The sequence below is a fragment of the Acinetobacter sp. WCHAc060025 genome, assembly GCF_004209355.1.
GTDB lineage: Bacteria > Pseudomonadota > Gammaproteobacteria > Pseudomonadales > Moraxellaceae > Acinetobacter > Acinetobacter wuhouensis.
In genome coordinates this window covers 115343-173013 of record NZ_SGSX01000003.1, presented here as the reverse complement: position 1 = coordinate 173013, position 57671 = coordinate 115343, and the positions used below count along the sequence as shown (strand labels likewise).

The 57671-nt window shown below is 38.3% G+C and carries 55 protein-coding genes, 1 tRNA gene and 1 pseudogene (2 of these 57 running past the window's edge); 36 read left to right on the top strand and 21 right to left on the bottom strand.

Annotation, left to right across the window (positions count from 1 at the left end; translation table 11 throughout):
- From EXE09_RS03670 to EXE09_RS03615, 12 genes and pseudogenes are all read left to right on the top strand, one after another.
- A protein-coding gene (locus EXE09_RS03670) for a type I restriction-modification system subunit M (protein ID WP_130116378.1) crosses the window boundary here: on the top strand, positions 1 to 565 show its final stretch. The gene continues 1757 nt to the left of window position 1, outside the view; 565 of the gene's 2322 nt are visible here — the last part of the coding sequence; the start codon falls outside the window, past its left edge; it ends in the stop codon at positions 563 to 565.
- Positions 565 to 1950 (top strand): restriction endonuclease subunit S, encoded by a 1386-nt coding sequence (locus tag EXE09_RS03665; protein WP_130116377.1) that lies wholly within the window; start codon positions 565 to 567, stop codon positions 1948 to 1950. The genes EXE09_RS03670 and EXE09_RS03665 overlap by 1 nt, the downstream gene beginning before the upstream one ends.
- Positions 1947 to 5203: pseudogene (locus tag EXE09_RS03660) on the top strand (type I restriction endonuclease subunit R). The gene EXE09_RS03665 and the pseudogene EXE09_RS03660 overlap by 4 nt, the downstream one beginning before the upstream one ends.
- A 73-nt stretch (positions 5204 to 5276) precedes the next feature.
- On the top strand, positions 5277 to 6368 hold the full coding sequence (locus tag EXE09_RS18980; protein WP_228257156.1) for a hypothetical protein: 1092 nt from the start codon (positions 5277 to 5279) through the stop codon (positions 6366 to 6368).
- A complete protein-coding gene (locus EXE09_RS03650; protein ID WP_130116376.1) occupies positions 6361 to 6762 on the top strand; it encodes a surface-adhesin E family protein in 402 nt (133 codons plus the stop codon). Before EXE09_RS18980 ends, EXE09_RS03650 begins: the two co-directional genes overlap by 8 nt.
- A gap of 253 nt (positions 6763 to 7015) precedes the next feature.
- Positions 7016 to 8548 carry a toxin-antitoxin system YwqK family antitoxin gene (locus tag EXE09_RS03645; RefSeq protein ID WP_130116375.1) on the top strand — a complete coding sequence of 511 codons (1533 nt, stop codon included), beginning with the start codon at positions 7016 to 7018 and terminating at the stop codon, positions 8546 to 8548.
- Positions 8541 to 9236 carry a hypothetical protein gene (locus tag EXE09_RS18945; protein ID WP_213073879.1) on the top strand — a complete coding sequence of 232 codons (696 nt, stop codon included), beginning with the start codon at positions 8541 to 8543 and terminating at the stop codon, positions 9234 to 9236. The genes EXE09_RS03645 and EXE09_RS18945 overlap by 8 nt, the downstream gene beginning before the upstream one ends.
- 218 nt (positions 9237 to 9454) lie before the next feature.
- The gene (locus EXE09_RS03635; RefSeq protein ID WP_228257155.1) at positions 9455 to 11641 is read left to right on the top strand and encodes an McrB family protein; all 2187 of its coding nucleotides are present in this window, start codon (positions 9455 to 9457) and stop codon (positions 11639 to 11641) included.
- Between the two features lie 5 nt (positions 11642 to 11646).
- Entirely contained in the window at positions 11647 to 12927 is a 1281-nt protein-coding gene (locus EXE09_RS03630; RefSeq protein ID WP_130116374.1) for an McrC family protein, read from the top strand.
- Positions 12928 to 13561: 634 nt separating this feature from the next.
- A complete protein-coding gene (locus EXE09_RS03625; RefSeq protein WP_130116373.1) occupies positions 13562 to 14788 on the top strand; it encodes an efflux RND transporter periplasmic adaptor subunit in 1227 nt (408 codons plus the stop codon).
- Positions 14785 to 16008, top strand: a complete 1224-nt coding sequence (locus tag EXE09_RS03620) for an ABC transporter permease (RefSeq protein ID WP_130116372.1) — start codon at positions 14785 to 14787, stop codon at positions 16006 to 16008. Before EXE09_RS03625 ends, EXE09_RS03620 begins: the two co-directional genes overlap by 4 nt.
- On the top strand, positions 16001 to 16714 hold the full coding sequence (locus EXE09_RS03615) for an ABC transporter ATP-binding protein (protein ID WP_004984479.1): 714 nt from the start codon (positions 16001 to 16003) through the stop codon (positions 16712 to 16714). The genes EXE09_RS03620 and EXE09_RS03615 overlap by 8 nt, the downstream gene beginning before the upstream one ends.
- A 257-nt stretch (positions 16715 to 16971) precedes the next feature.
- Here the strand turns inward: EXE09_RS03615 and EXE09_RS03610 are convergent, their stop codons facing one another.
- On the bottom strand, positions 16972 to 17283 hold the full coding sequence (locus tag EXE09_RS03610) for an ArsR/SmtB family transcription factor (RefSeq protein WP_004984482.1): 312 nt from the start codon (positions 17281 to 17283) through the stop codon (positions 16972 to 16974).
- Between the two features lie 120 nt (positions 17284 to 17403).
- On the opposite strand from EXE09_RS03610, the gene EXE09_RS03605 reads away from it, so the two are divergent.
- The 16 genes from EXE09_RS03605 (at position 17404) to EXE09_RS18975 (ending at position 28308) form a co-directional block, all read left to right on the top strand.
- Positions 17404 to 17820 carry a YeeE/YedE family protein gene (locus EXE09_RS03605; protein ID WP_121594791.1) on the top strand — a complete coding sequence of 139 codons (417 nt, stop codon included), beginning with the start codon at positions 17404 to 17406 and terminating at the stop codon, positions 17818 to 17820.
- A 1-nt stretch (position 17821) separates the two neighbouring features.
- A complete protein-coding gene (locus tag EXE09_RS03600) occupies positions 17822 to 18238 on the top strand; it encodes a DUF6691 family protein (RefSeq protein ID WP_130116371.1) in 417 nt (138 codons plus the stop codon).
- A gap of 2 nt (positions 18239 to 18240) precedes the next feature.
- Positions 18241 to 19113: an MBL fold metallo-hydrolase gene (locus EXE09_RS03595; RefSeq protein ID WP_130116370.1), complete on the top strand. Its 873-nt coding sequence runs from the start codon at positions 18241 to 18243 to the stop codon at positions 19111 to 19113.
- A gap of 65 nt (positions 19114 to 19178) precedes the next feature.
- A complete protein-coding gene (locus EXE09_RS03590) occupies positions 19179 to 19961 on the top strand; it encodes a sulfite exporter TauE/SafE family protein (RefSeq protein ID WP_117008074.1) in 783 nt (260 codons plus the stop codon).
- A 100-nt stretch (positions 19962 to 20061) separates the two neighbouring features.
- A complete protein-coding gene (locus EXE09_RS03585; protein WP_004988491.1) occupies positions 20062 to 20457 on the top strand; it encodes a rhodanese-like domain-containing protein in 396 nt (131 codons plus the stop codon).
- A 55-nt stretch (positions 20458 to 20512) separates the two neighbouring features.
- Complete coding sequence (locus tag EXE09_RS03580) at positions 20513 to 20848, top strand: carboxymuconolactone decarboxylase family protein (protein WP_004988488.1); 336 nt, start codon at positions 20513 to 20515, stop codon at positions 20846 to 20848.
- Between the two features lie 409 nt (positions 20849 to 21257).
- Complete coding sequence (gene arsC / locus EXE09_RS03570) at positions 21258 to 21692, top strand: arsenate reductase (glutaredoxin) (RefSeq protein WP_130116369.1); 435 nt, start codon at positions 21258 to 21260, stop codon at positions 21690 to 21692.
- 56 nt (positions 21693 to 21748) lie between these two features.
- Positions 21749 to 22771, top strand: coding sequence for a permease (locus tag EXE09_RS03565; protein ID WP_106986396.1), 1023 nt, complete (start codon positions 21749 to 21751; stop codon positions 22769 to 22771).
- An 18-nt stretch (positions 22772 to 22789) separates the two neighbouring features.
- Positions 22790 to 23029, top strand: coding sequence for a thioredoxin family protein (locus EXE09_RS03560; RefSeq protein ID WP_004988479.1), 240 nt, complete (start codon positions 22790 to 22792; stop codon positions 23027 to 23029).
- A gap of 195 nt (positions 23030 to 23224) precedes the next feature.
- On the top strand, positions 23225 to 23545 hold the full coding sequence (locus tag EXE09_RS03555; protein WP_130116368.1) for a metalloregulator ArsR/SmtB family transcription factor: 321 nt from the start codon (positions 23225 to 23227) through the stop codon (positions 23543 to 23545).
- 6 nt (positions 23546 to 23551) lie between these two features.
- Positions 23552 to 24022 (top strand): arsenate reductase ArsC, encoded by a 471-nt coding sequence (locus EXE09_RS03550; protein WP_106986395.1) that lies wholly within the window; start codon positions 23552 to 23554, stop codon positions 24020 to 24022.
- 11 nt (positions 24023 to 24033) lie between these two features.
- Positions 24034 to 25074 carry an ACR3 family arsenite efflux transporter gene (gene arsB / locus EXE09_RS03545; protein WP_130116367.1) on the top strand — a complete coding sequence of 347 codons (1041 nt, stop codon included), beginning with the start codon at positions 24034 to 24036 and terminating at the stop codon, positions 25072 to 25074.
- A gap of 9 nt (positions 25075 to 25083) precedes the next feature.
- A complete protein-coding gene (arsH, locus tag EXE09_RS03540; protein WP_130116366.1) occupies positions 25084 to 25788 on the top strand; it encodes an arsenical resistance protein ArsH in 705 nt (234 codons plus the stop codon).
- 17 nt (positions 25789 to 25805) lie between these two features.
- Positions 25806 to 26759 carry a thioredoxin-disulfide reductase gene (gene trxB / locus EXE09_RS03535; protein WP_004681738.1) on the top strand — a complete coding sequence of 318 codons (954 nt, stop codon included), beginning with the start codon at positions 25806 to 25808 and terminating at the stop codon, positions 26757 to 26759.
- A gap of 101 nt (positions 26760 to 26860) precedes the next feature.
- Positions 26861 to 27934 (top strand): ArsO family NAD(P)H-dependent flavin-containing monooxygenase, encoded by a 1074-nt coding sequence (locus EXE09_RS03530; protein WP_004644575.1) that lies wholly within the window; start codon positions 26861 to 26863, stop codon positions 27932 to 27934.
- Between the two features lie 29 nt (positions 27935 to 27963).
- Positions 27964 to 28308: a hypothetical protein gene (locus tag EXE09_RS18975; RefSeq protein WP_004723194.1), complete on the top strand. Its 345-nt coding sequence runs from the start codon at positions 27964 to 27966 to the stop codon at positions 28306 to 28308.
- A 573-nt stretch (positions 28309 to 28881) separates the two neighbouring features.
- Here EXE09_RS18975 and EXE09_RS03520 read toward each other — a convergent pair.
- The 5 genes from EXE09_RS03520 to EXE09_RS03500 form a co-directional block, all read right to left on the bottom strand.
- On the bottom strand, positions 28882 to 29361 hold the full coding sequence (locus tag EXE09_RS03520) for a spore coat U domain-containing protein (protein WP_130116365.1): 480 nt from the start codon (positions 29359 to 29361) through the stop codon (positions 28882 to 28884).
- A 189-nt stretch (positions 29362 to 29550) separates the two neighbouring features.
- Positions 29551 to 30573 carry a spore coat U domain-containing protein gene (locus EXE09_RS03515; protein WP_130116364.1) on the bottom strand — a complete coding sequence of 341 codons (1023 nt, stop codon included), beginning with the start codon at positions 30571 to 30573 and terminating at the stop codon, positions 29551 to 29553.
- A complete protein-coding gene (locus EXE09_RS03510) occupies positions 30564 to 32960 on the bottom strand; it encodes a fimbria/pilus outer membrane usher protein (RefSeq protein ID WP_130116363.1) in 2397 nt (798 codons plus the stop codon). The genes EXE09_RS03515 and EXE09_RS03510 overlap by 10 nt, the downstream gene beginning before the upstream one ends.
- An 8-nt stretch (positions 32961 to 32968) precedes the next feature.
- Complete coding sequence (locus tag EXE09_RS03505; RefSeq protein WP_130116362.1) at positions 32969 to 33697, bottom strand: molecular chaperone; 729 nt, start codon at positions 33695 to 33697, stop codon at positions 32969 to 32971.
- A gap of 36 nt (positions 33698 to 33733) precedes the next feature.
- Complete coding sequence (locus tag EXE09_RS03500; RefSeq protein WP_130112905.1) at positions 33734 to 34201, bottom strand: spore coat U domain-containing protein; 468 nt, start codon at positions 34199 to 34201, stop codon at positions 33734 to 33736.
- Between the two features lie 857 nt (positions 34202 to 35058).
- Between EXE09_RS03500 and EXE09_RS03495 the strand changes: the two genes are divergently transcribed.
- Positions 35059 to 35703, top strand: coding sequence for a HEPN domain-containing protein (locus tag EXE09_RS03495; RefSeq protein WP_130116361.1), 645 nt, complete (start codon positions 35059 to 35061; stop codon positions 35701 to 35703).
- Positions 35704 to 35747: 44 nt separating this feature from the next.
- Here EXE09_RS03495 and EXE09_RS03490 read toward each other — a convergent pair whose 3' ends face one another.
- Both EXE09_RS03490 and EXE09_RS03485 read right to left on the bottom strand, forming a co-directional pair.
- Positions 35748 to 36947, bottom strand: a complete 1200-nt coding sequence (locus EXE09_RS03490) for an MFS transporter (RefSeq protein ID WP_130116360.1) — start codon at positions 36945 to 36947, stop codon at positions 35748 to 35750.
- A gap of 36 nt (positions 36948 to 36983) precedes the next feature.
- Positions 36984 to 37430: a RidA family protein gene (locus EXE09_RS03485; protein WP_130116359.1), complete on the bottom strand. Its 447-nt coding sequence runs from the start codon at positions 37428 to 37430 to the stop codon at positions 36984 to 36986.
- A 150-nt stretch (positions 37431 to 37580) separates the two neighbouring features.
- On the opposite strand from EXE09_RS03485, the gene soxR reads away from it, so the two are divergent.
- The gene (gene soxR, locus EXE09_RS03480) at positions 37581 to 38075 is read left to right on the top strand and encodes a redox-sensitive transcriptional activator SoxR (RefSeq protein ID WP_130116427.1); all 495 of its coding nucleotides are present in this window, start codon (positions 37581 to 37583) and stop codon (positions 38073 to 38075) included.
- A gap of 8 nt (positions 38076 to 38083) precedes the next feature.
- Here the strand turns inward: soxR and EXE09_RS03475 are convergent, their stop codons facing one another.
- Together EXE09_RS03475 and EXE09_RS03470 are read right to left on the bottom strand one after the other, a co-directional pair.
- The gene (locus tag EXE09_RS03475) at positions 38084 to 38959 is read right to left on the bottom strand and encodes an LD-carboxypeptidase (RefSeq protein WP_130112908.1); all 876 of its coding nucleotides are present in this window, start codon (positions 38957 to 38959) and stop codon (positions 38084 to 38086) included.
- A 76-nt stretch (positions 38960 to 39035) separates the two neighbouring features.
- On the bottom strand, positions 39036 to 39962 hold the full coding sequence (locus tag EXE09_RS03470) for a DMT family transporter (RefSeq protein WP_130116358.1): 927 nt from the start codon (positions 39960 to 39962) through the stop codon (positions 39036 to 39038).
- Positions 39963 to 40891: 929 nt separating this feature from the next.
- On the opposite strand from EXE09_RS03470, the gene EXE09_RS03465 reads away from it, so the two are divergent.
- The 4 genes from EXE09_RS03465 to EXE09_RS03450 all read left to right on the top strand — a co-directional run bounded on the left by EXE09_RS03465 (position 40892) and on the right by EXE09_RS03450 (position 44645).
- Positions 40892 to 42019: a Re/Si-specific NAD(P)(+) transhydrogenase subunit alpha gene (locus EXE09_RS03465; RefSeq protein ID WP_130116357.1), complete on the top strand. Its 1128-nt coding sequence runs from the start codon at positions 40892 to 40894 to the stop codon at positions 42017 to 42019.
- A gap of 11 nt (positions 42020 to 42030) precedes the next feature.
- A complete protein-coding gene (locus EXE09_RS03460) occupies positions 42031 to 42351 on the top strand; it encodes a proton-translocating transhydrogenase family protein (RefSeq protein WP_068973100.1) in 321 nt (106 codons plus the stop codon).
- 3 nt (positions 42352 to 42354) lie between these two features.
- Positions 42355 to 43809: an NAD(P)(+) transhydrogenase (Re/Si-specific) subunit beta gene (locus EXE09_RS03455; RefSeq protein ID WP_068973101.1), complete on the top strand. Its 1455-nt coding sequence runs from the start codon at positions 42355 to 42357 to the stop codon at positions 43807 to 43809.
- A 134-nt stretch (positions 43810 to 43943) separates the two neighbouring features.
- On the top strand, positions 43944 to 44645 hold the full coding sequence (locus tag EXE09_RS03450) for an FG-GAP repeat protein (protein ID WP_130116356.1): 702 nt from the start codon (positions 43944 to 43946) through the stop codon (positions 44643 to 44645).
- 99 nt (positions 44646 to 44744) lie between these two features.
- Here the strand turns inward: EXE09_RS03450 and secF are convergent, their stop codons facing one another.
- The 10 genes from secF to queA form a co-directional block, all read right to left on the bottom strand.
- On the bottom strand, positions 44745 to 45731 hold the full coding sequence (secF, locus tag EXE09_RS03445; RefSeq protein WP_087552419.1) for a protein translocase subunit SecF: 987 nt from the start codon (positions 45729 to 45731) through the stop codon (positions 44745 to 44747).
- An 8-nt stretch (positions 45732 to 45739) separates the two neighbouring features.
- Entirely contained in the window at positions 45740 to 47641 is a 1902-nt protein-coding gene (gene secD / locus EXE09_RS03440) for a protein translocase subunit SecD (RefSeq protein WP_068973104.1), read from the bottom strand.
- A 54-nt stretch (positions 47642 to 47695) separates the two neighbouring features.
- Positions 47696 to 48025, bottom strand: a complete 330-nt coding sequence (yajC, locus tag EXE09_RS03435; protein ID WP_068973105.1) for a preprotein translocase subunit YajC — start codon at positions 48023 to 48025, stop codon at positions 47696 to 47698.
- A 134-nt stretch (positions 48026 to 48159) separates the two neighbouring features.
- Positions 48160 to 49290, bottom strand: a complete 1131-nt coding sequence (tgt, locus tag EXE09_RS03430; RefSeq protein ID WP_087552420.1) for a tRNA guanosine(34) transglycosylase Tgt — start codon at positions 49288 to 49290, stop codon at positions 48160 to 48162.
- A 342-nt stretch (positions 49291 to 49632) separates the two neighbouring features.
- Positions 49633 to 50457 (bottom strand): hypothetical protein, encoded by an 825-nt coding sequence (locus tag EXE09_RS03425; RefSeq protein WP_130116355.1) that lies wholly within the window; start codon positions 50455 to 50457, stop codon positions 49633 to 49635.
- A 361-nt stretch (positions 50458 to 50818) separates the two neighbouring features.
- Positions 50819 to 51385, bottom strand: a complete 567-nt coding sequence (locus tag EXE09_RS03420; RefSeq protein WP_130116354.1) for a LemA family protein — start codon at positions 51383 to 51385, stop codon at positions 50819 to 50821.
- A gap of 50 nt (positions 51386 to 51435) precedes the next feature.
- Entirely contained in the window at positions 51436 to 52461 is a 1026-nt protein-coding gene (locus EXE09_RS03415) for a hypothetical protein (RefSeq protein WP_130116353.1), read from the bottom strand.
- Between the two features lie 130 nt (positions 52462 to 52591).
- Entirely contained in the window at positions 52592 to 53590 is a 999-nt protein-coding gene (locus EXE09_RS03410) for a hypothetical protein (protein WP_068973109.1), read from the bottom strand.
- Positions 53591 to 53680: 90 nt separating this feature from the next.
- Positions 53681 to 54676 (bottom strand): hypothetical protein, encoded by a 996-nt coding sequence (locus EXE09_RS03405; protein ID WP_068973110.1) that lies wholly within the window; start codon positions 54674 to 54676, stop codon positions 53681 to 53683.
- A 136-nt stretch (positions 54677 to 54812) separates the two neighbouring features.
- Positions 54813 to 55847 carry a tRNA preQ1(34) S-adenosylmethionine ribosyltransferase-isomerase QueA gene (gene queA / locus EXE09_RS03400; protein ID WP_130116426.1) on the bottom strand — a complete coding sequence of 345 codons (1035 nt, stop codon included), beginning with the start codon at positions 55845 to 55847 and terminating at the stop codon, positions 54813 to 54815.
- 184 nt (positions 55848 to 56031) lie between these two features.
- Here queA and EXE09_RS03395 point away from each other — a divergent pair.
- A tRNA-Leu gene (locus tag EXE09_RS03395) sits at positions 56032 to 56118 on the top strand.
- A 165-nt stretch (positions 56119 to 56283) separates the two neighbouring features.
- Entirely contained in the window at positions 56284 to 57591 is a 1308-nt protein-coding gene (locus EXE09_RS03390; protein WP_130116352.1) for a tyrosine-type recombinase/integrase, read from the top strand.
- A gap of 36 nt (positions 57592 to 57627) precedes the next feature.
- Here EXE09_RS03390 and EXE09_RS03385 read toward each other — a convergent pair whose 3' ends face one another.
- Positions 57628 to 57671, bottom strand: partial view of a DNA cytosine methyltransferase gene (locus EXE09_RS03385; protein ID WP_130116351.1) — the end only. It continues 934 nt past the right edge of the window; the window shows 44 of its 978 coding nt (coding positions 935-978); its start codon lies off the right edge, out of view; the stop codon is at positions 57628 to 57630.

Below are 57671 nucleotides of genomic sequence, written 5' to 3'. Positions count from 1 at the left end.
AGAGCAACGTAGTTTATTGACCAAAGCGCAAGCCTTACAAACCAAGATTGGTACGGCGCAGTTTGATGATTTTAATGCTTTTGATGATGTACTCAAGCAAGCCTTAAAAGATGCCAACATCAAGCTTGAAACCAAAGAGAAAAAGCAATTTATTGATGCCATCACTTGGAAAAATGCCGATGCAGAACCTGTGGTGAATAAGGTTGTAAAAGGCGCAGAAAATCCGCTGTATGGTCAGTTTAGTTATAAAGGCAAAGTGGTTGAGTTTGTGCAAGATGGTGATTTACGTGATGCAGAAAACATTGCTTTAAATCCAAATGTCAGCACTACCGATTTAATTGAGTCTTATTTTAAGCGTGAAGTGCAACCGCATGTGCCTGATGCGTGGATCAATGCGGATAAACGTGATGCGCAAGATAATGAAATTGGTATTGTGGGGTATGAGATTCCGTTTAACCGTCATTTTTATGTGTATGAACCGCCAAGAGATTTAAGCGAGATTGATGCGGATTTGGATGCGGTAAGCCGTGAAATTATGGCACTTTTACAAGAGGTGCATTCTTAATGGCAAAGTATGAGAAATATGCTGAGTATAAGGATTCAGGGGTTGAGTGGTTAGGTGAGATTCCTAGCCATTGGGAAATGTGGAAATTAAGTCACGCATATAACGAAATTGGATCAGGCACAACACCATCGACTTCAAATGAGGAAAATTTTGAAGGTGATATTCCTTGGGTTACAACAGGTGAGCTAAGAGAAAATGTAATTTTAGATACTAAAAAGAAGGTATCTCAAAGAACAATTGAATTGTTTCCAACTTTACGAAAATATCCAAGCGGTTCAATAGCCATAGCAATGTATGGTGCAACTATCGGTCGGTTAGGTATCTTCGGGGTAGAAGCAACTACTAACCAAGCTTGTTGTGTAATGACAAGTTCAAAGGTATTAAATAATAAGTACCTTTTTTATTGGTTACAGGCTTTTAAGAATGAAATCATTCAACTTTCATCAGGTGGTGGACAACCAAATATCAATCAGGAAAAAGTAGCATCTTTAAAAATTTCAGCTCCAATTATTAAAGATCAAATTAAAATCGCCAATTTCCTCGACCATGAAACCGCAAAAATTGACAGTCTGATTGCCAAACAAGAAAAGCTAATTGAACTGCTTAAAGAAAAGCGTCAAGCGGTGATTAGCCATGCTGTGACCAAAGGTTTAAATCCTGATGTAACTATGAAAGATTCAGGGGTGGAATGGCTAGGGCAAGTGCCTGAGCATTGGAAATGTATAAAGATAAAACATATCACCACGACTTTTGAACAAGGTTGGAGTCCTCAATGTGATTCTCGACCTGCTGAATCACATGAATATGGAGTTTTAAAAGTTGGGTGTGTTAATGGTGGCTCATTTAGAAGTTTCGAAAATAAAGCCTTGCCACCTGAGTTAGAGCCACGCTTGCAATATCTAATTCAAAAAGATGATTTATTAATTTCTCGTGCTAATACAAAAGAATTAGTAGGAAGTGCTTCTGTTGTTGATGGTGATTATCCAAATCTAATACTTTGCGATAAGTTGTATCGACTAAGGTTCTCCAAAAATGTATTGCCTGAAATGGTCTCTTTGTATTTATCTATTGGAACAATACGAGAGCAAATTGAGTTAGGTGCAACAGGTGCGAGCCACTCAATGCAAAACATTGGGCAAGATACAATCAAAGAGCTTTATTACTTACTACCGCCATATGATGAGGCTCTAAATATTTTAGAAAGCATCAAGCAATCTAATCAAAAAATTGATGAGCTAACGAGAAAAGCTGAATCCGCTATTCAACTGATGCAAGAACGCCGTACAGCCCTTATTTCCTCTGCGGTCACAGGCAAAATCAATGTAACAAATTGGCAAAACCCAAACTATAACAATAATGAGGCGAATACGGAGCTTGGCGCATGAGAAAGGATGCAACTTTAGAAACGGAATTCCAACAAGACATTATTGCCCAAATGCAGTCGCACGGTTGGCAACTTGGCTCAGGTACAGGCTACAACCGAGAAAAAGCCCTGTATACCCAAGACCTATTGGACTTTGTACAAAACACCCAAGACAAGGAATGGCAAAAGTTTAAAGGTATTTTCCCCAATGACACCGAACGCCACTTTTTAGACACCGTAGAAGCACAACTGAAAAAAGCCGACATTAACGCCACTGATGCCCAATCACGCAGTTATGGCACATTGGGCGTGTTGCGTCATGGCATTCGTACCCGTGGTTGTCGTTTTTCTTTTTGTCAGTTTAAACCCGAACATGGCTTAAACCCTGAACTGAACGAGCGCTATAAACAAAACATCTGCCGTATTGTGCCAGAACTCGTCTATAGTCCATACGCCAACAAAGCCGAACTTGAAGCCACAGGCAAACAAGCCAAAAAATGGCGCATTGACCTTGTGCTGTTTATTAATGGCTTTCCTGTGGCAACCATGGAGCTTAAGTCTGAGTTTAAACAAGCGGTGCAAAATGCGATGGCACAGTACCGTAAAACTCGTTTACCGAAAGATTCTGAAACCAATAAGCCTGAACCCTTGCTGATGTTTAAACGTGGTGCATTGGTGCATTTTGCCGTAAGTCAGTTTGACGTGTATATGACCACTCATTTACAAGGCGATAGCACCTATTTCTTACCGTTTAACAAAGGCACCAAAGACCAAGGCGCAGGTAATGACGTACCTGAAAATCCAAATGAATATGCCACAGGCTATTTATGGAATGAAGTCTTAACACCTGATCGTTTGCTCAATATCATCGGCAACTTTATTCATCTGCAAATCGAAGAAAAAGAAGATTGGGAAGGCAAAAAATACAAAAAAGAAAGCCTGATTTTCCCACGTTATCACCAATGGAAAGTTGTGACCCAATTGGTTGAGGATTCCTTAAAGGAAGGCACAGGACAAAATATCTGATTCAGCACAGTGCAGGTTCGGGTAAATCAAACTCCATTGCATGGACGGCGCATCAGCTTTCTAGCCTTTACGATGCCAACAATAAAAAACTGTTTGATTCGGTGATTGTGGTGACAGACCGCACCATCTTAGATGCACAGCTACAAGACACCATTTACCAGTTTGAACATGCCGATGGCGTGGTAGGTCGTATTAATAACAAAGAAGGCGATGGTTCAAAATCAGAAAAACTCGCCAAAGCCTTAGAAATGGCACAGCCGATTATTATTGTCACCATTCAAACGTTCCCATTCGTCCTACGTGCGATTGAAAACAGCACCAGCCTGAAAGAACGTAAATACGCCGTGATTGCCGATGAAGCCCATTCATCACAAAGCGGTTCCACGGCGCGTCAGCTTAAAGAAACCTTGATGGTGGAAGAACGTGGCGAAGATGACAGCCTATCTACTGAAGATATGCTCGATGCGGTGATGGCATCACGTAAGGGTAGCGATAATTTAAGTTTCTATGCCTTTACTGCAACGCCAAAAGATAAAACCTTACAGCTTTTTGGTCGTCTGCCTGATCCAACGATGCCACCATCAAAAACCAATTTACCTCAGGCGTATCATGTCTATTCCATGCGCCAAGCGATTGAAGAAGGCTTTATTTTGGATGTACTGAAAAACTACACCAACTATAAAGTCATCTATCAGCTTAAGCAGAAGATTGAAGAAAAAGACGATACGGTAGATGCCAAAAAAGCCAAGATTAAGCTCAATCAATGGGTACGTTTGCATGATTACAACATCTCGCAAAAAGTCGCAGTCATCATTGAACATTTTAAAAAGAATGTGATGGGCTTACTCAATAACCAAGCCAAAGCCATGGTGGTCACAAGCTCACGTAAAGAAGCCGTGCGCTATAAACAAGCCTTTGATAAATACATCACGGAACAGAAATACCCAAACATTCAAGCGATGGTAGCTTTTTCGGGTGAAGTGGAATTCAATGAGAATGATTCAGACAGTAGCCATCTATTGGGTCAGAAGTTTACTGAAAGTAATATGAACCCAAATTTGAAAGGTCGGGAGATGCGTAAAGCATTCGATAGCGATGACTTTCAGGTGATGATTGTGGCGAATAAGTTCCAAACAGGCTTTGACCAACCGAAACTCTGTGCCATGTACGTGGATAAGAAATTGGGTGGGGTGGAGTGCGTACAAACACTGTCTCGCTTAAACCGTACTTATCCAACCAAAGCGCAAACAGGCACATTTGTGTTGGACTTCTTTAATGAACCACAAGACATTTTAGATGCCTTCCAACCGTACTACCAAACCGCAGAATTGGCAGATGTATCTAATCCTGATCAAGTGTATGACTTGTTTGAAAAGCTTAAATCAGCAGGGATTTTCCTGTGGACCGAAGTAGAACAATTTGCCGATGCTTTCTATGCCAAAAACAAATCACCTGCCGCAGTGGCAAATATCTGTAAGCCTGCTTTACAACGCTGGGATCAAAGCTATAAACAAGCGGTGAATGATTATGATGTCACCAAGAACCGCTTAGAGATCACCAAGCGCACCAATGAACCTGTACTCATTGCCAATGCAGAAAATGAATTTGCGGATGCAAAGAAAGCACGTGATGGCTTAGAAATCTTTAAAAAGGACTTGGGTAGCTTTAGCCGTTTTTATGAGTTTATGTCGCAGATTGTGGACTATGACGATAAAGACCTTGAGAAGTTGAGCCTATACGCACGTGCCTTACGTCCAATGCTACGTGAACAAATTGCTGATGAGGATGTGATTGACTTAAGTAATGTGGAAATGACGCATTACCGCTTATCTAAGCTTCGTCAGCAGGATATTCAGCTTCAAGCGGATAGCACTGAGCATAAGTTAGAACCTGCGAATGATGTGGGGACAGCAAAGGCGAAGGAGAAGAAAGAGGATTTCTTGTCGCAAATTTTGCGCCGTGTGAATGAGTTATTTGTGACGGATAACTTAACGGATCAGGATATGATTAATTATGCCTATACGGTTGCCGATAAGATGGCTGAAAACACCCGTATGATGACGCAGATTCATAACAACCCACGTGAGCAAGCGATGCTCGGTGAGTTTGACACGGCGCTTGATGATGCAGTGTTAGATAGTAATGCAGCGCATATGGAGCAAATGACACAGTTGATGAGCGATCCTGCCAAGATGAAGCAGTTTGCGCATATTATTTATGATGTGTTGGTGAATAGGGACCGTCAGTAGTAAGTTCAAAGTTAAATTTTAATACAAGGTCATTTTTATAAACTTATTAAATCTGAAATGATGTAGGGGCGTTATGGCATATTTCTTGGGGTTTTTATATCTAGCGGCATATATAGTGATTTACGTGTCATTGTTATTGCTGCCTTATTATGTTGCTTATTCTATTATCGAACCTCATAGCTTTTTGGGTGTAGTGGGTGTATTTATTTTAGGCTCAGTAATCGTACCTCTAACTTTAGGGGTGGCATTTTTAGTATTTGGAAGCTTTTTTGTCGCTTTTGATAAATTTAAAGAAAAAATAGCTCAAAACCCTCAATCACAACCTTTATCTGCATATAGTAACGAAAGCTCACCATTAGATGTAACGCCTAAACCAGAAAAGGAAAGTTCAAAGGGTGTTTGGATTTTTTCAATTTTAGGTATTGGGGTATTAGCAACAATATTATTTGTTGGCTCTATAGTAACTAAAAAAACTGAAGAGCCTAGTGCTGATTATGAAACAGCTCCTTATGAAGAATCTGCAGATGATACCTCAACACATTATCTTTACACTGATACATCTAATGATGAAATAACTGATCCTTATTTAGCTAATACTACGATTACAGATAATTATAGCTACATGAATGATGCTGTAGATGAATTTTTAGAGATACTGTCAGATTCGGGAATTTCGGGAGTGGCTAGAAGTGTTCGTGATTGTTATGTAAATACAGAAATTGATAACCTCTATTGTCTTTATCTAGATAATGCTGCAAGACTCATGGATAATGCTGTTGCTAATCAGATGGGTTTCAATCGCGATGAGTATTTGAGAGATGATAGGGTTTTAGCTCGAAATCAAAAGTATTATTATATACCTACGAATACAAGTCATTTGGCATCTGATCATCAAAAAACAATTGAAATTCAATTGATAAGCCTGCTAAATAAAAAGGTACAAGCAAGAAGACATAAATCTGACACTAATAGTGGTATATCTACAGAAAACTCAGCCTCATATTCTCATAATAATTCTTATGATTCTCGTTTAGGTGTTGAGATGAGTCAGAATTTTAATAAAATTACCAATAATGCACCTGAACAGCTAGAGCCTGAATCGGTAGCAAATGGTGGTGATACTGGGGCAGAAGAGAATAATGAATTAGAGGTTGGTTATGAATAAGTTATTTTTGGCAATAATAGTATGCGGTATTTCATCTGTTCAAGCATCTGAATGGGAATATTTAGGTGAAACGGATGAATTTAGATATGAGCTGGATCGGCAAAGTATCCGAAAAATACCAACTGGTTATTCAACTATATCGAGTAATGTTACTCAATTTTGGGTAAAAAAAATCGTTATTAATGATATTTCAAAAGATGGGCTGGGACTGGGTGATTATACTAAAAATTTGTACCATGTAAATTGTAGTGCAGATCTCTTAGGATTTAAAACCGAAGTTAAATACAAAGGGAATAGAGTTATTGATAGCTATACAGATTCGTATGTGAAAATGACACCTATTATTCCCGATACAGTTGGTTCAAGTTTTGCTAAGGCAATATGTGATCATTGATGTATGGTGAGTTGGTAGTTAAAGGCAAGTGATCACGTTTATGGGCGACCCTGCTAAGATGAAGTAGTTCTCTCATATTATTTATGATGTGTTGGTAAATAGTCGGTAAGATATCTGAAAATTAGTTATTCATATCTCATTATTAAGATTGGGCTTATGCTTAAAATCGTTATAGAAAAAATAACATGAACGGCGACGTTTTAGTTCGTACTTCATAGTAGTTGGTTTATGTAATATAAAGTAGGGGGGAAGGATGTTAAATGAAATTTTAATAATGATTGGGGTTTTGCTAGTAATAGTTATTAGCTTATTTCTTTTTAAGAAACCTTCTGGAAAAAAGATAGAGGAATATTGGGATTCTGGACAGTTAAAGCGTAAATATTATTACAAGGATGGTTTGGGATGTGTAGGAAAAGATTTATTTTTTTTTCGAAATGGTAAATTAAATAAATCTAGAAATTGGAAAAACGATAGCCTCGAAGGTGTTTTTGAAATTTTTTATAGTACTGGCCAAAAATACATAAAAGGAAGCTATAAATTTGGAAAATATGATGGAAAATATGTGGTTTTCGATAAAAAAGGTAAATTAATCTTAGAATGTATGTTTAAAAATGGGCAATTGTTAAATAAAGTTGAACATGTTGATAGTCAAATTTTTAGGACAAAACTGCAATTAGAAAATAATGTTGAATCTAGTGAGATTAGAGAAAAATTTCAGATTGCAAAAAGAGAGTATGCATATAGTAAATCTATAGAAGAAACAAAAGATTCAGCTAAAAACGAAGCAGGTATTTTATCCGGTATCAAAAAAATAGGGAAAGTAGCGACGGGAATACAGGGTATTCAAGATAGATCAAGTGCTAGTAACATACAAAATATTTGTGAAAAGTATTACCAAAGGGCTTTCGATTTAACAGAAGAAAAAAGGGAGCTTCTGAATACTCATATTAATCGATTTGGAAGATATAGACTTGATGCTCTACATAATACTACGGGTAGATTTCTAGGTTTACTTAAAGATATGCAACAAGAAAATAAGATAAAGGAATATAAGATCTTAGAAGGTATAGGACTGACGACAAGTGTCATTGAAAAAATGGAAAAAATTGATATGGCAGCATCTAAGGCACTTGCCAATTCAGCTGCAGTTGGCACTTTAGGAGCGGCCGCGGCAATGGGAACTCCAGCTCTAGTCACATCAGCTGTTGGAGCTTTAGCCACGGCTTCTACAGGAACTGCAATTAGTAGTTTAAGCGGGGTTGCTGCGACAAATGCAACTTTAGCTTGGCTAGGAGGTGGGAGTATTGCTGCTGGCGGAGGTGGAATGGCTGCTGGAGCTACAGTTCTGACGGGAATTACAGCGGGTGCAACAGCAGGCGTAGGTTTACTTGCTGCGGGTTTACTTGCTTCGACGCATTACTCTAAAAAATTAACTGAAAGTAAAGAGTATCAAGCTAAAATAGAGACTGAAGTTGAGAACATACAAAAATTATGGGTTTTACTTGATGGTATTGCAAAAAGATCAAATGAATTACAAGAGGTCACATATCAATTAGAGGATACTATTATTAGGCAGTTAGATTTACTAGATCCATTAAGTATTGATTATAATACAAACGATGAATATTACACTTCTACATTCCAAAAAGTGGCAATCTTAATTAAATCTATGAGTGAATTAGCTCAAACTCCATTGTTAGATGAAAATGGGAATACTTCTGCTGAAAGTACAACAATTATAGAAAATACTTATTCGATATTAAATACGGAGTTAGCACATGTCTAAATCTCAAAGTTTTTATGAAGCAGCAAAGCAAAAGATTAAAGAGCAGGTATCTGAATTTATCGATCAAAATAAAGGTAAAATAAAAATATCAGTGGAAAAAGTTGTCGATGAAGGGGTTAAAAGTTTTCAAGATGCAGCAATAAATAAAGCTGATGATTTTATGAATTTTAAGAAGAAAAATAAAGATATAAACTCTAATAATAGTAAAGACCAAGTTCAAAATAATAGAGAAAAAGTGGTAGTAAAAGCAGAAAATGATTTTGATGATCAGGTCAGAAAAGACTTGGTTGGAACTGTCAAAAGTATAGCTGCAGGAAACCCTGCTGAGGCTGCACAAGTATTAAAACGTTTTATCGAGGTAGCGGGTGATGTAGCAAAATTTACTGAACAACAGAAAACAGTAAGAAAAGATATTGAAGCCAAGAGAGATAAAGATATTGCTCAAATTCAAGCCCAAAAAGAAATTATCATGAAATATTTGGATAAGTCCTTCGATGAAAGAAAAGAAAACTTTTCAAAACTTTTCCAAGTAATAGACCATGCAATATCAAATAATAATATGCAACAATTAGCAATGGGTTTAGATAGTATAAATCAATTAGCAGCTACCTCTCCATTTAAAACTTTAGCAACACTAGAATCTACAAATGAAGCTATTAAAGATAAAAATCATATATGGGATTTTTAAATTAAATAGCTCTATGGATAAAAGTGGTTAGAAATATGGTTTACCTCAAGTGGCAGATCAACATTAAGATGATATCACTGAGTTGTGTCGACATATTTGGATCAAATAACGTAAGCATGGTTGAGTTTGTCGAAAAACTCAACCCAATGAAATTACATTTAAAGCAGTAAAGAAAAAAATTTAAAGTGAGGGAGATTCCGTATTTTATGAACTATTGGATGTTAGGGGCAGATTGGGATGGTGATGATCAAACATCCAATTTTATTGAACAAGGTATTTGGCAAAATGGATATACCGATAAATTTTTAGATACTGTTAAAAAAGTACAAGTTGGTGATAAGGTTGCTATTAAAACTGTTTATGTCCAAAAGAATAATTTGCCCTTTAATAATTTTGGCTGTGATGTCAGTTGCATGAAGGTAAAAGTCATTGGCGAAGTGACTGAAAATGTGGGGGATGGACGTACATTAAAAGTAAAATGGGAGCCACTGGCTCAAGAACACCTCATTTATCTTTATACATATTGGCATACGATTATGCGTATTGCCCGTCCATTTGTTAAAGAATGGATTTTTGATAAAGTGCCACAAAATTATACTGAATTAGAAGAAATTTATAAGAAAAAATCAGGACGAGTAGAAGATAAATTATCTGATGAGCAAATATTAGATCACTTTAAAACAGTCGATGGCTATTTAGAAATAATACAAAATGAGGCGCATAAATCACTCTTTTTAGAACTTATTCGTTTTATGCATGATATTCCGCTTGATTGGTGGATTACACAAAGTGATAGTAAGCATCAAATTCGATTCGGTGAAAACAAAAGTTATAACGGGGTACATAGCACTAATCGTATTCTAGGCTTCTTAGATTTTAAGCCCGAAGGATTATTTTTAACATCAAATCAGGATGATTTTTTCTCTGCACAAGAACGTATTCATTTAACGCATGAAGTATTGAATGAATTAAAAAAAGGTGACTTTGTTGCAATTGATAAGGAAAGAGAACCTTTTATTGGCTATTTGCCGAATGACTATATAGATAATACGATGATGGAAAAAACCATAGAACATACAGATCAAACAGTACACCCTTTAAATCGTATTTTATTTGGTGCCGCAGGTACAGGTAAAACCTTTCACAGTATTAACCATGCCTTATCAATTATTGAAAATAAGCCCCTCGAAGTTTTAGAGGAAGAAGATCGCACGGCTTTAAAAACACGGTTTGATCAGTATAAAGAGCAAGGTCAGATTAAGTTTGTCACTTTCCATCAAAGCTTTAGCTATGAGGATTTTGTTGAAGGGATAAGGGCTGAGAGCCAAAAAGATGAATTGGGTAAATCTGAGATTACGTATCCAATAGCTTCGGGCGTATTTAAGAGTATTTGTTCACTTGCGTCTGAGGGGGAGTTTGATTCAACTACATCTAACTATGAAGAATTAATAAATATTGTAGTAGATAATTTATTAAGTAAATTAAAAAATGATGAATTGGTTGTGCTCCAAACTAAAACTGGTAAGAAGTTTAGTCTACATCAAGGATCTGGTGATAAAAATATTGTCTACAGAACAACATCTGGTTATAGCAATTCTATTTCAATTGCGAGTGTAAAAAAAGAATTGAAGTTAGAACAAGAAGAGAGAAAAACCCACCCAGTATATGAACCAAAACTTGTTGAATTTTTACAAGAAGACATAAAAAAAATAATGCGGAAGCAAAATCCATTAAAACCTCCCTATGTTCTCATTATTGATGAAATCAACCGTGGCAATATTTCACGTATCTTTGGGGAGTTAATCACGTTAATTGAGGATTCAAAACGCCAAGGTGCTGAAGAAGAGTTATCAGTAATCTTGCCTTATTCCAAAAAAGAATTTTCTGTCCCAAGTAATGTTTACATTATTGGCACCATGAATTCATCAGACCGCTCTTTAACTGGCTTAGACATAGCGTTGCGCCGTCGCTTTACCTTTATTGAAATGCCACCAAAACCAGAGCTATTGAATGACATTGAGGTGGAAGGGCTAAATATTGGTGAGCTATTAAGGGTCATCAATCAACGTATTGAAGTACTGTTAGATCGTGATCATTGTATTGGTCATGCTAACTTTATGAGCTTAAAGAAAGATCGTACTCGTGAGCATTTAGCAGCAATCTTTAAACAAAAAATTATTCCACAGCTTCAAGAATACTTCTTTGATGATTGGTCGAAAATCAATCTTGTTTTCTTTAATAATAAAATGATTATTGAAGATCAAGAGATCAATATTTCAGGATTATTCCCACCGAATACAGGGGAAGATATTCATTATTCTGAACAAAAGAAAATATGGAAAATCAATGAGGAGGCATTTAAAACCATAGATGCTTTTGTTTCTATACTTGGTGCGAAAGGCTAAGTCTCATGGCAGATTTTACCGTCCGAGAATATGCCTTCATCAGCGTTGCTTATGAAGGTTGTCCTAAGTCTAGTCTTGATCATGCTTATATCACTGAATCTGCATTCGAGCATTTGTGTGAGCTCTCGGCTTCATTTTCTAAGCACGGCGCAAAAGTATTTGAATTGGCTGGACGTAGAAAGCTAAAGCTAGATCAATATGTCGGGGTGATTGAAACCCCATGCGGTACACGGATTGAAATCCTACCAAAGCATGTAGAGCTCAACGGCGAAGGTGATCAGGAGATTATTCGCCAAGAGCGTAAACTCCTGCAAAAAATGCTCAGTGTTTCTTTGCATTTACCGTATCGGGAAGCAGGTAGTGCTAATTTAAACCGCTTCAAACAGCCTTTGCATGAATGGATCATCACGCAGTTTCTTGCTTCGTTTGAGCGTTTGGTACAACGAGGTTTACGTTTTGACTATAATCGAGTACAAGAGGAACAAAAGTTTTTACGTGGGCAATTACAGCATGTGAAATACATGCGTCAGCCAACGACCAAGAAACATATCTTTCCGATTGAGCATGATGTGTATGAGGTGAATCGACCTGAAAATCGTCTGATTCGTACAGCATTAGAAGTTGTGTGTAAAAAAACCAAAGATGCAAACAATTGGAAATTGGCGCAAGAGCTGCGACTCATGACCAATGAGATCCCTCGAAGCCACAAAATTAAGCAGGACTTTAGGCAATGGCAGTCAGGGCGCTTACTTGCTTTGTATGCTGAGATCAAACCTTGGACGGAGTTAATCTTAGGTGAATACATGCCTGTATCTACTCAAGGAGAGTGGTGTGGCATGAGCTTACTCTTTCCGATGGAAAAGCTATTTGAGCACTATGTTGCTTATCATCTACGCCGTAACTTACCTGACTATACTGTGAAGACACAGCATGCGACGGAGCATATTTGTCAGCATCAACAACGCAGTATTTTTAAGCTTAAGCCGGATATTTTCATTCAGTGTCCAGATGACAAGCCGATTGTAATGGATACTAAGTGGAAGCTGATAGATCAAGGTGATCGAGCTGGACGTTATGGTTTGAAAGATAGTGATATTCAGCAAATGTTTGCCTATAGCTACTATTACCTCAAACATGACAGTAATGTTGTACTTGTCTATCCATATCGGAAGGACAAGTTTACGCAGCCATTAGATGACTTTGAGTTTAGGCTCACCGCTAGTGCAAAACTACGTGTCATACCGTTTAATGTAGATGATCCACAGAGTTTTAAGGTGGTTGATTGAGGTTTACAGGTTTTATCTAATTGGTTAAGCATGTTTTTATCAAGTAGTGTTTTAGTGGTTTTCACCTGTTACTTGGATCTGGTATATGTCGGTGGAATTCGCTTTTGCTTCGAGGGTAGAGGAAGCAGTCTAAATTTTTAGAAAAGTAAAATATATAAGTCATAAAACCTTTTCGGTTGCGTTTCTTTTGTATGCAGGCGTTACAAGACTAAAGCCTAGAGCATTAACTCTGGGCTTCATTCATGATCTTTGGGTAAAAAATAGGTAATACATTAGCAATATGACTGAATAAATATTTGTTGTTGTTAGTAATTTTAGGCGAGTTAAACTGCCACCATCACAGCTACTTTACTAAATATGGCTATGTATTACGTTATTGATAGCTGGAATGTTAAAGTCTAAAACGTGTTATTATTTTATATAAAATTATGAAATATATAGAAATATAGGTTTATTTTTTGTTTGTTTTTTTAATCAAAATTATGAAAAAACTATAACAGTAAGAGAAAATAATTTAATAAAAATGGTGTGCTTTTTTAATTTGGTGTGTTGTAACTAAATTTTCATATATATTTAACTAGACATTAATTATTCAATTCAAAAACTTTTCTTAAATCTGGCTTGGAGAATGGAATTGCTTGTTACCCGTTATAAGCCTTGGATCATGATCATACTACTGGTTTTGCTCGTCAGTTTTGCTATATATCGCTGGTGGCAAGGACCATTGTTACCTAGTTATGAAGTCGTATCCAGTCCATTGATTCAGACAGTTGTTGCTTCAGGACGGGTAGAGAAAGTATCTCGGACTCAGATTGGTAGTGAAATTACAGGGGTTGTTCTTGAGCGCTTGGTTCAAGAGGGAGATCGGGTCTCTCGAGGGGATGTTCTTTTAGTACTGAAACCTGATGAAATTTCAGCGCAGGTGCGGCAGGCAGAAGCTGAATTAAAGGAACTCGCAACCACTAGACGTCCGCAAGCAGAATTCGATTTAGCGAATGCCAAAGTGAAATTAGAACAGGCTCAAAGAGAGGCGGTACGCAGACGAAATACCGAATTAGGAATATTATCAGCAGAGGAAAGGGAGAAATCGATAGAGGCAGAAAAACTCGCCCGTAATAATTTGGAATCAGCTCGATTAAAAGTTGCTTCACTTGCCCCAAATAAAGTTGAAGAGACAAAATTACGCGAACGACTCGCTGCACTTCAAGCGCAACTTGCCAAGACCAAAATTCGTGCAGAAGTTTCGGGTATTATTTTAACGCGTAATGTTGAGCCAGGGGATCTGGTACAACCGAGTCAGACTCTCTTCACTATTGCACTGGATGGTGCGACTGAAATACGAGTGCCATTTGATGAACGAAATTTACCACTGTTGGCTTTACAACAAAAAGCCGCAGTGATTGCAGATGCCTATCCAAATCAATCTTTTCCTGCCCATATTAATTTTATTGCTCCAAGTATTGATGCTCAACGTGGCACAGTAGACGTCCGATTAACAGTTGATCCAGTCCCAGGTTTTCTGCGTCAAGACATGACGGTATCGGTAAATGTTGAAACCAACAAGCGCGAGCGAACCTTGGTCATTCCAAATGATGCTTTAAGCAGTATAAGTGGCAACAAGGCTATGGTCATTTTAGTAAGAGATAGAAAAATTCAACGTCATCCTATCACACTGGGTTTACGTGGTTTGGTTATGTCTGAAGTTGTAGCTGGATTGAAAGAAGGTGATCACGTCCTTACCGATGCAGAATCAGTGCTTAAAGATGGAACTCGTGTCCGAATAGAGAAAACTAAACCTGTTTTCCAGAGTCAAACGGATCAGAAAAATAGCAAAAATGAATTACCGGTGAAATTCGATTGAAAAACTTTTTTAGGCGACTTTGGACCGAGTGGACCATCGCAATCAGTTTTTTGCGAGAGGGTCGCACACAGTCGATGATGATTACCATTGGCGTCGCGGTGGGGGTAGCTGTCATTGTGTTCATTAGCGCCTTAATTCAGGGTTTACAATCGAATATTGTAGAAAGAACTTTAGGGACACAGGCGCATATTCGTTTGCTCTCACCAGATGAGGTGAATCGTATTGTGCCACCAGCAGCAGGAACACTTCAGTTGTTACAAGAAGATAAGCGTGCACAACGCTTACGTTCTATTAATAATTGGCAGCAGATTACTGGGACTTTAGATCATTTACCGGTGTTGACTGCGGTTTCTCCTGTGGTCTCAGGTCCTGCATTTGTACAGCGCGGAGATGCGATTCAATCTATTGCATTGGTTGGTATCAACCTTGAACGTTATCAACAGATTATTCCGTTGAAGCAATATATGGTGAGTGGTGAATTACAGGTCAGTGCGGATAATGTATTAATTGGGCGTCAATTAGCCAAAGATTTGGGTGTGCAAGTTGGGAGCAAATTAAGATTAGATACCGGGCAACAGAAAAATGCAGTTGTGAACATCTCTGGAATATTTGAATTGGGTGTGCGTGAATTGGATGCGCGCTATGTCTATCTGGATTTGAAACAGGCGCAATCTTTACTTAATTTGCCGGGTGGGGTCACCGTGATTGATCTGACGATCCAAGATATTTTTAAGGCGGATCAAATTGCCTCACAAGTTGGACGCCTAACTGGCTTAAAAGCAGAAAGCTGGATTGAAACCAATGCTCAATTAATGAATGCGATTACCGCTCAAAGTCTTTCTACAAACATGATTATTGTTTTTGTAGGGATTTCAGTCGCTTTTGGCATTGCCAGTGTGATGTCGGTGAGTGTGGTGCAACGGACTCGGGAAATCGGTATTTTACGTGCGACGGGGGCGACACAAGCACAAATTTTAAGAGTTTTCTTGTTTCAGGGAGCAATTTTTGGTCTGCTTGGTTCGATGCTTGGTAGTGTAGTCAGTTATGGTTTGATCTGGGGATTTAATCAGTTTGGTCCCGGCTTGTTTTATATTTCGATTTCAATCAAGCTTATCTTGTCGGCATTATTCTTGGCGACAGTGACAGGTATTTTGGCTGCTGCAATACCATCCCGTCGGGCTGCTGCACTTGATCCTGTGGAGGCAATTCGTCATGTTTGATCCATCTCAGGAAGTACTGCGTTTAGAAGCATTGCGAAAGTCTTACAATGTTGGGCAGCCTAATGAAGTGGAGGTATTACATGGAATTGACCTGTGTATTCAACGGAATGACTTTGCTGCATTAATTGGTCCTTCTGGTTCAGGCAAAAGTACTTTACTGAATATTCTCGGCTTATTAGATCAGCCTAGTCGTGGTGAGTTGTACTTGTTGGGGCAGGCTACAAGCCGTATGGATGATACGGCTCGGACAGCATTACGAGGCAATAGTATAGGTTTTGTGTTTCAGTTCCATCATCTTATACAGGCTTTTACTGCCTTACATAATGTACTCATGCCATTAATGCTGAAGCAAGGTAAGCCAGATCAATCTGCGTTGCAATATGCCCATGAATTATTGGCCGCTGTAGGGTTAGATAAGTTCGCTGACCGTAAACCCAATGAGCTTTCTGGAGGGCAGCAGCAACGCGTAGCGATTGCACGTGCACTGATTACTCAGCCTGCACTATTGTTGGCCGATGAACCGACAGGTAATCTGGATACTCAAACTGCTGCGGAAATGTTTGAATTATTTCGTAAAGTACATCGCGAACATGACTGTGCAGTCTTATTGGTGACTCATGATCCTAGATTATCGGCGACCTGTGATCGAACCATTAATTTGGTGGATGGGAGAATTCAGAGTGATTCCAAACACGAGATGGAATGAGCCGGAATGTAGATCACTCTTCTGGTAAAAGCAGTTCAAAACATTGAGTAGACATCAAAATTCTAGCACGATATAAGAACAAACTTGTAAATCGATAAATTATAACCCTGTGTAATTTGAATAAAATATTTTTCAGATTTAGTTCACTAAATCTAATCTAGAGAAAAAATGAGTACAAGATTTTTCAATATTAAGAGTATTAAAAAAAACAAAGGTTTACTGCTTCTGATCATTTCTTTTTGGCTGTACTAAGCGGATTAATTCGCACAATACAGCTCGTACAGCTTTTGCATCAAACTTAAGACCTTGGGATCACTCAGACGATAGAAAATCTGTTTACCCTCACGTCGTGTGCTGACCATGTCAGCCTTACGTAGGACAGTCAGTTGTTGTGAAAGTGTAGGTTGATGAATGTCAGTGGATTCTTCAATTTCCTGAACATTCATTTCCCCATCCACCAGGACACATAAGATTTTCAGGCGATCAGGATTGGCCAAAACTTTCAGGCATTGGCTGACGAAATCGACTTGAGAAAAATCAATTTTGGCATTTTCAGCAATCATATCCATAAATGTCCTCACAACTTTTGATGTAGCCCGTGCAGTTTACATAATTTACCATAAAACTGCTTGATTAATATTTTTTATTATATAATATAAAAAAGTATAGTGTATAGAGATTGATTCATCATGCATGACTTCCTCATCGCATTTATTGGCGGTTTAATACTCGGACTTTCCGTGGTTGGCTATCTTTACGTCAATGGCCGTATTGCGGGAATCAGTGGTTTGATTGGGCAAGTATTAAACTCAAAAACCAGGTTTAAAACGCCTGCAATCTGGTTTTTATCAGGCTTGATCATTACACCGTTTATTTATGGTCTATTTGTACAACCTGAAATCGAATTGAATGCCAGCCCACTGATGATGATTGTGGCAGGTCTACTGGTGGGTTTTGGGACACGTCTGGGTTCGGGTTGTACCAGTGGTCATGGAATTTGTGGCATCAGTCGCCTGTCTAAGCGTTCTATCATCGCGACCATGACTTTTATGTTTGCAGGTTTTGTCACCGTTTATATTATCCGTCATATCACAGGAGCATTCTAAAATGAAAAATGTGTTTGCCTTTTTATTTGGTGCACTGTTCTCTGTGGGGCTGATGGTATCGGGTATGTCCAATCCGGAAAAAGTACTCGATTTCTTGGATCTGTTTGGTGACTGGGATGCTAGTCTGGCCTTTGTCATGATGGGCGCGATTGCGGTGGCCTTTATTCCTTTCCAGAAAGTATTACGTACGGCACAACCGAAAACAGTATTTAATGAACCTATTGATTTACCTAAAAATAATCAGATAAATAAGAATCTGATTACGGGTGCGGTTTTATTTGGTACAGGTTGGGGCATTGCCGGCATCTGTCCGGCACCAAGTTTTACCTTGATCGGTTTGGGCCACTATCAAGTGCTCTATTTTATTGTAGCAATGCTGGTGGGTGTATGGATTCACCGTAAATGGTCAGGAGCTTAACGATGTCAAACTTACCTATAGTAAAAGATTTTTTTCACGAAGATACCAATACCTTCAGTTATGTTGTACGTGATCCTGCGACCAAAGCCTGCGCCATTATTGATAGCGTTCTGGATTATGATCCGGCATCAGCAAGTACATCAACTATTCATGCCGATAAAATTATTGCCTATATTAAAGAGCAGGGTTTAACGGTTGAGTGGATTCTCGAAACCCATGTACATGCTGATCATCTGACTGCTGCACAATATCTCAAAGCTGAGTTAAGTGGCAAAATTGCCATGAGCCAGAAAATTGGCATTGTACAGGAAACCTTTGGTGCGATTTATCATCTGGATATTAAACAATGGAATGCCCAGCAGCTCTTTGATTATTTATTTGAAGATCATGAGTCGTTCCAAATCGGAACATTGAAAGCCTATAACATTCCAACACCGGGACATACGCCTGCTTGCCTGAGTTATGTCATGGGTGATGCCGTGTTTGTGGGTGATACCTTATTCATGCCAGATTATGGAACAGCGCGCTGTGATTTCCCGAAGGGAAGCGCATCAATCCTTTTTGATTCAATACAAAGTTTGTATCAACTGCCTGAGAAAACACGTGTATTTCTCTGCCATGATTATTTGCCAGAAAAGCGCGATACCTATATGTGTGAAACGGATATTCAGACTCAAAAAAATCAGAATATCCATATTCACGACGGCACGACCAAAGATGATTTTGTTGAAATGCGTAATAAGCGCGATGCGGGTTTAAGTATGCCCAAACTGATTTTACCTTCGATACAGATCAATATGAAAGCAGGACAATTCCCTGAACCCGAAGAGAATGGTGTTTCTTATTTAAAACTTCCACTGAATTACTTCAAATAGGCAAATTTTAAGATTAAACAACAAGTTTTGTTTAATTGGTTTGGTAATAGAGGGGGGCACTAGCGATGTGGATGCTAATACTTGAAGGACTGGCCATCGGTGGTTTGCTTGGGTTAACCGGTGCTGGTGGTGGCATTCTGGCCGTACCCGCACTGATGGCAAGTCAAGGATGGACGGTCGCACAAGCTGCACCTGTTGGCTTGCTTGCAGTCACTTTATCTGCCTTGGTTGGAACATTTGAAGGCTTATTTAAGAAGATAGTACGCTATCGGGCTGCGCTTTGGATTGCACTGATTAGCATTCCTTCAGCACGTTATGGTGTGCATCTGGGAGGAATAATTTCTCCTGTATGGCTTACCTTAGCATTCAGTTTAGTCATGCTCGTGGTTGCTTACCGGATTTTTTTTAAAAAAGTGAATGACCATACAGGTGTGCTGTGTAAAGTTAACCAAACAACTGGTCGTCTGATTTGGAACATGAAAACTGCATTGTCTCTCGGTGCCATTGGTGTCGTGGCAGGTTTATTGACTGGTTTGCTTGGGGTAGGTGGGGGATTCGTGATTGTTCCAGTACTGAGTAAAGTAACTGATCTTGATATGCGCAGTATTGTTGCGACCTCGTTGATGATTATTTTCCTGATAGGTGGTGTCAGCATTTCAGCTCATATTTTAGATGGTTTTCAATACCCCGTTTCGGTCACGCTGACTTTCGTTTTAGCTTGCATGGCTGGGATGTTGATTGGTCGAAGTTTGATGCCTTTAGTTAAGAATAGTCAAATCCAAAAGGTTTTTGCCATAACTGTCATAAGCGTAGCATTTTATTTAATTTCTACAGTCATCATAACTTAATACAAGCAAGAGATTAGAGCCAAATTTAAAAACTGCATTTTAAAGACATGAATATTTAATCAGAGACCAGATTTCTAAAGATCGGAAGAGGTAAAGAGTAATGAAAACAGCAGAACAATTAATTTCAATGGCAAAAAACCGAATTCAAGAAGTGACGGTAGACGGCTTACTTGAAGCCATGAAAAACCATAAAACCATTCTGATTGATGTTCGGGAACCGGATGAATTTCAGGCGGCAGCGATAGACCGAGCCGTGAATTATCCTCGTGGTGTTTTAGAAATGAGAATTCACCAGCATCCTGTGGCGAGCCATCATTGCGATACCTTGCAAGCACTAGAATATCTTAAAGATCAGCCGATTTATTTGATTTGTGGGACGGGTGGCCGATCAGCTCTGGCTACAGATACTTTACAGAATATGGGATTTACTCAGGTGAAATCTGTTCAGGGTGGATTCCAAGCATGGCTAGAGCAGGGTTATCCAGTAGAGAAATAACTAGATTTCTATTTTAAGTCTAACTTAAGTTTATGGACATTCAAGTGAGAAAATCATGAAGTACAAAGAATTAACTCAAAATATTTCAGGCAGTTTAAAGACATTAGCGCAGGATTCTCCTGATTTAATGAAAAGTTTTAATCAATTGTCACAAGTTGCAATGCGAGATGGTGTTATTGATCCTAAAACAAAAGAACTGATTGCCTTAGCGATTGGTGTTGCAGCACGATGTGATGGATGTATCGGTTTTCATGTCAGAACCCTAGTCAAAATGGGAATGACATTGCAAGAATTAGAGGAAGTGCTTGGTGTTGCAGTTTATATGGGGGGCGGTCCTTCATTGATGTATGCCGCTAATGCATTGGAAGCATTTAAAGAATTCACAGCTTAATTTTTTCAATCATTGGGAAACGATATGAATCAGCACTGGGATAATCTTTATTCGCAAACACAGGATCTGTATGGCATTTCGCCCAATCATTTTATTCAACAGATAGCAGATCAGGTTCCAATTGTGGGAAAAACTCTTGCTATAGCAGAGGGTGAGGGGAGGAATATCCTTTATTTGACTAGGAGCAGTTTGTTAGATGAGGGATGTTCCTAATGTGAGTTGAGAATCCGAAAAGAAGCTTTAGCTTCTTAATTTAATTGACACCGTTTCAGAAATACCTAAATGGGAGGTTTTTGATTGATTCAGGAGCTTTTCTTATTTATTGGTACTTGTAGTTAATCATATATTCCATATTGCGTATATTTGAATATTCATATATAAAAAGCTGTCTGTTTAAGAGATTATGCTCATGGATCAAATGCCAAAAGTTCAAATTTACCATAATCCTGCCTGTGGCACGTCTCGTAACACTTTGGCGCTTATTCGCAACACGGGGATCGAACCAGAAGTAATTGAATATCTGATTACGCCACCATCAAAAGATCAGCTGATTAAAATGATTCAGGACTCTGGTTTAAGTGTTCGTGATGTGTTACGCAAAAATGTAGATGCTTATACTGAACTTAATTTAGACGATGCGAACTGGACAAATGAGCAATTGCTTGATGCTATGTTTGAACATCCCATCCTGATTAACCGTCCTTTGGTCGTGACAGATTTGGGCACTCGTTTATGTCGCCCATCTGAAGTAGTGCTAGATATTCTACCTTTGCCGCAATTAAAAGCTTTCGCTAAAGAAGATGGTGAAGTTATCATTGATGAGCAAGGCAGACGCTTAAAATAAAAGGTGAAACCCCTAATGCTGTTGGACTTTGTATCAGTGTAGAGCAGGAGATCTAAATGGAGAACATTGTCGCAATTTTTGCTTGGTTAAATGATGTTCTACTTAAAATGACCTGGCTCTCGGATGGGGTGCGCTGGTTCGTTGAAAATGTATTTGGTTTATCCGTTGCAACCCGGTTGGGTGGTAGTGTCCATTTCTTTATTTATGATGTATTCAAGATCTTTATTCTGCTTTCAGTGTTGATCTATACATTATCTTATATTCAAAGCTATTTCCCTCCAGAACGTACTCGGCTGATTTTAGGTCGGATGACAGGAATCAAAGCCAATATCATGGGGGCATTACTCGGTACTATTACGCCATTTTGTTCATGTTCTTCGATTCCGTTGTTTATTGGTTTTACCCGTGCAGGACTTCCGGTAGGCGTCACTTTTTCCTTTCTGATTTCATCACCACTTGTTGACTTGGCTTCAATTATTTTATTGGCGAGTATCTTTAACTGGAAAATTGCATTGGTCTATGTGTTACTTGGATTAGTGCTGGCAGTCATCGGCGGGTCATTAATCAGCTACTTGAAAATGGAAAAGTATGTGGCTGAATTTGTGACTCATCATCAAACAATCTCAGGTGACGATGAAGATTTCAGCATGACTGCAAAAGAGCGGCGTACATTTGCTTGGGAACAGGTGACAGACATTTTTAGTAAGGTCTGGCTTTATGTCTTGATAGGTGTCGGGATTGGTGCGGCAATTCATAACTGGATTCCTGAGCAGTGGATTACCGCCTTACTTGGTCAGGAACACTGGTATTCCGTACTGATTGCCACGATTGTCGGAATGCCAATGTATGCGGATATCTTTGGCACCTTGCCGATTGCAGAAGCACTTGTGACTAAAGGCGTTGGCTTGGGGACGGTTTTAGCGTTTATGATGGCGGTCACCGCACTTTCTCTGCCATCGCTAATCTTGTTAAAACAAGTGGTGAAAACCCGTTTATTGAGCCTGTTTGTAGGGATTGTTTTTGTGGGAATCTTGATTGTTGGTTATAGCCTGAATACTTTGGGTTATTGGTTTTTATAAAAAGTGTGGAGAATAAAGATGCAAATTAAAGTTTTAGGAACAGGTTGTCGTAAATGCAAAGCCTTATTGGCTGCAACTGAAGAAGCTGTAAAAAGTACGGGTGTTCAGGCAGAAATTGAATATGTAACTGATATGATGCAAATTGCTGAAACAGGGTTGTTAAGTACGCCAGGTCTGATCATAGATAATCAAATCGTTTCAAGTGGCAAAGTTTTGGAACCACAAGCCATTGTGGAGTTGATTGAAAAAAATAAATAAGTGTATGTGGAAAACTGTAAAAAAGACCTGTGGCATAAGCCACGGGTCTTTTTTATTTGTGTCTTGAGATGTTAAGAAGTTTTAAATTTTTCCCTTTCTGGCAAGCATATACGGATATGGGTATACTTTTATAATGAGTACTCTTTACTGAATATATGGATATGTGTATATTTGCATAATAGAATGGGAGCAGTTATGGACCACGTTCAGTTTTTTAAATGTTTATCTGATGAAACACGTCTCAGTATTGTCATGCTTATCGCAGAAAACGAAGAGCAATGTGTTTGTGATTTGACAGATAAACTCCAGTTAAGCCAACCAAAAATTTCACGGCATTTAGCCCTGTTAAGATCAAGTGGTTTGCTGAATGACCGTCGGCAAAAGCAGTGGGTGTATTACAGTCTTAACCCACAACTACCTGAATGGTGCTTTGAAATTCTGAATACACTTAAACGTAGCAATATTCCCGTGTTATTTGATCCCTCAGCTCTATCGATTCAGAGCCATTGCGAGTAAGTTTTTATGAAATTTTTGTTTCTGTGCACGGGTAACAGTTGTCGCAGTATTCTTTCTGAAGTTCTGTTTAATAGTCGAGCGCCTGAAGGTTGGGTAGCTTATAGCGCTGGAAGTAAACCTTCTGGCCAAGTTCATCCGTTAACTATTCAGACTTTACAGAACCTGGGTTTGTCTACCGAAGGTTTGTCGAGTAAAACGATTGATGCCTGTGAACAGTATCAGCCCGATGTCGTCATCACCGTGTGTGATGCGGCAGCACAAGAAGCTTGTCCGTTGTATTTAGGAGGAGCAATCAAAGCACATTGGGGTCTATCTGATCCATCACATTTAGATTTGCCTGAACAAGAAAAATTACAGGCATTTTTAAGTACTGTAGAACATATCAACAAACGCTTAGATGCACTTTTTGCATTAGATACCCAACACATGAGCCGTCCTCAGCTTATTGCTGAAATCAATCAAATTTCCCATCTTTAAGCGAGCAGATCATGTCTAAACCAGGATTATCCTTTTTGGATCGTAACCTGACGCTATGGATTTTTGTGGCTATGGCATTGGGAGTTGCGATTGGGGTGGTATTTCCACAAGCATCCGTCGCATTGGATGCAATGAGTGTAAATTCAGTCAACTTGCCAATTGCGATTGGTTTGATTTTGATGATGTATCCACCATTAGCCAAAGTAGATTATGCAGCTTTGCCCAAAGTATTTCAGGATAAAAAAACATTAGCGCTCTCTCTGATTCAGAACTGGCTGATTGCGCCAGTGCTGATGTTTGTATTGGCGATAGTCTTCTTGAGTGATTACCCAGAATACATGACAGGTCTGATTCTGATTGGCTTGGCGCGTTGTATTGCCATGGTACTGATCTGGAATGGACTGGCATGCGGGGACAATCAATACGGTGCTGCATTGGTCGCATTTAACAGCATTTTTCAGATTCTGTTCTTTAGCAGTTATGCCTGGTTCTTCCTGACCTATCTGCCGCCATTTTTTGGGTTAGAAGGGAATGTCATCAATGTTGATTTCTGGACCATTGCCAATGCTGTCCTTATCTACTTGGGGATTCCATTCCTGATGGGCTTCCTGACGCGTCTATCTTTAGTGAAAGCCAAAGGTCTGGACTGGTATCAGAATCAGTTTCTACCCAAAATTGGTCCACTCAGCTTATTGGCCTTGTTATTCACCATTGTAGCCATGTTTAGCTTGAAAGGCGGTGATGTAGTGAGTTTGCCAATGGATGTGTTGCGGATTGCAATTCCATTGACGCTTTACTTTGTCGTGATGTTCTTTGTCAGCTTTTTCATGAGTAAGTGGATGGGGAATGACTATCCCAAAACCACCGCAATTTCATTTACCGCAGCAGGTAACAATTTTGAGTTAGCGTTGGCCGTTGCGATTGCTACCTTTGGTTTGGCTTCACCAATTGCCTTTACTACGATTATTGGCCCATTGGTTGAAGTGCCCGTGCTGATTGCACTGGTTAGCGTATCCTTGTGGCTGAAGAAAAAATATTATCCAAATTCTTAAGAGGCAAAGATGACACTCCCTAATCTTGAATCTGATCTTTTACCGACACCAACTTTTGCGGAAGTGCAGGCTAAAGAACTAAGTCACCCACCACGTATCTTATTGCTATATGGTTCTAACCGTGAGCGTTCATACAGCCGATTGGCGGTGATGGAAGCTGGTCGTATCTTGGAGCAGTTTGGTGCCGAAGTAAAAATCTTTCATCCTAAAGGGCTGCCTTTACCTGAAGATGCGGACACTGAACATCCAAAGGTTAAAGAGTTGCATGATTTACTCGCTTGGGCAGAAGGAATGGTGTGGTGCTCGCCTGAGCGTCATGGCTCCATGAGTTCAATCTTTAAATCGCAAATAGATTGGATTCCACTGGCAGGCGGTGCAATTCGTGCAACCCAAGGTAAGACTTTGGCTTTGATGCAGGTCAGTGGTGGTTCACAGTCTTTTAACAGCTTAAACCAGATGCGTATTTTAGGCCGTTGGATGCGGATGATCACCATTCCAAACCAATCGTCTATTCCCAAAGCTTTTTTAGAGTTTGAAGAAGATGGACGGATGAAACCTTCATCCTTCTATGATCGAATTGTCGATGTAATGGAAGAACTATATAAGTTCACCTTGCTCACTCGTGGGCAGAGTCAGTACCTCACGGACCGTTATTCAGAGCGAAAAGAGTCGGCAGAAGAATTATCTAAGCGTGTCAATCAACGTAGCTTATAAACTTTAGGTGATCAGAAATGCAAAAGAGACATTCTAAATTAGTGATCTTAGGTTCAGGGCCTGCGGGTTATAGCGCTGCTGTGTATGCAGCACGTGCAAACTTAAAACCTACATTGATAGCGGGTATACAACTTGGTGGTCAATTAACAACGACCACTGAGGTAGATAACTGGCCGGGCGACCCAGAAGGTTTAACTGGTCCTGCACTTATGGAACGAATGCAAGCCCATGCTGAACGCTTTGGTACAGAGATTGTGTATGATCACATCAATGAAGTTGATTTAAGCGTCCGTCCATTTGTACTAAAAGGCGACATGGAAGAATTTACTTGTGATGCACTGATTATTGCAACAGGTGCGACAGCACAATACTTGGGTCTTGAATCTGAAGCTAAATTCATGGGTCAAGGTGTCAGTGCATGTGCAACTTGTGATGGTTTCTTCTATAAGAACCAAAAAGTCATGGTCGTGGGTGGTGGTAACACAGCAGTTGAAGAAGCACTTTATCTTTCTAATATTGCTGAGCATGTCACCTTAGTTCACCGTAGAGACAGTTTACGTTCAGAGAAAATTCTACAGGATCATCTTTTTGCCAAAGAAAAAGATGGCAAAATTAGCATTCTTTGGAACAATCAAGTTGATGAGGTCATAGGTGATAATACTGGTGTCACATCAGTTCGCTTGAAATCAACTTTGGACCAAACTATACAAGATGTTGAAGTACAGGGCTTATTTGTTGCTATTGGTCACAAACCGAATACAGGTATGTTTGACGGTCAACTCAACCTACGTGAAGGCTACATTCAAGTACAAAGTGGTACTTCAGGCAATGCAACAGCAACTTCTGTGGCAGGAGTATTTGCTGCGGGTGACGTTGCTGACAGCATTTATCGCCAAGCAATCACTTCGGCAGGCTCAGGCTGTATGGCAGCTTTGGATGCAGAAAAGTATCTTGATCAATTGAGCAATTGAAAGGCTCATTTAAACGCTTGAAAATTTTATAAAATACGCCCAGTCTGTTGAGTAGACTGGGCGTTATTTTGATTATGACTATAAATAATAGGAGAGAAGCTTTGACTCAATTACAAACTGAAGTCGATGTAATCATTATTGGTGGTGGTCAGGCAGCCCTTGCCACAGCTTATTTCCTCAAACGTAAGAAAATTCCATTTATTATTTTAGATGACCAATCTCAGGCAGGTGGTGCATGGTCACATGCTTGGGAATCTCTTCGTCTTTTTTCTCCAAATACTTGGAGTTCATTGTCAGGTTGGATGATGCCCACAACTGAGCAGACTTACCCAACGCGAAATGAAGTGATTGGCTACTTGTCAGCATACGAGCAACGATATCAATTTCCAATTATTCGACCAATTCATGTCGACCATATAGAACAAAAAGATGGCTATTTAGATGTGTATGCTGGCGATCAATATTGGCGAGCTAAAGCGGTGGTCAGTGCTACTGGGACATGGAGTCAGCCTTATATTCCCCATTATGAAGGATATGAACGATTTGAAGGATTACAAACGCATTCAGCACATTATGTAAATCCAGAGCCTTTTATCAACAAGAAAGTGATTGTAGTTGGTGGTGGTAACTCAGGGGCACAAATTCTTGCCGAAGTCTCAAAAGTTGCAGATACCACTTGGGTCACAGTAACACCACCTCAATTTTTATCGGATGATGTTGATGGGCGTGTTTTATTTCTTCGGGCAACTGAACGTTTAAAAGCCCAACAGGAAGGTCGTGTGATTGATCAACCCGTTGGTGGTCTGGGTGATATTGTCATGATAGACAGTGTCAAAGAGGCCCGCGAACGTGGCGTACTACATAGTAGAGAGCCTTTTACCTCATTTGAGGAGCATTCCGTTGTTTGGGCTGATGGTACAAGACAAGCAGTAGATGCTGTGATTTGGTGTACAGGGTTCAAAGCTTCATTGACTCACTTAAGAAGTCTTGATGTGGTAGAGCCTGATCAGACAGTTACTGTGAATGATGGGCGCTCAGTAAAAATAAATAACCTTTGGTTGGTTGGCTATGGGGAATGGACAGGCATGGCATCCGCAACACTCATTGGGGTTTCTAGAACAGCAAGAGCAACTGTAGATCAAATAGCTGCTTATTTGGCTAGGATCAATTACTAAAGTTAAGGACTGAAGGAACTATTGGTCAAGTGATAGATCATTTAAAGACTACAAAACGGCCATTACCACCAGATCGAATAATTAGAAGGGAGGAGGAGCTTCTTTCATTTATAGATACACCTAAAGAGGAATGGTCTTCAACACTACAACGTTATAATAAATTAAGAGAAATCGAATATAAGGAAGTTATCGAGGTTACAAGGTTTATTGAAAAACAGACTCCTTTTGCAACGCAGCATAGTGTAAAGGGGGCTGAGTTTGAGAATGTATTAGTGGTCTTAGGTGGTGGCTGGAATCACTATAAGTGGCCACAGCTTTTAGAGTTACTTGAGACTAAAAAATTGACTAAAGCAAATACGAAAGGTTTTTTATAGAGCACGTAATCTTTTTTATGTTTCCATTTCTTGCCCAATGACGAGGCTAGCTGTGTTAGCTACTCAAACACTATCTGATACAGCTCTTGTAACTGTGAATAATCTATTGGGGAGTGAAAATATTGAAGATTTATGTTTTGATACATAAAAATAAAGTTTACTCCAAATTTACACCTTAACTTAATTTTTTTATTTTAAGTTGCTGTAAATTAATGGATTATTTTGTCTTGTTGTCCAATCCATCATTGGGGCAACACTGATGCGAGGCTTAGATTTAATTTCAGTGGTATCTAGAGTCGTCATAAAATTAAACCTTTAATCAAAGCCTTAAAACAGTTTTAAACGAAGAGAGGGAGAAAAAATAGGAGAAACTTCTCATGTAATCTATGCAAATATCAGCATAGATTTGAACAGAATTACATTATATAAATGCAGTATTCAATGAGGTTTGCAATAGTAGCATAAAACTGAAAATCATTACATTTTGATCATTTATTGATATTTAAAATATAGGACAATATCTTAAATGTTGAGTATTTAAGATATTGTGAAATAATAAATTAAAACAATGGATTAGTAACTTACCACCGCTGTAACTGTATCCGAATATGAGCCACTTGGAACATTAGTGTCTTGTTTAGCGACTTTCCCCCAAACTGGGATGTTTTGATTTGCTCCGATGCCTGTGTTGGTATAACTCTGGTTTGAATCAAAGCCCCAAACAATGCTTTGATTGGCATCTTGATAAAGAGTGTAAGGAATCACAGCACCAGATGTTGCTTGATTCAACATTTTACGATCACTTTTCAGTGCGATTGTATAAGGTGTTCCTTGCGTACAAGTAATATTTAAATTTCCTTGCGCTGAAAGAGTATCAGCAGAGCGATTGACTGTACCAAAATCGAGATTGGAAGCCCCTTGAGAAGAGATATTACAAGATTCTTTGATATGAACTTGTACTCTAAATTGTACTGAATTTTGGTTCCCCGCATAGATATATGCTGAAGCCCCGATCCCCGCGAGAGTAAGAAATAAAAAAATAGGTAGTTTCATAAGATTTTATGCTTAAATTTCCAAAGTCATACGATGGGTTGAGCAAAGTAAGGCTTATTTATGTTTAGCCATGCCCTAAATATAAGATATTTAAAGCGAAGGCTTGATTCAATTTTATGGTAGATTCCTAGGATTATCAATCAACACGAAATCATAAAAATTAGTTGATCTGAAACATGATTATTCCACCTAATAGGTCAGGGTGACAGTAACAGTATCAAGATAATCACCCGCTGGAATAGTTTTACTTTGAATAGGAATTTTGCCGTAGATTTTAATCTGTTGAGTACCATTATTCCCAACATCTTGAGCAATACTTTTGGCATCCCAAATTTGACTTAAACTGGCATCTCTATACAGTGCATAAGCAATATAATCATTGCCTTTGCGCATTCTTTTACTTGTCCCATCATAGTTTAAACCATTGTCTAAACTGACTTTCCACGTCGTATTGATAGGACAAGATAAAGAAATTGTGGTTGAACTGGTTTTTTCTTGCAATAAATTGTCTGTTTGCCCAAAGTTTAAATCTGGAACAGATTGCAAATAACAACTATTTTCATAGTTTGCTGTGACCAATAAGTTATTGGTCGCTGTTTTATTTTGAGCAATAACATCTTGTGCAGATAGAACTTTATCTTCACTAGAATTAGATAACAGCGTGAGTGGCATATTAAAGCTAGTATAACGCGTTGCTAGAACATTTTGCCCTGGATAAATAGAGCCATATAGCATAATGAACGTGTCTTTCTGATTTTCAGATGGACTCAAAGTCTGATTCACACAACGTAGAGAAGATGGGTTCGCCGTGGTGTCGATACGTTGCGTAAGTGTAGGATCATAAAACAAGTCATAGCTGAGATAAGAACTTGCGTTACCTGAACCAGTATTTGAGGAAATACGTCTACGGTTATTAGCTAAAGAAGGGTTTCCTTCTGGAATATACAAGCACATGGTCAGATTCACAGTTTTTGTATGACCATAGTGATTACATGTCACTTTGACTGAGGTGTTACTTCTACCACCTGCAGTTGAAACTGTACCGAAATTAAGATCAGGTTGTGAAATCCAGCAAGAGGCTTTGTTATTTTCTGCAAGTGATTCCGTACTTAAAAACGATGCAGAAATCACCACGCATAGGTATAGGCAGAGGGATACCAAGCTATAAGGTAGAAACTTAGAAGAAATACATGTCTTTATTTTTACAAACATTTCAAACTTCCTAAATCAATAAATCCTGAGGTTTGTGTCAAGGCAGGTAATCTAACTTGGCAAATTTTTTGCTGATGTTCGATATAAAGGGTTGCAGATTTAGGATTTTCTAAATAGACCATACCATCTCTTGCAACAATCGTTGTTTCAATATCATCGTCAGTCGGTAAGCGATCTTGATTCCAAACACGACTTCCTAGGCTGAGAACTTTTTGCTCTTGATCCACAGCATTGAACTGTATTGACTGCATTTTATACACAGGAAATTCAACAAATACACCGCTTTGACTATAAGGTACGGTATCTATTCGTGTTGTTTCAATTTTATAATCGATCGGAAGTGCAAGTGTATCAATAGATAAATTATTATGTTGATATGCATTCAGGTCATTAATGAGCAATACTCCTTTTTTATTGGTTTTGCCCATTTGTCTATTTTCAAGTTGTACGGGAATATTGGGTACGCCTTGTGTAGAAACAATCGCAAAAGAACCAAAAGATTGACGTTTAGCAAATAAATTATTTTCCATAAATAATAAGCTACCACGTCCTGAGAGCATTGAACTCGTATAGTTCTGCTGATTCATTTGATCGTGTTGCAAACCAAATTCCCATTCACCAAAACGGTTATTTCTTTGCACTGTACCCTGAACAGTATAATCATTTGAATCTTTAATATTGGTATAAGCTTGCCAACCCCAATCCGCTTGATTTTGCGAGGCGGTACGACGTGCACTGGCAGAATATTGTTGACCATTCTCATTGTTCTGAGCATTGATAGTTGCTTGAGTTTGGCGATCAAAAGGAATATTGAGAGACAAGTAAAACGTGTTATTTTTATTGTTTAAGTCACGGGTCATACTCATGCTTAAGTATTTTTTAGAGGGGAAAATATAAGACCAGTTCAACATCAAAAACTTATTTTCAAATTGATTATAGTCTTGTTGTGCATAACTGGCACCAAATTGTCCATATTCAGTGTTTAACCCTAAAAAGGCGCGATTGGACTCACGGGTATGGTTATAGCCTAGCGTGCTGGCAATATCATTATAATTTTCAGAAACTTGTTGATGGTCTAATGAAATATTGAAAAGATTATTACTCCACTGATAGCCTAAACTGTACAAATAACCGTTTTCTTGATTGAGATGACTATAGCTATAAGCGCCATTTAACAAGCCCCATGTTTGAGGTAAGCGATGAACAAAGCCGATGCCAGTCAATTGTAAATCTTGGGAAAACTCAGCATGGCTTTCAAGTGTTGTGTCTTGAGTGAGACCATAGCGATATGAACCATTAAACAGTGGTTGATCATCATAGCTCCATGATTTCACTGCATAATCTAGTTTACTCATCCCCAGATTAATTTCCCAATCTGAAAATCCTTTTTGCAGCAGGTTACTTGTTCCAAACAGTGAAAAATTAACGACACGTTGTAAACCATTGAGATCAGTAATGACCAATTGCGCTGTTCCTGCACCTGAAATGGTGGGAATGGTTTGAATATCAAAATTTCCAGGCAGAACCTGTGTGGTACTTTGCTGTATGCCATTGATTAATAAATCAACAGATGAGGGAAGCAACACTGAGCCTTTGAAGGACTCTAAAGGTGAGGTGCTTTGATAGGGTTGTAAGCTATAATTTTTTGCAATTTTTAAGCCTGAAATACGGGTCGAACGACTCCAGTTCAATGCTTTTGACTGACTGTCACCGATGATGAGCGAGATGGCTTTATTCTGAAAATCTTTTTGCCAATAGGTATCTAAGATTCTACTATTAAATGCAGAGCCAGCATGCTCATGATCTGTATAAACATGGTTGGCAGAAATACTAAATACACCACCACTTTCACCGCCGAAAAAACGTAATTCATTCCATAAGCTTTGAGTGAGTTGATCTTGATTGTACTGGCTGTGAACATCGTAATTCATTAGGATGCCAGGACGTATCTGCTGCTTATTGACGATAGCGGGTTCAACCGATTGTAGGCGTGTTACTTGCGCACTTTTTGTCAATAATTGCGCTGTTGCTGTTAAATGAATGCTTTGTGAAGCAGCATCATATTGATAACTTAAACCTTTGATTTGCGTTAATGCAATAAAATCAGATTCATTATTTTGATCAGGTAGATCAACATTAAGCGCCAAGTCTTTTAAAGTCGCTTTACTGATCAAAAGTTCATTATTACGTTGCGTAAAATGCCCCAAGATCGTTTTAGGTGATTGGTTTAAAATAGTATCTAGATATAACTCTTGTTCAAAATCAGCTGTATTGGTAGCGGTTTGAAGTATATCTAAATTTGCAAAAACAACAGGGCAGTAGCTGATTGCAAGACAATAGCCAAGTGTTTTAAACAGGGAGTTATAGACAGCGCTTGTCTTTTTCATACAAATAACTATTTGATGATTAAGATTTGAGTTTGCGCATCCGTATTGATTCTTGCTTCAAATTTTCCGTTTGGAAGCATATTTTTTTGGGCAGGAATATCCCAAGTCATGGTTTTATGTGCTAAAGCATATCCAAGTAAACCATTGACCAACGGTGTTTTTTCACCATTTGGATTGATATAACTAAGTTGACTGAGACGGATATGACTATTGGCATTATTTTCCGCAGTCAGTTTGTGGTTGTTATAACTAAATTGGATTTGAGTTAAAGGTGTGATGTTATTTTTTGCACTAATATCTTGCTTAGATTCAAAGAAGACTGGAACTGAGTATTGTAAAAGCAACTGTAGACCGGCTTGATCTTCAGTTTTTTTCGCACTCGGTAACTCGTCAATAATCAAACGATAGCTCTGTTCTTGGCGAGGATCAAGTTGGGACGTTTTGATCACACGAATCAGTTGTCGTCCACCTGCTGGAATTTCAGTGACTGCGGGACTTGCAACAACTTGGCGTGTTGGATTTAACACATCTTTATTGTCATCTTGTGTCCATTCGAGCACACGAGTTTGCGCTCGAATAGCTTGTTCACTGGTATTGGTCAACCAAATTTCTTTTGCTGTTTCAGTCTGTTGAAACTTCAAAGAAATAGGAGATACTTGTAGGCTCGCAGCAGAAACAGCAACTGAATAGAGCACCAATATATGGCTCAAAATCACAGTAAAAAATTTATTTAACATAAATTGATACCCTATTCATGATTAAACAATCAGTAATTAGTAAGTGACAGTTGCTGTAACTCTGTCTTGATAATTACCGGCTTTTACATTAGTGCTACTAGTTAATTTAGCATATACATCTAATTGTTGAGCTGTACCATCACCTACTTTAGAGTTTAAGTTTTGGCTATCCCAAGCTTGATCATAAGCTGAGTTTTGGAACAGGTTATAAGCAATCGTACTGTTTGCATCAGCGGTATTTGTCATTTTACCTGTGCCAGCTAAAGCAACTTTATATGGTGTGCCTACTGTACATAATACGCTTAGATTACCTTGAGCAGTTTTAGCTTCATTCGTTGAACGGTCAATATCTGCAAAGTTTACGTCATTAGTGCTTTTAATTTCACATGATTCTTTGACTTTAATCATGACATTAAATTGACCAGTAGCAGGTGAAGCAGCATAAGACGAGAGAGAAGTGAAAGCAGAAGCCATCATGAAAGTAGATAAAATAACATTACGCATAATAATACCCCTGCGTGAATAGATACTATAGATTAGGTTGGCGATTATAGACTTTTTTTTAATCATGTAAATAAATGGTTCTTATATTTATAAAGAGATTTGTAATTTTAAAATAATATACAGAGGTATTTTAAAGTGATGAATTGTTTAAGTGCTTAATTTGATGAAAATAACTTTTTATTTATCATGATTTGATATTTTAATTGAAAATTATTATGGTGAATTAAGTTTTTTTTGATTAAGACTCAGTGAAAATTTTTGTCCATAATGGCAAAAAAGTGTCATTTTATTACGGTTATTACCTAATTAAGCTATAGTTGTTCAACACTTATGAGGGATTAATGATAAGTATTAATATTTGTATTTCATGTTGAAAAAATGCTGGGGGTAGCTTGAACTATAGTCTTATTGTTTAACTTAAATAAATAGAGTAAATATTCTAAAAAATGATATTTTTGTGATTATTTTATGTAACAGGATTATTTTACTTAAGTTTTAATTTATATGTTTTTATATTTAGGTTTTTAGGTTGTTAATATGTTTTTTTATAATTATTGCGCTTATTAAGTTGATTATAATGGTGTGAAAATTAATTTTATGAAATAAGCTTAATAAATATAATGATTTGCTTTGACCATTTTGCTTTGTATAAGTTTAAAGAAAAACAATATCCATCAAAATGATTCGGTGTTTTCCAACGTGTTACGTTTTATCTCAACGTTGATTCAGAAATGGAAACTGGCTACAGGGACTGAATAGTGTGTTAAAGGTGTGATAAAGAGCATATTTAAATTGCTTGAGAAATACGCATTTATTCAATAAGATAAATTTTTAAAAACAATATGTTGGGGGATGGCGTGCTTGTTTTAGAAGAAGTATATAAAAGTAAAAAGATCGAAAATTCAGAACAGTTTAATTTACGGATTCATCGTGGTTTGAGTTGGTTAAAAAAAGCGATTCAACTGGATGATGATCTGGATTTACAATTCATAAGTTTATGGGTCGGATTTAATGCTGTTTATGCACAAGATATGGCTTTTACTCAAGATCGGCAATCATTTAGACAATTTTTACATAAAGTCTGCCAGTTGGATCAAGGGCAGAAAATATATAATCTCATTTGGGAGAAATTTAGTTCATCGATCCGATTGTTAATCGAAAACCCGTATGTTTTTCAATCATTTTGGGATTTTCAAAACCAAAAAATCAGTCAGAAAGCTTGGAAAGAAGATTTTGATATAGAAAAAAGACGCGTGCATCAAGCCTTACAGAGTAAAGACACTGTGGACTTACTTTTTGTTATCTTTAATCGGTTGTACACGCTAAGAAACCAACTGATGCATGGCGGAGCAACCTATAAAAGCTCACTCAATCGAAAGCAATTACAAGATGCTTGTCATATTTTAGTGGCATTGTTGCCTGCTTTTATTCACATTCTTTTAGAACACTCGAAAGACTTAGATTTAGGGAAACCATTTTATCCTGTGGTACAAGCCTCTTGAGTGTTGATAAAAATGCTTTAATTTAAGTGATGCCTTGTAGTTGGTTAAATAGTTTGAATGTGATTGCTAGATTTGACATAGAGATGGTCTAGCAGTGCAAAGAGGGCAGCACCACATACTAATAGCAATCCAACAACGGAGGTCATACTCCAACCACCGTGGTGCCATGCATAAACACCTAAAGCTGAACCACATGCGCCCCCTGTAAAGTATGCTGTCATGTAAATTGAATTAATCCGTGATTTGGCATCTGGGCGTAAACGGAAAATGATGTTCTGATTACTGCTATGAATGGTGGCAAGTCCTAAATTAATCAGTCCATAACCCAATATATAACTGATGAGATATGTCCCACCGAGGTATAGTAATCCCCAGCTGAGTAACATGATTGAAACACCAATCCAAGTCAGAATCGCTGTATACCCGCGATCTGCAATTTTACCGATTTGAGCTGTAGATAAGGCACCAAATACACCAATAAGGGTCACGACACCGACCAGAACATCAGGTAATTTAAATGGTTCTGAAGTGAGTAGAACCGCAATAGTTGAAAATAGAATACTCATTGCAGCAAATGCAAAACCACCGATTACAGCACGATAAACAAGGCGACGTTCTTCCTTGAGTAAAACCGCCATGGATTGAAAAATTTTGCCATAACTCATTTTAAAAGTAGGTACATGAGGTAAACGACTTTTGAGTAAAAATGCGAGCAGTAGCATCAATCCTGCACTGACAAAGTAAATAAGTTTCCAGTTAAATAAGTTAGAGAGTAATCCTGCAAGACTGGTTGAAAGTAGTAAACCAACCAATAGCCCACTCATTAAAAAGCCGACCACTTCCCCAGTTTTTTCAGGTTTTACTGCCATAGTTGCTAGGGGAATCAAGACTTGAGCTGCAACTGAGAACAACCCTGTAATAATCGTTCCGATCCATAACATTGGTAAATTTACCGCAAAAGCACAAAGCAATAAGCCAATCGCAGTGCAGAACATCAGCCACGGAATGAATTTGATTTTATTGACAATATCGCCCATTGGAACAATAAATAATAAACCGACTGCATAGGAAACTTGGGCAAATGTCACAGTGAGAGCCACTTGAGACTCAGGCATATTGAAGTATTGCTGAATGGAATGAATCAAGGGTTGGCAGTAATAGTTCGCTCCTGCGCATAAACCGCAGGCAATCGCCATTAGCCAAAGTAAAGCTTTGTTTTGGCTAATATCGAGTTGGGCATTCATAAAAACTTCCTAGATTGCAGTATGGTTTGAGGGAGATTAGAGACAATAAGCTGTTGCTTCAATTTCGATCTGCATGCCATGTAAAGCAAGACACGGCACAGGAATAAGCGTGCAAGCAGGAAAGGCTTGATCTTTCCATAGCTTTTGCATTTCTTGGATTAAAAATTGATGCTTTTTGGGGCTATGATCAACTACCAATATTCTTAAAACAGCAATATCGAATAATGATGCACCTACAGCATCGAGTGCATGTTGCACATTGAGAAAAGCCTGATGTACTTGCTGCGCAAAATCATTTGCCAGTTGACCGTGTTGGTTTTCACCACCTTGACCAGAAATATGCAAGATTCGTAGATAATGGCGTATTTCAGCCACATGACTATACGCAAATGCAGATGGATTATAAAGTGTATTTGGATTAACCATTTTGAATGGTTTGATACCTGAGGGCTGGTTTGGTAATGATGATTGCTTTGTATTCACACGGATACTCTTTTGACGAATTTAATATTTTGCTAGTATCAAAGCTCAGGTTAACTTGAGGTCAAGTGAAAATTGAAAAAATCTGACATTGAAAATGAAACTCTCTCAACAGGCTCCATGCCAGTACAGACAGTAGTGCAAAAGGATGTGATGGGTTTTGAGCATTCATCTGAAGAACAGCAAGTAGGACAATGGTTAACTATTGGGGAATTGGCTCAACGCAGTGCAGTCAGTGTTTCAGCAATCAGATTTTATGAAGAAAAAGATTTAATTTGGAGTACGCGTACGCAGGGGAATCAGCGACGCTACCCACGGGCGATGTTGAGGCGCGTTGCGATTGTTAAAATTGCACAGCAGGTCGGGATTAGCTTACAACAAGTTCATGATGTATTTGCTGTATTGCCAAGGCATAAAGTTGCGAGTAAGTCGGATTGGCAAGCCATGTCACAGCATTGGCAAATGCAACTTGATCAACAAATTATGAATTTACTCAAACTGCGACAACAGTTAGATCAATGTATTGGTTGTGGGTGTTTATCCCTAGATCAATGTCCACTGCGAAATCCTGATGATCAATTAGGAAAGGGATCCGCAGGTGCTCATTTTCAAGAGGTGCTGATGAACTTATTAAAAGCACCTGATTAGTAGCTAGTCTAGTAGATGACCAATTGGGAATCGATGATTTTCCCTTTTTTCCCAATCCAAAAAGGACGATTCACTGCGCCGTGACCGAACCAATTACATTGAAATAGCGGAATTTTTAACGGATCAAGATGTTCTTTGACAATTTCAGCAATGGTCTGAGGCACATTTTTTTGTGGGCATTGATAAAAGTCCCCCAAAACTAATGCTTTTAAATTTGATGTATCAATACTTTGTAAAAGTTGAACCAAAGAACGCTCAATACGGTAGTAAGGTTCACCGACATCCTCAAGTAATAATACACTTGGTTGCTGAAGTTGAACGTGACTTGCTGTGCCTTGTAAGGTACATAGCACAGTCAGATTACCACCTAAAATATGGATATCTTCTAATGCCAAATCTTGAGTTGATTCATTGAGTGCGGAAAGGGGGTAGTGGCTAGGCTTGGTCTGATCAGCATTGAGCAGACTAATGGTTTTCATTGCATCATAAGAAATTGGACTCGCATCCAAATTCTTTACAGCAATTTCTTGGAAAACAGGTGCATGTAAAGATTGTCCGCCATGCATAGCGACATAATTGAGTAAAGCTGTAGTGTCAGAATAACCAATGATCGGTTTGTTCAACATCCATTCATCCAAAAATGGCAATAACATTGCAGCACCAGTCCCTCCACGACCACACCAAATAGCATCTACATCTGGGTCAAGTGCCGCTTGCTTTAAATCGGCAAGTCGTTGCTCAACAGTTCCTGCCAAATAACGATATTGAGAAAATACATGTTCACCTAAACTCACTGTGTGACCTAAGCGTTCTAAATGTGTTTGCGCCAATTGGATATTTTCAACATCTACGCAAGCGCTTGGTGACACAATTCTAAAATGCATAATTTTCTCAAATTCTCTATGTACTTTGCTACGAACTTAACGATTTATATAGAAAGCGCAAGAGTTGTATATAAAATTAATGCGCAAGTTTCTTTTTGGCTAATGTGATCATCATGACACCCATGATATTCAATAAGCAACCAAACCATTGTATCGCATTCATATGCTCGCCGAGTAACGCGACGGCTAAAATAATGGTGAGAATTGGACCGATAGAACCAATCATGGCAGATTGCGCAGCACCTAAACGTGAAATACTTTGTGCAACCAAAATGGTTGGCAGTACGGTGACTAATAGACCTAGAGCGATGCCATACCAGATGATTTCTAAAGGAAGTTGGCTAAGTAACTGAATAGGTTGTGGTGTGGCAATCACAAAATGCGTCAATGTACCCAAACACGCAATACTGAGTGCTAAACCTGTGTAATTCCAAGAACCGAATTTTTGAATTAGCCGAGGTGTCATGAGTAGATAACAAGCAAAACTCACCGCACTTGCAAAGACCAGACTGACTCCGAGCCAAAAATTACCTTCATGTGGAACAGTACTTTGCTCTTGCAACATCACGATTACTGTACCGCCATAACTTAGTGCAATCGCAAGTATGGTTTTAAAATTCAACTTTTGCTTATAAATAAAGCTCGTGGCGATCACGGTGAGTGTTGGATAAAGAAATAAGATAATTCGTTCCAGTGAAGCACTGATATACATCAAGCCTGCAAAATCTAACCAACTCGAAAAATAATAACCAATTAGCCCAGCAGCGATGAGCAGAAGCCAATCTTTATTTGAAACATCCTTATTGTGGTGACGATTGAACCAGCAGAGCAATAGAAAGAATGGCAATGCACTAGCCATACGGAGCGCCATCAGCACCGTGCCATCGACCAAAGGCGAAAGGGCGTAGGCTTGTTTAATAAAAATAGCCTTAGTGCTAAATAAGAACGCGGCACTGAGTGCAAACAGTGATCCGAGTTGGGTACTCGATAAGGAGAGTTTCATAAAATTGACTGCATTGATCATGCCGAGATTAGGCATGTATGTTGGTATAAACAGTATAGATGCAGCTTTGGTAAAGTTAAAATGCAAAAAAGCTATGAAATCGTGCAATAAAAGTGATCATTCGATACATTAATTGGTTGAATTTTAACTTATTGGCAAATGAATAAAGATGGTTGAAAATAAAACTGTCTATAAATCAGGCAGAAACTGCCTCGTTAAGAGGATGGAAGTATCCATGAATTTACTATATGCACACTATTGGTGCATTATTAGGCAGCATAGAGAAATTTACTAGACTATTATTAATTGACAAAATGGCGAATGGAATAATTTTAAAATAATTTGTAAGCTCTTTAGACATAAGTCTGGGTAAATCTAAAAAAATGTTACAAGTACTTTTTTTTATTAATGAAATTAAAAAAAGGAATAAAAAACGACTTACATTTATGACAGGAAAAATGGTCTAAATAGCCAATTCAAGCTTAAAAAAAACTGTTATAAATTGTCAGAAATGTCAATTTTGTAATAAAACTTGATGCTAAATCTATTGTTTTATGTGGGATTTAAACAGCGATGACATTATCTATGAAATGCATCATCCTGCCATAAATGCCAATTAGAATAGTGGAAATAAGTAATAACACTCGGAACATTGGGTGAAAAAATCAACAACTTACAAGATTGGGAAATAAATTAACCGAGTGAAGGTGAAAATTGCACTGGATAAAAATACGAAAAATCGAATGTTGGGTATATCGTACAATTATATTTATGAATCATCAGTTCAAAATATGGTCATTTATTAAATAAATATTGGGTAGTATTTTATAAAAGTTCAATTAGAATCCAAAAATTCATAACAACGCATCTGGGGAAGCATCGTCGATCCACGATGTTGACTTTAAGAAAAATTAGCTTGAGGAACGCTCATGCAGATTGGAATTCCAAAGGAAACTGTCGGCGGTGAAAACCGCGTAGCTGCAACGCCAGAGACAGTTAAAAAGTTGATTAGCGCTGGTCACAGTATCGTCATCGAACGTGGCGCTGGTAAAAAAGCGGCTTATATTGACAGTGCTTACGAACAAGTAGGTGCAAAAATTACGGATGATGCCTATACGGGTAGTCAAATTATTTTGAAAGTTCGTGCTCCTGAGGGTGACGAGATTCAAAAGCTGACAGCAGGTACAACTGTTGTGGCAATGTTTGACCCATACCGCAATCCAAATCTTGACCAATTTGCATCACAACAAGTGTCTGCATTTGCGTTAGAGCTTTTGCCACGTACACTTTCTCGTGCACAAAATATGGACGTATTGTCTTCTCAAGCGAACCTTGCGGGTTATAAATCTGTACTTCTCGCTGCTGCAGAATACCAACGTATGTTCCCAATGCTAATGACGGCTGCAGGTACAGTGAAGCCAGCACGTATTGTGATCATGGGCGTGGGTGTCGCAGGTCTTCAAGCGATTGCGACTGCAAAACGTCTAGGTGCTGTTGTTGAAGCAACGGATTTACGTCCAACTGCACGTGACCAAGTAGAATCACTTGGCGGTAAGTGGTTAGATGTACCAATGTCTGATGAAGAAAAACAAAAAGCAGCTGATGCAGCGAAAAATGGTTATGGTTGGATGCCGGGTGAAGAATATATCCGTGATCAAGCGATTATCGTGGATAAAGCTGTATCAAATGCTGACATCGTGATTACGACAGCACTGTTACCAGGTCGTGACGCACCTCGCTTAATCAAAGCTGAAACTGTTGCCAAAATGAAACCAGGTTCAATCATCCTCGATATGGCGGTTGAAACAGGTGGTAACGTTGAAGGTTCTAAGAATGGTGAAAATGTTGTCACTGATAATGGTGTAACGATTCTTGGTATTCCAAATATTCCATCTACAGTATCGACTGAAGCATCGGCACTGTATGCACGTAACGTTTTCAATTTCGTAGAAACATTGTTTGATAAAGAGAAAAACTTTGTCATCAACCAAGAAGACGAAATTCAAAAAGCACTTCTAGTAACTCATGGCGGTCAAGTACTGCTCAAGCGTGGTTAAGGAGAGTCATCATGGTTGAAACTATTACTATTTTCGTCTTAGCCATCTTTGTTGGTTACTACGTGGTTTGGGGTGTAACACCTGCATTACATACGCCATTAATGGCAGTAACAAATGCATTGTCATCGATCATTATTGTCGGTGCGATGATTCAAACTGTCGGTATTCCTGGTGTTGTGGATGCCAATGTACAGTTCCAAGATATCAATGTTGTAAGTGTACTTGGTGCAGTTGCAGTATTCTTGGCAAGTATCAATATTTTTGGTGGTTTCGCAGTAACAGCGCGTATGCTTGAAATGTTTAAGCCAAAGCAAAAGAAAAAAGAGGGCTAATCCATGGAATTCATTAAAGAATATGCGGATTGGTTCTACCTAGTAGGCGCAGTCCTTTTTATCTTAACATTGCGTGGTCTTTCTGGCCCTAAAACTGCAATTCAAGGTAACCGCTACGGTATGATCGCAATGGCGATCGCTGTGATCACGACATTCTTCGTTGCAGATCATCCAGTGATTTGGATGATTGGTGGGGCAATGGTGCTTGGTGCAGTTGTTGGTATTGCACGTGCACGTACTGTTCCAATGACTCAAATGCCTGAAACTGTTGCATTGATGCACTCTTTGGTGGGTTTGGCTGCGGTTTTGATTGCGATTGCTGCGATTCTGCATAACAACCAATTAACAGCTCTATTTGCTGACAATGAATCAGCTTTGACGGCTGCTGGTGTTCAGCATGCACACATGAGCAAAGTTCACTTATTTGAATTGTTCGTGGGTTGTTTTGTTGGTGCGATCACGTTTACAGCATCTGTATTTGCTTATGGTAAATTGGCTGCAAAAAAATGGGCAAAAACAATTTCTGGTGCATGGGTTAAACCTGTACAAGCAATCATCTTCATTGCGATGTTGGCATGTGGTGTGTATTTCTTCACTACAGGCAATATGCAAGCTTTCTGGGCGATGACTGCACTTGCATTGGCTTTCGGTTGGGTGTGGATTGCACCAGTTGGTGGCGGTGATATGCCAGTTGTGGTATCGCTCCTGAACTCATTCTCAGGTTGGGCTGCAGCAGGTATTGGTTTCACACTTGAAAACAACATGTTGATCGTTGCAGGTTCGCTTGTAGGTTCATCTGGTGCGATCTTGTCTTACATCATGTGTAAAGCAATGAACCGTTCGATCATCAACGTTTTGTTTGGTGGTGCAATGGGCGGCGCGGCAGTTGCTACTGCAGACAAAGGTGAACAAGTTCAACGTAACTACCGTTCAGGTTCTGCGGATGATGCTGGCTTCTTAATGTCAAATGCGGACAGCGTTGTGATCGTACCAGGTTATGGTATGGCGCAAGGTCGTGCTCAAAACGCAGTAAAAGAATTGTGTGAAATCTTAAAAGAACAAGGTGTAACCGTTCGTTTTGCGATTCACCCAGTTGCAGGTCGTATGCCTGGTCACATGAACGTACTTCTTGCTGAAGCAGATGTTGCTTATGAAGATATCTTGGAAATGGATGAGATTAATTCTGATTTCCCTGCAACAGATGTGGTACTGGTGATTGGTGCGAATGACGTTGTTAACCCTGCTGCTAAAGATGATCCTAGCTCACCGATTTATGGTATGCCGATTCTTGAAGCACACAAAGCACGTACGATTATGGTGATCAAGCGTTCGATGGCAACGGGTTATGCAGGCTTAGATAATGACTTGTTCTACAATGAAAAAACAATGATGATTTTCGGTGATGCGAAGAAAGTTGTTGAAGATATGACTAAAGCAATTAATGGTGGCGGACACTAATCTTATTAGATTAATCCATCATCAGTCCTCTGATTAAAAGAGGGAATTAAACCACCTTCGGGTGGTTTTTTATTTTCTGTTTGAGGGAAATACTTTCTGCTAAGATAATTTGCACGATGACTCAAGAATAAAAAATGATGAAAAAACCTATTCCTATATTGCATTGTTTTTCTATGCTCATACTGATGTTTTTTGCTGAGTCACTCCATGCTCAACTGTATGAAATTAAGAATGGCTCAAAGTTGTATGATGTGCAAATCGAAACACAATATGCACTAGATCAGATGAGTGGTAAGGCGATAATTCATCTTTCTAAAAAGAATTCCAAGCAAGTTTTTCAGACATTCCATTCAGATGAGTTAACACTATCTTTTGACCAAAAGGCACAGCCTCAAGTCAACGTTGCTCAAATTTATGGTGAGCAAAGCGCAATTTTATTTGGTGATTTTAATTTTGACGGTACGCAAGATATTGCAATCAGTAATGGCAATTATGGTTCGTATGGTGGTCCTGTTTATGATATTTATGTTTTTAATCAGACCAAGGGTAATTTTATTTTAAGTGAAGAGCTTTCTGTTTTAACACAAGAAAATTTAGGGATGTTTGAGCTTGATCAAAAACGAAAGCGGTTGATGACCTTTAATAAAAGTGGCTGTTGTTATCACATCCGGTCGGAATATGAGGTCGTTCCAAATAAAGGTTTATTGCTTGTTCGTGAATTTATTGAAGCAGTGGTCACTGCGGGAGACAAAGTTGAAGTCACAGATCGGAACTTGGTGAAAGGGAGGTGGAGAGAGAAAACAAAATATTACCCTACAGAGCAGTATTATAAGTAATTTTAAGCATTCAAAATAAATGTATCGTGTGAATAGATATGATGATTTGGCTATAAAAAAAGCCCATCCAAAGATGAGCTATTTTATTAACACTGAATATTAGTGAGGAATGTGTTCTTCATCTTCAAATTCAGGTTTTACTTGGACAATAAAGTCTTGACGGTTTAGACCACGCCATAATGCAAATGCAGTACCGATATAGATCGAAGAGTATGTACCCACGAATACACCAATAAACATTGCCACTGAGAACCAGTGTAGACCATCACCACCGAGGAACATCATTGCAAGTACAACGAGTAATAATGTCATAGAGGTGTGAATCGTACGCTTTAAGGTTTCGGTTAATGCAATATTGACGATTTCTAATGGTGATGCACCACGAATCTTACGGAAGTTTTCACGGATACGGTCTGATACAACGATGTTATCGTTGAGTGAGAAACCGATTAACGCTAAAACAGCAGCTAAAACAGTAAGGTCAAATGGCCACTGCATCATTGCAAAAATACCAATGGTCACGATAACGTCATGCAATAATGAAAGTACAGCACCAACAGCGAGTTTAAATTCAAAGCGGATGGTCACATAGATCAGCATGAGCAACATCGCAAGCGCTACAGCACCCGCAGAACGTAAATACAGCTCATTACCCACTTGACCACCGACAGAGTCTACTTTGTGGACGACAGCAGGGTTATTTGGTAATTGAACTGCTTTAGTCAGTGAGTTGCTTAAGTCTTCAACTTTTAGATCTTGCGCAGGCATACGTACGATCAAATCTTTGTTCGAACCCAAAGTTTGCACCACAGCGTCTTTGAAACCTGCTTTGTCTAAAGTTTCAATCACATCATTTGGTTTCGCTGCATGTTGATAATTCAACTCAGCAGATACACCACCTGTAAAGTCTAAACCGAGATTCAAACCTTTGGTTGCAATAAAGAAGATACTTGCAATGGTCAAGAGAATAGAGATGATTGCCGCTGGTTTGGCAATCTTCATGAAATTAATTATACGCTCATCATCTGGACGACCATATTTTTTTGCAGGCGTATCTACTTTTGGTTGAGTCACATCAGTCATCATAGATCTCCTTATATGCTCAACTTCTTCAAGTTACGCTTTTTGCCATAAATCAATTGGACAATCGCACGTGTTACTGTAATCGCAGTAAACATCGAGCAGACAATACCAATCATGAGTGTTACAGCAAAGCCTTTGATCGGACCAGTACCGATTGCGAATAAGATAAACGCAACCAAGAATGTGGTTAAGTTGGAGTCGAGAATGGTGTTATATGCTCGATCATAACCAGCAATAATGGCTTGTTTGGGTGATGCACCCCAACGCATTTCTTCCCGTATTCGCTCACAGATCAAGACGTTGGCATCGACAGCCATACCAATGGTAATCACGATACCTGCGATACCTGGAAGGGTAAGCGAAGCGCCGATCCAAGACATGATAGTGAGGAGCATTGCCAAGTTAATCACCAAGGCAACATCGGCGATTAAACCAAATAGGCGGAAGAAAACGATCATCCAAATGGCAACAAGCAGGAAACCAACTTGAGTTGATAGAACACCTTTATCAATATTCTCTTGACCTAAACTCGGACCAACCACACGTTCTTCAACGAAGTACATCGGCGCAGCCAAAGCACCAGCACGAAGCATTAGTGCAAGTTCAGCCGCTTCTTGTGGAGAATCTAAGCCAGTGATACGGAATTGTGAACCAAGTACAGCTTGAATATTTGCCGCATTGATCACCACAGATTCAGTATAAGGCGTACGAACTTCTGTCATCGCACCTGTTACAGGGTCTGGAACAGAGCTAATTTTTTGTTTATTTTCAATAAACAAAACAGCCATACGTTTACCCACAGCAGTACGTGTCGCATCAGACATCAACTTACCGCCAGCGGTATCTAAAGTAATATTTACTTCAGCACCACCAGTGTCTTGGCTAAAGCCACTTGATGCATTTTGAACGCGTTCACCTGTAAGAATACGGTTACGATTCAAAAGGAGTTCACGACCGCTATCAAGTGATTCGTAAGCAAAAACTTCTGTTCCTGGTGGTAATGGCTGACCATTATATTTTCCAGAAAAACGGTCAATATATTGATCATTTAAATCAGAAACTAAGCGAAATTCTAAGTTTGCAGTACGACCTAAAACACGTTTTGCTTCGGCAGTATCTTGTACACCTGGAAGTTCAACGACAATACGGTTGCTACCTTGGCTCTGTACCAATGCTTCAGCAACACCTAACTCGTTAATACGGTTACGTAAAGTTGTTAAGTTTTGGTCAAGTGCGTAGGATTGAATTTCTTGCTTTGTTGCATCGTTATAAGTCAACTTCAGTGTTGAACCTGTATCAGTTGCTAAAGCTTGTTGCGTAAATTTATTGCCATCACGACGTAAGAAATCCATGACGGTTGCACGGTCATCGTTATTGGCAAACTGAATGGTAATCGTATTGTTATTTAATGACAGACTGTTAAATTTAAGCTTATTGTCACGAAACTCACGACGTAAATCGGTTGCAGAGGTTTCCATACGTTGTGCAATGGCTTTATCCATATCTACTTCAAGTAGGAAATGAACACCACCACGTAAGTCCAAACCAAGTTTCATTGGTTTAGCACCAATTTTTTGCAACCATTCAGGTGTCGTAGGTGCAAGGTTTAATGCAACGGTATAGTTTTCACCTAAGCCTTTGCTTAAAGCCTCTTTTGCTTTTAACTGAGCTTCAGACGTACTGAGACGGAGAAGGGCAGCATTATTCGTGAAGGTATTATCATGACTGCTAATATTGTCACTTTTTAAAATTTGCTCTGCTTTTTGTATCACCGACTGATCAATTACAGTACCAGCCTTGGCACCAGAAATTTGAACAGCAGGTTCATCAGGATACAAACTCGGCAGCGCGTATAATGTACTGATGACTAGTACAACTAGAATCAGTATATATTTCCATGCAGGGTAACGCATTCGCTTTCTTCTTAAAATGAAAAAGTCGTGCTAATTTGCACGACCGTTTTATGATTAAAGGTTATTTAATGTGCCTTCAGGCAGAACTGAAATGACACTCGCACGTTGAATTTTTACTTCATTTCCTTTATTCAATTCAACTACTGCAAAGTCACCTTCGATTTTTAGGATACGGCCCATTAAACCACCTGCAAATACGATTTCGCTACCCACACCTAAGCTTTCAATTAAAGTGCGGTGTTCTTTTGCACGTTTTGCTTGAGGGCGCCAGATGAGGAAATAGAAGATTGCGATAAATACAGCAATCATCAATAAGTTTGCCATCATGCCTGGACCTTGTGCAGGTGCTGCAGCAGCGTGAGCAGAAGAAATAAATAAGCTCATTTCAGTTTCCTAAAAGTTAAAAAATTCTACCATTTGCATGGTTTTTAAATTGAGTTGTTCTGCAATTTACCTTGTCTTGGGTTTCAGCGCAAATACTGTTGAATGAATATTCGATTCAACTTTATATTGGGGCATTAATCCTCAGGACAAGGTGGAACGTCTAAACCGCGACGTTGATAAAAATCTGTCACGTATTCATCAAATGTTCCATTGTCTAAAGCATCACGAATATCTTGGGTAAAACGTTGGTAATAGCGTAAGTTATGGATTGTTCCCAGCATTGAGCCGAGCATTTCGCCACATTTCTCTAAGTGGAATAAATATGCACGCGTAAAGTTGGTACAGGTATAACAATCACAATGTGGGTCAAGTGGACTTTGATCATGACGATATTGGCTGTTACGAATACGCACTAAGCCATCTGTAACAAAATAATGACCATTACGGGCATTACGTGTTGGCATTACGCAGTCGAACATATCCACACCACGACGAATTGCTTCCACGATGTCTTCTGGTTTACCTACACCCATCAAGTAACGAGGTTTATCTGCTGGCATTTTCTCAGGAAGGTAATCGAGTACTTTGATCATTTCCTCTTTAGGTTCACCAACCGATAAACCACCAATTGCAAAACCATCAAAATCAATTTCTTTTAAACCATTCAAAGATTCTTCACGAAGGTCTTCGTACATCCCACCTTGAATAATCCCAAATAAAGCATTTCTATTTTTTAACACATCATGGTGTTGGGTCTTACAACGTTTCGCCCAACGCAATGAGAGTTGAAGAGATTTTTGTGCTTCTTCATGCGTTGCTGGATAAGGCGTACACTCATCAAAAATCATCACAATATCTGAGTTCAATGTATGTTGAATATCCATTGAAATTTCAGGTGATAAGAATACTTTTGAACCATCAATCGGAGAACGGAAAGTAACACCTTCTTCTTTGATTTTACGCATTGCTCCCAAGCTAAATACTTGGAAACCGCCTGAATCAGTCAGAATCGGTTTTCCCCATTTCATAAACTCATGCAAACCGCCGTGTTCGCGGATCACATCTAAGCCTGGGCGCAAGTAAAGATGGAACGTATTCCCTAAAATAATCTGTGCTTTGATATCTTCAATATCACGTGGAAGCATACCTTTGACAGTACCGTAAGTCCCAACAGGCATGAACACAGGTGTTTCAATAACACCATGTTCTAAAGTTAAACGACCACGACGGGCACGCCCCGACTGACCTAATTTTTCAAACTTCATAGATGACCTAAAATCTGGCGAAAAGACAGTTCGCTGATTGATTGCTGCAAAAGGAGACTATTTTCCCTGATTTTAGGGTTGAATACCAGTTTTCTTCTTGATCATTTGTATTAAGTCAGTGATGGCAATGGTTTGAAATTTAACCAAAGCTGATTTTCTCTATGTAGATGAATTAGAGGTACATGTCATTCAGTATGTGAATGGCTGTATAAGGTCATTTTTTTTGAAGTAACATTTAACCCATAAAAATTGCCATACTTTATAAATCGACTGAGTACTTCATCTTCTTTTGAGATTCGCTACTATTTTATTTTGAGCTGTGTTCACATTTTTATTGTGTACTTATACGGTATAAAAATAATTAATCCTATCGAGTATTTCAGCTTTGTCTAGTGCAAGGGTTGGATCATTCATTGCTGCAATATTTTTAACCAGATCTTGAATATGGGTGTGAAGATCTGAAAATTTAGGTTCAAGTGTTAAAAGATAGGCTTGATGTGCAACGCTTAGGGAATCATAAGGTTCAAAGAGATTTACAAGCTGTGCAAGGTTAATGAGCTCATCTTTGTCGATTTGTCTGAGCTTTATTGATTTGATGGCAGGGTTTTCTTTTGAAATACGTATATGTGCCATAAATTCAAAAAGTAACGAACTGGACGGATTGAGCTGTTGGGCTGTGTCTAAGATGATATTTTTTTGAATAGGTGAATGAATAAGGAATAGTATACGACTTAGATCTAAATTATAAATTTTAGTGATAAATGAGATCGCCTGTTGATAGATTGAGATGAGTGAATCTAATTGTGTAAGATGAACTTGATCTGGAAAAACATGTTCAAATAAGTGCGTGATGAGTTGATCTGGGTGTATTTCTACTGCATGTGCAGATGTTGAGCTAAATTGATGTGGTGAATTACTTTTTTGACGATACTTCCACTGATTAAATGACCATTTATCTTTCTCCAGTAGATATTGATATTTGTTTTCAGTTTCATCAAAAATACTGGTTTCAGTCGAGATAAGGAAAGATTGGATGATAAAGGATTCATCAACTTCAATGACAAAAGCATATATATTTTGCTTTTTATATCGATAATAGAAGGCTTGAAAGGCATCAATAATATTGGCCTTGATTTGTTGTTCTTGTTCAAGTAGTTGATTACTCATAATATCTCTTTTGTATTTTATTCGTTAATGTTTTATAACCAAAGCTTATATGAATTAGATAAGCTTTGTTGTTTATTACAACCATATTGATGCTGCAAATATAAAAAAATATCTTGGTTATATTATTTAGATTTACTAAACGATATTCTAATTCTTTTTATCATGACATCAAGGTCTAAAGACATTGTATTGTTCACACGTAATTTAAAAATCAGTTTTAATTGAAATTTTTAATTATTTTATATCAGCTATACGATTGATTGCATTTTTATTTCAAGAAAAAGATAAAAAAGCCTTCTTTATATTTAAGTGAGAAGGCTGTGTATCTTGTATTGATTTTTATTGTGATCAATTCTGAAAATTAAAAATTCGGTTTGTAATCGAAGTTTTGCGTTACAACATTGTCCGAAAATGGGCGGATTGGTTGTTTTGCTAAAGTCATGGTGTTGATCATATTATTCGGGAAAATTTGGATAATATTATTAAACTCTTCCACATTGCGGTTAAAGATCGTGATCGCAGCACCGACATTTTCATTTTGTTCTTGGATGTCATCCATCATCTTGGCATAAAGTGTATCCGCTTTCAGTTCAGGATAGTTTTCCACCACTACATTTAAACTTTTCATGAAATCTTGGTTGAGCTTTTCCACATGTTGTAACTGTGAAACATCCGTATTTTTCAGATTCAAGTTTAAAATTTGTTGACGCAGTTCAGTGACTTTTTCAAGCGTTGATTTTTCAAATTGGGTGTATTGCGCCAAAGTCTGTTCTAAAGTTTCTAGTGTTTTTACTTTCTGGCGTTCAAAATTGGCAACTTCTGCCCATGCACGTTGGGTGGCATTGAAATAACGTACAATGTTATTTCTGACCATGATTGCCCAAATCGCAATAATGACAAAAATCCCAATAAATATGATTAGACCCATTCTGATTATTCCTTATGATTTATAAAACGGATAACGTCTGAAACTGAATTTTATGCGATTAAGTTTAACATGCACTGTTTGAATTTTTCATATTCAGGCATGGTTAAAGTGCGTAAATGTCCTCGAAGTGCGGAAATATCTTGAATTTTCTGCTTTCTTCGCATGATCCTAAACAAGTTTTGATCTCCGATATAGCACAGCATATTTTCTTCATAATGATAAACAACATCACCCGAATATTGTTGGAAAAAATCACTTAGTTTTAGTGTGATGCTTGGGCTGATGGTACGTGCCAATTGGTGTTGATCATAGCCAAAAATATGTAGGTTTTGATTGACCATGATGTCCGCAGTTTTCCATGTCTGTGTATAGGGCGGAATAAATTCATCATGCTTATTGCTGGCAGCGAAACCGAGTGCAGGCATTTGAAAGATAAACGCGCCCCATTGATCTTTGTGTAATTCAGTGATTTTCTGCTTTTCACCTTGCGTATTTGGGAGTGAAAACTCATCGACATAGTGGTAATGAAACAGCATGACATGATGTTCTTGCTCTCCATCAAACCAAGTTGTTGAGGCGAATCGTTCGATTTCGTTAGAGACATTGCCTTGTGAAAATAACGGAAAATTTTGTTTCAAACGACTCATTACGAGCATTGAATTGCTTGTTGCTGAAATATGATTTGGCGTTTTATTAAAATGTAGGTCATAACGTAACAGCATGATGCGTTGTTCAAGAAAATCAATCACTTCATCGATTGGATCGCTTTCCTCATAAATTAAATAAGCAACAAAGCAACACAGACATCCAGCCAAAAAGGTCAATGGATAGGGGAAGTAATGATGGATCACCCAACCAAAAATGATAATGCCGATCCCGCTGATAAAAAGAAAACGAGGAATGACATTGTAAAAAAATAGATCTTTACTTTCGCCCCACGGATGTAAGCCATCTAAAATATCTTGTGCAGACTGAGCTTGTTGTCCGATTTCCCACAGTCGCGCGATATTACGCATCACGTGTTGATTTTTTTTCGTTCGGATATGAAGCAATCGTTCAACTGTTTTTATGGGCATATCAGCAGGTCATTATTCAAAATTGAAGCAAGTTTAAAAGGTATTTTCCTTAATGAATTATGCGTTAATTTTTTGTTCGGAACAAAGTAAATTATTCATCATAAAGATTTTATTTGAGTCTAGCTTTGATTCATTGAGATTGAATTTCTTTTAAAATGGTGAACATGGATTGTCGCAGTTGCTCGTACTCAGGCATTGTTGTTGTTTCGAGTTGAGTGACGAGGTCATGTACTGTATCAATTCGATCAAATTCCATTTGTGCTTTTATAACATCCTTATTGAATAGCCAACATAGCGATGGGCGATCGGCTTGAATATAAAAATCACCCTTAAAATATTCCATAGCTTGATCAAGCATGAGCACATGTGTCGGTGTGAAAAATTTTGCCAATTGCATTTCATTGGTACCGCTCAGTTGATAATTGTCATCAAAACGAATATCACCACTTGACCATTTAGTCCCGAGTCGACAGACTCTTTTCTGCTTTGAAGCGATGCTGATGCCTTGTGTAGGAAAGTTTTCAAGGATAATGCCCCATAAGTCATAGTGACGATATTCTGTTTTACTATCCCCATCAGAATCTTTTGTTTCAACTTCATCGACATAGTGATAGTTAAACAACATATAGGGGTATTCAATATCATTTACTCGCCAAAGACCATAAATACAATTGCGAATCTCATTTTCATGGTCACCTAAATCAAATAGGGGAAAGTTATAAGGAGACTCAATGATTTGGTTTTCATCATTGTAATTAAAGTTAAGTTGATATTTTTCTTCGAGATTGCGCTGTTGTATATAGCCAATCATTTGATCTAAAGCTTTGGTTGAGGTTCTTTTGTAGAAGGCAAATGCAATGCTTAAAATAGTCGCGAGAAGAAAAATAGGATGAAAGGCAATCGCCAGTAAAACACAGCAAATTCCGATGCTGATAAATAGCCAAAAAGTATAGTTTTGAATGCTTAAACTTGGATCATCTTTCCAATTTTTTAACTGTTCGAGTTGTTGTGTAAAGCTTTGATTTGAGTTGAGTATATTATTAATTAAATTGATATTATTTTGAGTTTGACCATTATTTTCATGTTGTTGACCAAATGCATTTTGAATTTTTGTTATGAGATCATTCATCGGTATTCATTATTTTATCGAGATGCTATTTTGTGATTTTAACGACAAAATGTATTTAAAAGCAAAATATCGTTCTTATTCATTTCGCATTTACTGTAGTTCAGTGATTAACTTTTGCATGGTATTGGTGAGTTTTTCAAGGTTAGGCATTTGTATCAATTCTAATTGTTCTGCAAACTCAGTGACGGTTGATGGATAAAGTTGTTTGTTTTCACAATGGAAAATATTTTCTTCAAAGAGCCAGCATAAAGTCGATGTTTGCGGGTCGATATAAAAATCACCCTGATACGCTTTTAACGCAGTTTCTAGATGTAAGAGATTGGAGGGTTTAAAGAATTTAGCGAGCCAAATTTCAGAAAAACCGCTGAGTTGATAGCGCTGATCAAAATGAATATCGCCACTTGACCATTTGATTCCAAGACGACAATTTTTCTTTTGATTTGTTGAAATACTTACACCACGTGCAGGAAAGTTTTTGATCATAATTCCAAATAAATCAAAAGAATATGCTTTGCGTTCTAATGTACCTTTATCATTGAGCTTGGTCGTGGTTTTGAGATAATGGTAATTAAAAATCATGAATGGAAATGTCTGATCTTCAATGCACCATTGTCCATACATTTTATTTCTAACTGTATTTTGTTGATCGCCAAGTTCAAAAAGCGGAAAAGATTCAATTGGAAATACAGGATTGGTTTGGTCGACCTGATGTTTGCGCAGGTTGTATTTATTTTGAAGATAGAAATCTTGCATAGCATGGATAAGCTCACTATTCGGGTTAGAAAACTTAATATGTGGTATGCCTAATCCTAAAAGCAGTAGAGTTAAAATGAAAAAAGTGAAATGGATTGTGAATACAGGGATTAAACTCAGTAAGGCTAAACAGAAATAAGAGAAAAAAATTAAATTTTGGTATTGTAAATTTTGCTCACCTTGCCAGTATTTTAACCGAAATAGTAACTGATGATGATCTTCAACTTGGGGTAACAATTTATTGAGTTCTTCAAGATTAAGATCAACCACATGATTATGAGCAATTTGATTGTTATAGCTTTGTTTTAACCTGCTTAATATGTTGTTAGGCATACTTATTGTCTTTTAAATGAGTGAATTAAAGTTGTTGTTTTAAAGTGCGATAGTCAGGAGTTGATGAATGCAAGTTAAATTATCAGCTGACCTTTTAAAGAAAGGGAATTCGCCAAGACAAATTCCCTTCATATTTTTAATTCGCTTTTTCAATCAGCATTGCATCGCCATAACTAAAGAAACGGTATCTGCTTTCTACAGCATGTTGATAGGCATTGAGAATATTGTCACGACTCGACAAGGCTGAAACAAGCATGAGTAGGGTAGATTCTGGTAAATGGAAGTTAGTGATCAAACGATCGACTACACAAAATTCATAGCCTGGATAGATGAAAATTTGAGTATCTCCAGTCCAAGCACCAATTTTCCCACCGCATGCTTGCGCTGCGCTTTCTGTGGCACGTGTTGCAGTTGTACCAACAGCGATGACTTTATTGCCACGTGCTTTAGTTTCAGCAATCAATTGAGCAGCTTCTTCAGTGACTTCACACCATTCGCTGTGCATGATGTGATTTTCAATATTATCGGTACGAACAGGTAAGAATGTACCTGCACCGACATGTAAAGTCACAAAGGTTTTCTTCACACCTTTTTGTTCAAGTTTTTTTAGCAAGTCTTCATCAAAGTGTAGGCTTGCAGTTGGTGCGGCAACACTGGCTAGCTTTGTTGGATCATTAAAAACAGTTTGATAACGTTCAGTATCAACTGCTTCAGCTTCACGATTGAAATATGGTGGAATTGGAAGCTGACCATAAGCATCTAGCACTTGTAAAATCGGTTGTGAAAACTCAACGATGTATAAATTTTCATGACGACCTGTCACCGTCACTTTGACTTCATCTGAACCAATGAAAAGTTCAGCGCCTGCCTTCGGTGAGTTACTGGCTTTGATATGACAATGTGCAGTGGTTTGATCAAAAATACGTTCAACTAAAACTTCAATAGCACCACCAGAAGCTCGTTTGCCTTTTAAACGTGCTTTCATGACTTTGGTGTCATTTAACACCATCAAATCACCTTCTTGGAATAGATCTAAAATATCAGTGAAATGAAGATCTTGATATGTTCCATCGGCATTTAAATGGAGTAGGCGAGAAGCGCTACGTGTTTCAAGTGGATAGCGGGCAATAAGTTCGTCTGGGAGTTCAAAATTAAAATCGGTGAGTTGCATCATGGGGAGTAAAAACTGGTATGTGAGATTTAAAAACTGTAACTAGTATAGTCTTTTTTCAAAATAATCGCTGAAATTGGTGCTTTATAATCCAAAAAAACACGATATGTTTGTATTTTAAGCAAATGTGAAAACTTGTCGTTGACAAGAAAATGAAAAACGCTATTATAGCCACACAACCTCTCCCGAGGTGGTGAAATTGGTAGACGCGGTGGACTCAAAATCCACTGTCAGCGATGACGTGTCGGTTCGAGTCCGACCCTCGGGACCACTTACTTAAGTTGGTATGATGCTGAATGAGTACATACAATTAAAAATCAAATAGTTAGAAAGAAAACAAGAGCCTATATGGCTCTTTTTGCGTTTATATGGTTTTAATTAATAAGTCCCTGTATAAGTCCCTAATAGAAAGGGTAGAAGAATTTAGGGACTTGTCATGGCTAAACCAATTCCAAAACTTTACGTAACACAAATCGAATCGGCTAAACCTAAGGCAAAAGAGTTTCGACTTTATGCGGGTGATGGGCTTTATGTATTAATTCGTCCATCTGGTACCAAAACATGGCAATTTAAATACAATAACTTTGAAGGTAAGGCTCGAAAAATTACAATCGGAACTTTCCCCTTTATTTCACTAAAGCAGGCGGATGATATAGCAAGACAATATCGTCAATTGTTAAGCGATGGGATTGATCCGCAAGAACGTGCAAAGGGTAAGAAACTTGTAACGTCATCGGACAACACACTCGAAAATATTACTCGTAGGTGGTTTGAAGTTTATGCCCTAAAAAAAGAGTTATCGAACGATACTAAGCACAAACGTATGCGTAAGTTTGAGAATCATTTGTTTCCTCGATTGGGTTCTTTTGAAATTACATCCTTGGATTTAAAAAAGTTAAGTGATGCACTTGAGGAAATTTACTTTCAATCAGCGGATAATGCTCAGCGTATTAGAGCGGATTTAATCCTTATTTTTAATTATGCGGTTTTACAGGGCATTTTAACCGTGAATCAAGCAAGAGAGCTTGATAGTTTGGACTTGTCTGCAAAAGTAAAACATAGACCATCATTCCGTAGATTTGAAGAATTACCCATTTTAATTAATCGTATTAAGAATGATACAGGTGAACCATTAACGAAGCTCTTTTTGCAACTTACCTTGCATATCTTTGTAAGGTCATCCGAATTAAGATTTGCTCGATGGTCGGAAATTAATTTAAAAAAGCGTGAATGGGTTATTCCTGCAAAACGACTAAAAATCGCAACTGCTAAGTTTTCTGAGCGTGGTGCTAAGATGAGGGATTCACATATTGTGCCTCTGTCTGATCAAGTAGTGAGTTTGCTGATGCAGATTAGGCAGTACAGTGGCGGTACAGAATTTCTGTTTCCAAGTCAGTCGGGAAATGCTGTTTTTCTAAGTGAAACAACACCTAATAATGCATTGCGTCGAATGGGTTACGATACTAAGAGCGATATTTGCTTACATGGGTTTAGAACAATTGCTCGCTCTGCTTTATCAGAGTGTGGTTTATTTCAGCGTGATGCCATAGAAAAGCAAATGAGTCATGAAGAGCGTAATAAAGTGGTGGGAGCTTATACCCACATGGCTCAGTTCATGGAAGAACGACGATTGGTGATGAATTGGTGGAGTAGTTATCTTGAATATTTAGAGGTGAAAAGCTATGTATCTCCATATCAATTTGCTCATAGGCAAGAAAAGGGTAATTATTTAAGATCAGCGTAAAATAAAAGCCCATACTTTAAGTATGGGCTTTTGACATTACACGATTTGCTGTTTAATTGCAGTTGCTAAATATTTAGCAA

Coding starts and splice junctions, on each gene's coding strand:
- EXE09_RS03665 (WP_130116377.1), top strand. CDS start 565: ATGGCAAAGTATGAGAAATATGCTGAGTATAAGGATTCAGGGGTTGAG.
- EXE09_RS18980 (WP_228257156.1), top strand. CDS start 5,277: ATGGCATATTTCTTGGGGTTTTTATATCTAGCGGCATATATAGTGATT.
- EXE09_RS03650 (WP_130116376.1), top strand. CDS start 6,361: ATGAATAAGTTATTTTTGGCAATAATAGTATGCGGTATTTCATCTGTT.
- EXE09_RS03645 (WP_130116375.1), top strand. CDS start 7,016: ATGTTAAATGAAATTTTAATAATGATTGGGGTTTTGCTAGTAATAGTT.
- EXE09_RS18945 (WP_213073879.1), top strand. CDS start 8,541: ATGTCTAAATCTCAAAGTTTTTATGAAGCAGCAAAGCAAAAGATTAAA.
- EXE09_RS03635 (WP_228257155.1), top strand. CDS start 9,455: ATGTTAGGGGCAGATTGGGATGGTGATGATCAAACATCCAATTTTATT.
- EXE09_RS03630 (WP_130116374.1), top strand. CDS start 11,647: ATGGCAGATTTTACCGTCCGAGAATATGCCTTCATCAGCGTTGCTTAT.
- EXE09_RS03615 (WP_004984479.1), top strand. CDS start 16,001: ATGTTTGATCCATCTCAGGAAGTACTGCGTTTAGAAGCATTGCGAAAG.
- EXE09_RS03610 (WP_004984482.1), bottom strand. CDS start 17,283: ATGGATATGATTGCTGAAAATGCCAAAATTGATTTTTCTCAAGTCGAT.
- EXE09_RS03605 (WP_121594791.1), top strand. CDS start 17,404: ATGCATGACTTCCTCATCGCATTTATTGGCGGTTTAATACTCGGACTT.
- EXE09_RS03600 (WP_130116371.1), top strand. CDS start 17,822: ATGAAAAATGTGTTTGCCTTTTTATTTGGTGCACTGTTCTCTGTGGGG.
- EXE09_RS03595 (WP_130116370.1), top strand. CDS start 18,241: ATGTCAAACTTACCTATAGTAAAAGATTTTTTTCACGAAGATACCAAT.
- EXE09_RS03590 (WP_117008074.1), top strand. CDS start 19,179: ATGTGGATGCTAATACTTGAAGGACTGGCCATCGGTGGTTTGCTTGGG.
- EXE09_RS03585 (WP_004988491.1), top strand. CDS start 20,062: ATGAAAACAGCAGAACAATTAATTTCAATGGCAAAAAACCGAATTCAA.
- EXE09_RS03580 (WP_004988488.1), top strand. CDS start 20,513: ATGAAGTACAAAGAATTAACTCAAAATATTTCAGGCAGTTTAAAGACA.
- arsC (WP_130116369.1), top strand. CDS start 21,258: ATGGATCAAATGCCAAAAGTTCAAATTTACCATAATCCTGCCTGTGGC.
- EXE09_RS03565 (WP_106986396.1), top strand. CDS start 21,749: ATGGAGAACATTGTCGCAATTTTTGCTTGGTTAAATGATGTTCTACTT.
- EXE09_RS03560 (WP_004988479.1), top strand. CDS start 22,790: ATGCAAATTAAAGTTTTAGGAACAGGTTGTCGTAAATGCAAAGCCTTA.
- EXE09_RS03555 (WP_130116368.1), top strand. CDS start 23,225: ATGGACCACGTTCAGTTTTTTAAATGTTTATCTGATGAAACACGTCTC.
- EXE09_RS03550 (WP_106986395.1), top strand. CDS start 23,552: ATGAAATTTTTGTTTCTGTGCACGGGTAACAGTTGTCGCAGTATTCTT.
- arsB (WP_130116367.1), top strand. CDS start 24,034: ATGTCTAAACCAGGATTATCCTTTTTGGATCGTAACCTGACGCTATGG.
- arsH (WP_130116366.1), top strand. CDS start 25,084: ATGACACTCCCTAATCTTGAATCTGATCTTTTACCGACACCAACTTTT.
- trxB (WP_004681738.1), top strand. CDS start 25,806: ATGCAAAAGAGACATTCTAAATTAGTGATCTTAGGTTCAGGGCCTGCG.
- EXE09_RS03520 (WP_130116365.1), bottom strand. CDS start 29,361: ATGAAACTACCTATTTTTTTATTTCTTACTCTCGCGGGGATCGGGGCT.
- EXE09_RS03515 (WP_130116364.1), bottom strand. CDS start 30,573: ATGTTTGTAAAAATAAAGACATGTATTTCTTCTAAGTTTCTACCTTAT.
- EXE09_RS03510 (WP_130116363.1), bottom strand. CDS start 32,960: ATGAAAAAGACAAGCGCTGTCTATAACTCCCTGTTTAAAACACTTGGC.
- EXE09_RS03505 (WP_130116362.1), bottom strand. CDS start 33,697: ATGTTAAATAAATTTTTTACTGTGATTTTGAGCCATATATTGGTGCTC.
- EXE09_RS03500 (WP_130112905.1), bottom strand. CDS start 34,201: ATGCGTAATGTTATTTTATCTACTTTCATGATGGCTTCTGCTTTCACT.
- EXE09_RS03490 (WP_130116360.1), bottom strand. CDS start 36,947: ATGAATGCCCAACTCGATATTAGCCAAAACAAAGCTTTACTTTGGCTA.
- soxR (WP_130116427.1), top strand. CDS start 37,581: ATGGGTTTTGAGCATTCATCTGAAGAACAGCAAGTAGGACAATGGTTA.
- EXE09_RS03475 (WP_130112908.1), bottom strand. CDS start 38,959: ATGCATTTTAGAATTGTGTCACCAAGCGCTTGCGTAGATGTTGAAAAT.
- EXE09_RS03470 (WP_130116358.1), bottom strand. CDS start 39,962: ATGAAACTCTCCTTATCGAGTACCCAACTCGGATCACTGTTTGCACTC.
- EXE09_RS03465 (WP_130116357.1), top strand. CDS start 40,892: ATGCAGATTGGAATTCCAAAGGAAACTGTCGGCGGTGAAAACCGCGTA.
- EXE09_RS03460 (WP_068973100.1), top strand. CDS start 42,031: ATGGTTGAAACTATTACTATTTTCGTCTTAGCCATCTTTGTTGGTTAC.
- EXE09_RS03455 (WP_068973101.1), top strand. CDS start 42,355: ATGGAATTCATTAAAGAATATGCGGATTGGTTCTACCTAGTAGGCGCA.
- EXE09_RS03450 (WP_130116356.1), top strand. CDS start 43,944: ATGATGAAAAAACCTATTCCTATATTGCATTGTTTTTCTATGCTCATA.
- secF (WP_087552419.1), bottom strand. CDS start 45,731: ATGATGACTGATGTGACTCAACCAAAAGTAGATACGCCTGCAAAAAAA.
- secD (WP_068973104.1), bottom strand. CDS start 47,641: ATGCGTTACCCTGCATGGAAATATATACTGATTCTAGTTGTACTAGTC.
- yajC (WP_068973105.1), bottom strand. CDS start 48,025: ATGAGCTTATTTATTTCTTCTGCTCACGCTGCTGCAGCACCTGCACAA.
- tgt (WP_087552420.1), bottom strand. CDS start 49,290: ATGAAGTTTGAAAAATTAGGTCAGTCGGGGCGTGCCCGTCGTGGTCGT.
- EXE09_RS03425 (WP_130116355.1), bottom strand. CDS start 50,457: ATGAGTAATCAACTACTTGAACAAGAACAACAAATCAAGGCCAATATT.
- EXE09_RS03420 (WP_130116354.1), bottom strand. CDS start 51,385: ATGGGTCTAATCATATTTATTGGGATTTTTGTCATTATTGCGATTTGG.
- EXE09_RS03415 (WP_130116353.1), bottom strand. CDS start 52,461: ATGCCCATAAAAACAGTTGAACGATTGCTTCATATCCGAACGAAAAAA.
- EXE09_RS03410 (WP_068973109.1), bottom strand. CDS start 53,590: ATGAATGATCTCATAACAAAAATTCAAAATGCATTTGGTCAACAACAT.
- EXE09_RS03405 (WP_068973110.1), bottom strand. CDS start 54,676: ATGCCTAACAACATATTAAGCAGGTTAAAACAAAGCTATAACAATCAA.
- queA (WP_130116426.1), bottom strand. CDS start 55,847: ATGCAACTCACCGATTTTAATTTTGAACTCCCAGACGAACTTATTGCC.
- EXE09_RS03390 (WP_130116352.1), top strand. CDS start 56,284: ATGGCTAAACCAATTCCAAAACTTTACGTAACACAAATCGAATCGGCT.